The 57,671-nt window shown below is 42.8% G+C and carries 33 protein-coding genes and 4 pseudogenes (1 of these 37 running past the window's edge); 18 read left to right on the top strand and 19 right to left on the bottom strand.

What is annotated here, in order from left to right; translation table 11 throughout:
* A protein-coding gene (locus tag IR173_RS10490) for an RNA polymerase sigma-70 factor (protein WP_237039554.1) crosses the window boundary here: on the bottom strand, window positions 1-277 show its beginning. The gene continues 305 nt to the left of window position 1, outside the view; 277 of the gene's 582 nt are visible here — the first part of the coding sequence; the start codon lies at window positions 275-277; its stop codon lies beyond the left edge, outside the window.
* A 143-nt stretch (window positions 278-420) separates the two neighbouring features.
* On the opposite strand from IR173_RS10490, the gene IR173_RS10485 reads away from it, so the two are divergent.
* The 9 genes from IR173_RS10485 (at window position 421) to IR173_RS10445 (ending at window position 20,067) form a co-directional block, all read left to right on the top strand.
* Window positions 421-1,449 carry a FecR family protein gene (locus tag IR173_RS10485; RefSeq protein WP_237039553.1) on the top strand — a complete coding sequence of 343 codons (1,029 nt, stop codon included), beginning with the start codon at window positions 421-423 and terminating at the stop codon, window positions 1,447-1,449.
* A 251-nt stretch (window positions 1,450-1,700) separates the two neighbouring features.
* Window positions 1,701-5,102, top strand: a complete 3,402-nt coding sequence (locus IR173_RS10480; protein WP_237039552.1) for a TonB-dependent receptor — start codon at window positions 1,701-1,703, stop codon at window positions 5,100-5,102.
* A 25-nt stretch (window positions 5,103-5,127) separates the two neighbouring features.
* Window positions 5,128-6,621: a RagB/SusD family nutrient uptake outer membrane protein gene (locus IR173_RS10475; RefSeq protein ID WP_237039551.1), complete on the top strand. Its 1,494-nt coding sequence runs from the start codon at window positions 5,128-5,130 to the stop codon at window positions 6,619-6,621.
* A gap of 104 nt (window positions 6,622-6,725) precedes the next feature.
* Window positions 6,726-7,865 (top strand): acyltransferase family protein, encoded by a 1,140-nt coding sequence (locus tag IR173_RS10470; RefSeq protein ID WP_237039550.1) that lies wholly within the window; start codon window positions 6,726-6,728, stop codon window positions 7,863-7,865.
* Between the two features lie 36 nt (window positions 7,866-7,901).
* Window positions 7,902-9,500, top strand: coding sequence for an alpha-galactosidase D (locus IR173_RS10465; RefSeq protein ID WP_237039549.1), 1,599 nt, complete (start codon window positions 7,902-7,904; stop codon window positions 9,498-9,500).
* Between the two features lie 13 nt (window positions 9,501-9,513).
* Window positions 9,514-11,898 carry a hypothetical protein gene (locus IR173_RS10460; RefSeq protein ID WP_237039548.1) on the top strand — a complete coding sequence of 795 codons (2,385 nt, stop codon included), beginning with the start codon at window positions 9,514-9,516 and terminating at the stop codon, window positions 11,896-11,898.
* A gap of 13 nt (window positions 11,899-11,911) precedes the next feature.
* Window positions 11,912-15,064: a type 1 glutamine amidotransferase family protein gene (locus IR173_RS10455; protein WP_237039547.1), complete on the top strand. Its 3,153-nt coding sequence runs from the start codon at window positions 11,912-11,914 to the stop codon at window positions 15,062-15,064.
* Between the two features lie 33 nt (window positions 15,065-15,097).
* Window positions 15,098-17,251, top strand: coding sequence for an alpha-N-acetylglucosaminidase (locus IR173_RS10450; protein WP_394800660.1), 2,154 nt, complete (start codon window positions 15,098-15,100; stop codon window positions 17,249-17,251).
* Between the two features lie 536 nt (window positions 17,252-17,787).
* On the top strand, window positions 17,788-20,067 hold the full coding sequence (locus tag IR173_RS10445) for a glycosyl hydrolase family 95 catalytic domain-containing protein (protein WP_237039545.1): 2,280 nt from the start codon (window positions 17,788-17,790) through the stop codon (window positions 20,065-20,067).
* A 201-nt stretch (window positions 20,068-20,268) separates the two neighbouring features.
* On the opposite strand, the gene purN is transcribed toward IR173_RS10445, so the two are convergent.
* Window positions 20,269-20,829 (bottom strand): phosphoribosylglycinamide formyltransferase, encoded by a 561-nt coding sequence (gene purN, locus IR173_RS10440; protein ID WP_237039544.1) that lies wholly within the window; start codon window positions 20,827-20,829, stop codon window positions 20,269-20,271.
* Window positions 20,830-20,981: 152 nt separating this feature from the next.
* Here purN and IR173_RS10435 point away from each other — a divergent pair, with 152 nt between their 5' ends.
* From IR173_RS10435 to rnc, 3 genes are read left to right on the top strand one after another with little or no spacing between them, the layout of a single operon-like run.
* Complete coding sequence (locus tag IR173_RS10435; RefSeq protein WP_005944768.1) at window positions 20,982-21,218, top strand: acyl carrier protein; 237 nt, start codon at window positions 20,982-20,984, stop codon at window positions 21,216-21,218.
* Between the two features lie 18 nt (window positions 21,219-21,236).
* On the top strand, window positions 21,237-22,502 hold the full coding sequence (fabF, locus tag IR173_RS10430) for a beta-ketoacyl-ACP synthase II (RefSeq protein ID WP_237039543.1): 1,266 nt from the start codon (window positions 21,237-21,239) through the stop codon (window positions 22,500-22,502).
* 2 nt (window positions 22,503-22,504) lie between these two features.
* Complete coding sequence (gene rnc / locus IR173_RS10425) at window positions 22,505-23,419, top strand: ribonuclease III (protein WP_237039542.1); 915 nt, start codon at window positions 22,505-22,507, stop codon at window positions 23,417-23,419.
* Between the two features lie 102 nt (window positions 23,420-23,521).
* Here rnc and IR173_RS10420 read toward each other — a convergent pair whose 3' ends face one another.
* The 5 genes and pseudogenes from IR173_RS10420 to IR173_RS10400 all read right to left on the bottom strand — a co-directional run bounded on the left by IR173_RS10420 (window position 23,522) and on the right by IR173_RS10400 (window position 33,245).
* On the bottom strand, window positions 23,522-25,075 hold the full coding sequence (locus IR173_RS10420; protein WP_237039541.1) for a sulfatase: 1,554 nt from the start codon (window positions 25,073-25,075) through the stop codon (window positions 23,522-23,524).
* A gap of 18 nt (window positions 25,076-25,093) precedes the next feature.
* Window positions 25,094-27,136, bottom strand: coding sequence for a Sip1-related alpha-galactosidase (locus IR173_RS10415; protein WP_317207940.1), 2,043 nt, complete (start codon window positions 27,134-27,136; stop codon window positions 25,094-25,096).
* Window positions 27,110-28,483: pseudogene (locus IR173_RS10410) on the bottom strand (alpha-L-fucosidase); the annotation flags it as partial. The gene IR173_RS10415 and the pseudogene IR173_RS10410, both read right to left, overlap by 27 nt.
* Window positions 28,484-28,697: 214 nt before the next feature.
* Window positions 28,698-30,191, bottom strand: coding sequence for a RagB/SusD family nutrient uptake outer membrane protein (locus IR173_RS10405; protein WP_237039540.1), 1,494 nt, complete (start codon window positions 30,189-30,191; stop codon window positions 28,698-28,700).
* 12 nt (window positions 30,192-30,203) lie between these two features.
* On the bottom strand, window positions 30,204-33,245 hold the full coding sequence (locus IR173_RS10400; RefSeq protein ID WP_237039539.1) for a SusC/RagA family TonB-linked outer membrane protein: 3,042 nt from the start codon (window positions 33,243-33,245) through the stop codon (window positions 30,204-30,206).
* A 185-nt stretch (window positions 33,246-33,430) separates the two neighbouring features.
* On the opposite strand from IR173_RS10400, the gene IR173_RS10395 reads away from it, so the two are divergent.
* Window positions 33,431-37,534, top strand: a complete 4,104-nt coding sequence (locus IR173_RS10395) for a hybrid sensor histidine kinase/response regulator transcription factor (protein ID WP_237039538.1) — start codon at window positions 33,431-33,433, stop codon at window positions 37,532-37,534.
* On the opposite strand, the gene IR173_RS10390 is transcribed toward IR173_RS10395, so the two are convergent.
* Complete coding sequence (locus tag IR173_RS10390) at window positions 37,531-38,541, bottom strand: ATP-dependent 6-phosphofructokinase (protein ID WP_237039537.1); 1,011 nt, start codon at window positions 38,539-38,541, stop codon at window positions 37,531-37,533. The two genes, IR173_RS10395 and IR173_RS10390, sit on opposite strands and share 4 nt — an antisense overlap.
* 146 nt (window positions 38,542-38,687) lie before the next feature.
* Here IR173_RS10390 and IR173_RS10385 point away from each other — a divergent pair, with 146 nt between their 5' ends.
* From IR173_RS10385 to IR173_RS10375, 3 genes are read left to right on the top strand one after another with little or no spacing between them, the layout of a single operon-like run.
* Entirely contained in the window at window positions 38,688-40,193 is a 1,506-nt protein-coding gene (locus IR173_RS10385; protein ID WP_237039536.1) for a GH3 auxin-responsive promoter family protein, read from the top strand.
* 4 nt (window positions 40,194-40,197) lie between these two features.
* Window positions 40,198-42,120: an Ig-like domain-containing protein gene (locus IR173_RS10380; RefSeq protein ID WP_237039535.1), complete on the top strand. Its 1,923-nt coding sequence runs from the start codon at window positions 40,198-40,200 to the stop codon at window positions 42,118-42,120.
* Window positions 42,117-42,926, top strand: coding sequence for a DUF3108 domain-containing protein (locus IR173_RS10375; protein WP_237039534.1), 810 nt, complete (start codon window positions 42,117-42,119; stop codon window positions 42,924-42,926). Before IR173_RS10380 ends, IR173_RS10375 begins: the two co-directional genes overlap by 4 nt.
* A 205-nt stretch (window positions 42,927-43,131) precedes the next feature.
* On the opposite strand, the gene IR173_RS10370 is transcribed toward IR173_RS10375, so the two are convergent.
* Complete coding sequence (locus tag IR173_RS10370; RefSeq protein WP_237039533.1) at window positions 43,132-43,956, bottom strand: hypothetical protein; 825 nt, start codon at window positions 43,954-43,956, stop codon at window positions 43,132-43,134.
* 176 nt (window positions 43,957-44,132) lie between these two features.
* Here IR173_RS10370 and IR173_RS10365 point away from each other — a divergent pair, with 176 nt between their 5' ends.
* Window positions 44,133-46,538 (top strand): sensor histidine kinase, encoded by a 2,406-nt coding sequence (locus IR173_RS10365; RefSeq protein ID WP_237039532.1) that lies wholly within the window; start codon window positions 44,133-44,135, stop codon window positions 46,536-46,538.
* An 85-nt stretch (window positions 46,539-46,623) separates the two neighbouring features.
* On the opposite strand, the gene cysS is transcribed toward IR173_RS10365, so the two are convergent.
* Both cysS and IR173_RS10355 read right to left on the bottom strand, forming a co-directional pair.
* Window positions 46,624-48,105 (bottom strand): cysteine--tRNA ligase, encoded by a 1,482-nt coding sequence (cysS, locus tag IR173_RS10360; RefSeq protein ID WP_237039531.1) that lies wholly within the window; start codon window positions 48,103-48,105, stop codon window positions 46,624-46,626.
* A 349-nt stretch (window positions 48,106-48,454) separates the two neighbouring features.
* A pseudogene (locus IR173_RS10355) lies at window positions 48,455-49,050 on the bottom strand (DUF4143 domain-containing protein); the annotation flags it as partial.
* Window positions 49,051-49,976: 926 nt separating this feature from the next.
* Between IR173_RS10355 and IR173_RS10350 the strand changes: the two are divergent.
* A complete protein-coding gene (locus tag IR173_RS10350) occupies window positions 49,977-50,201 on the top strand; it encodes a hypothetical protein (protein WP_237039530.1) in 225 nt (74 codons plus the stop codon).
* A 348-nt stretch (window positions 50,202-50,549) separates the two neighbouring features.
* On the opposite strand, the gene mnmA is transcribed toward IR173_RS10350, so the two are convergent.
* The 8 genes and pseudogenes from mnmA to IR173_RS10310 form a co-directional block, all read right to left on the bottom strand.
* A complete protein-coding gene (gene mnmA / locus IR173_RS10345) occupies window positions 50,550-51,596 on the bottom strand; it encodes a tRNA 2-thiouridine(34) synthase MnmA (RefSeq protein ID WP_237039529.1) in 1,047 nt (348 codons plus the stop codon).
* A 101-nt stretch (window positions 51,597-51,697) separates the two neighbouring features.
* Window positions 51,698-52,146: pseudogene (locus IR173_RS10340) on the bottom strand (tetratricopeptide repeat protein); the annotation flags it as partial.
* A 147-nt stretch (window positions 52,147-52,293) separates the two neighbouring features.
* Window positions 52,294-53,162: pseudogene (lepB, locus tag IR173_RS10335) on the bottom strand (signal peptidase I).
* Window positions 53,156-53,389 carry a hypothetical protein gene (locus tag IR173_RS10330; RefSeq protein WP_237039528.1) on the bottom strand — a complete coding sequence of 78 codons (234 nt, stop codon included), beginning with the start codon at window positions 53,387-53,389 and terminating at the stop codon, window positions 53,156-53,158. Before IR173_RS10330 ends, lepB begins: the two are co-directional and overlap by 7 nt.
* A gap of 1,998 nt (window positions 53,390-55,387) precedes the next feature.
* Window positions 55,388-55,948, bottom strand: a complete 561-nt coding sequence (locus IR173_RS10325) for a hypothetical protein (RefSeq protein WP_237039527.1) — start codon at window positions 55,946-55,948, stop codon at window positions 55,388-55,390.
* A 4-nt stretch (window positions 55,949-55,952) separates the two neighbouring features.
* The gene (locus IR173_RS10320; protein WP_237039526.1) at window positions 55,953-56,990 is read right to left on the bottom strand and encodes a BF3164 family lipoprotein; all 1,038 of its coding nucleotides are present in this window, start codon (window positions 56,988-56,990) and stop codon (window positions 55,953-55,955) included.
* 68 nt (window positions 56,991-57,058) lie between these two features.
* Window positions 57,059-57,328 (bottom strand): NVEALA domain-containing protein, encoded by a 270-nt coding sequence (locus IR173_RS10315; RefSeq protein WP_237039525.1) that lies wholly within the window; start codon window positions 57,326-57,328, stop codon window positions 57,059-57,061.
* A gap of 234 nt (window positions 57,329-57,562) precedes the next feature.
* Complete coding sequence (locus IR173_RS10310; RefSeq protein WP_394800662.1) at window positions 57,563-57,670, bottom strand: DUF1573 domain-containing protein; 108 nt, start codon at window positions 57,668-57,670, stop codon at window positions 57,563-57,565.
* Between the last annotated feature and the right edge of the window lies 1 nt (window position 57,671).

Genomic DNA, 57,671 nt, shown 5'->3' with positions numbered 1-57,671 from the left:
TTTCTTTCTTGGTTATAAGGTTTAATGCCCGGTGGTAGGTCATTTTGAAAAGATACTGGTTGAGGGAGGATTCGATTATCAGTTCCGAACGCTTTTCCCATATCCAGAGCATGATTTCCTGAACAATCTCTTCCGCATCTTCCATTTCAATGAAACGGTGGGCATAAGCGCATAGCATCGGATAATATTTTCTGAACAGACTGTCGAACGCTTTCTGTTCCCCTTTTCGGAGGGAACTCAATAAAGCCATATCTTCTATATTTCTGTCTGTTTTCATCTTATTATTCATCGTTAACTTGTTTGCAAAGATAAGTGTTTCGTCTATGTTTTTAATACTAAAACACCTTTTTTCAAAAAAATATCATTTTTTGTTTAGGAATCTTTCTTTGGGGCTTGTCTTAATAGTAAATGAGCTCAAAGATGACAGATACGGATAATACATATAATAATAGCATAGAGGAACTGTTGCCTCGTTTCTGTGAAGGAATGACAACGGAAGCGGAAAGTCGGTTGGTGGAGGAATGGATAGCGCAGGATGAATCTCACCGTAAGATTGTGGATCAGATTCATGCGCTTTATTGGGCCGCCGATACGCTGCATGTGATGAAAAGTGTAGATATAGAAAAGGCATTAAGGAAGGTAAAAGGTAGGATGAACAAAAAAAGAATCTCTTGGTGGGAATGGACGCAACGAATAGCTGCGATGGTGTCCATCCCACTATTGATTGCTGTCTTGTGGATGTATCAGGATAAGGATGAGCAGCAGGAAGTGGCTCAAATGATTGAAATAAAGACAAATCCGGGAATGACTACTTCGGTCGTATTGCCTGATAATACTGTGGTTTATTTGAATTCTGAGTCTTCATTGCGTTATCCTTCCCGCTTTATAGGCGAAAGCCGTGAAGTGGAGTTAATTGGTGAGGCTTATTTTGATGTGACGAAAAATGAAGAGAAACGTTTTGTGATTTCTACTGTTCATCAGTCACAAATAGAAGTATACGGAACTAGTTTTAATGTGGAGGCGTATGCCGCCGACGGTCGGATTTCGACTACATTGGTGGAAGGAAGTGTTGGCTTTTTCTTTAAAGATAAAGTAGGAGAAGCCAAGATGGTAAAGCTGAAGCCTCATCATAAACTGGTGTACACTCCGGTATCGGGTGAGACGAAAATGTTTGCTACCTCTTGCGAATCGGAGATTGCCTGGAAAGATGGTAAGATAGTATTTAACAATACCTCTATGGAGGATATCCTTCGTATGTTGGGTAAACGCTATAATGTGGACTTTATTGTGAAGAATAATCGCATTAAGGAATACTCGTTTACAGGAACGTTCTCTACTCAGCGTTTGGAACGTATCTTGGAATATTTTAAAATCTCGTCCAAAATAAATTGGCGTTATTTGGACAGTGATAATATTTCTGATAAAAAACAGCGGATAGAGATGTATTAAATAAAACCTTATTAACCTTTTAAAAATATTATGAAACAAAAGAGAGCGCCTTAAAACAAAAAACATGCGGAAGATATTGGCGTATCTACCGCATGGAAAAATGAGAACTTTTTAAAGCTTGTTTGGCGACAAGCTAAGATAACATTTTTATTAACCTCAGTCTTTACAAAATTATGCAAAATCCTTTTAGCATCCAAGTATTCTGGATGATAAAGTCGTTATGGCTATCATTTAACAAAATCCCATTGTTTATGAGACTATGTGTTCTATTTCTCGCCTGCTCATTGAGCTTGACTCATGCAGCAGAAACGTATGCGCAAAAAACAAAAATCAGCATTGATGCTAGTAATCAAACAGTTGAAACAGTATTGAATCAGATCAAGGCAAAAACCGGTTTTGATTTCTTTTTCAATAATAAACATGTAGATTTGAATCGTCGTGTGTCTGTTTCGGCTAATCAAGGAAATGTGTTTGAAGTTCTGGAGAAGGTATTTGCCGGAACGAATGTGACTTATTCTGTTTTGGATAAGAAAATTATCCTCTCTACAGAAGGAACTAAAGCTGTTAAACAGACTTCTACTGTGGTAAGTGGTACGGTACTTGATGCAACCGGTGAACCTATTATCGGTGCCAGTGTAGTGGAAAAAGGAACAACAAACGGTACTGTAACTGATATGGATGGTAAATTTACTTTAACCATAAGTTCGGCTAAAGCAGAATTGGAAGTTTCTTATATCGGTTATAAGACACAGGTTTTGAAACCTCAGGCAGGCAAACAATTGGCTGTTACTATGAGCGAAGATACCGAGATGTTGGATGAAGTTATTGTTGTCGGTTATGGTACAATGAAGAAAAAAGATTTGACCGGTGCTGTTGCTTCTGTCAAGATGGACGATGCTCCTGTGGGAACCGTATCTACCATCAGCCATGCTTTGGCAGGTAAGGCTGCCGGTTTGCAGGTAAATATGGTAAGTGCACAGCCGGGTAGTGGTTCTAATTTCCGTATCCGTGGTGCTGCTTCTGTCAATGCCGGTAACGACCCATTGGTGATTATTGACGGATTCCCTGTAAGCCCGGCTTCAGACGATGCTGTTAAAACCGGTAAATATGATGCAGGTAGCTCGGATAATATTTTGGCTTCTATCAACCCGAACGATATCGAGTCTATCGAAGTTCTGAAAGATGCCAGCTCTACTGCTATCTATGGTGCACGTGCCGGTAACGGTGTAATTATTATCACTACTAAAAAGGGTAAAACAGGTGCTCCGAAGGTTACTTACTCCGGAACAGCTACTGTTCAGACATTGGCAAGTGACTATGATATGTTGAGCGCTCGCGACTTCATGTTGCAGTCCAACCGCTATGCCAAAGAAGAATGGATGAGATCAAACGGTATCGGTGTATATGGTGGAAAAGCCGAAGGTGATGCTTCTACAGCTTATAAGCCTTATTATACAGATGCTCAAATCAATGCTCCAGCCAATAATACTGACTGGTTTGACGAAATTACCCGTACAGGTTTCCAGACTCAGCACAATGTTTCTGTAACAGGTGGTACCGATATGACCAAGTATTTGGTTTCTGGTAACTTCTTCAAACAGAATGGTGTGGTGAAGAATAATGATATGGAACGTTATACGGGCCGTATCAACTTGGAACAGAAGGTGAGCAAGTATGTTAACCTGGGAGTGAATATGACTTTGTCCAGACACCAAACTAACAATGTGCCTTTGGGTTCCGGACAGAATGAAAACGCAAGTATCATGGTGGCTGCTGCACAGTTTAATCCGCTGTTGCCAATCAGAGACGAAAACGGTGATTATACATTGAATTCTCAGGCTGCTTTCTTGCCTAACCCGGTATCATTGTTGGAAATCACAGACAAAACAATGAAAGAGAGATTGCTTGCTACTGCTTTTGTTGAAGTGAAGCCTATTCAGGATTTGACTTTGAAAGCTAACTTCGGTATCGACCGTAACTATCAGAAACGTAGCGTTTATATGCCTAAGACCACTTTGTATGGTCAGAAAAAAGGCGGACAGGCAGATATTGCACAATATGACAAGTCTGACTATTTGATGGAACTTACTGCCAACTATACCAAAACATTGGGTGACCATAACTTTAGTGCTTTGCTCGGTTACTCATTCCAGCGTTTCACAGACGAAGCATTGTCTGCCGGCAACAGCCAGTTCTTGATTGACGGTTTCTTATATAATAATATTGGAGCCGGTGCTTATCCGAAACCTTCTGTTGGCTCTTCGGCGTCAAAAGACGAAATGGCTTCATTCTTCGGTCGTGTGAACTATTCATATAAAGACCGCTATTTGTTGACTGCTACATTGCGTGCCGATGGTGCATCAAACTTTGCCGAAAACAATCGTTGGGGTTATTTCCCATCAGTAGCTTTGGGTTGGAGATTCACCGAAGAGGAATTCATGAAACCGATGGCTTCTGTACTTTCTAACGGTAAATTGCGTGTCAGCTTCGGTCAGACTGGTAACTCTAACATCGGCAACCGTGCCATCAGCTATTATCAGACCGGTAATAACAATGAATTTGGTGGAACAGAATATGTAGGTGTTTATTTGAGCCAGATGGGTAACCCTGACTTGAAATGGGAGACGACTACAGAATGGAACATCGGTCTTGACTTAGGTTTCTTCAATAACCGCGTGAATGTGACTGCCGAATATTTCCACAAAGTTGTTTCAGACTTGTTGAGCGAACGCAGCCTGCTTATTTTCAATGAAGCATCCAAGATTGCCGCTAACATTGGTAAAACACAGAGCCAGGGATTTGAATTGACAGTTAATACCACCAATTTCAATTCGAAGGATTTCAGTTGGAATACTGACTTTACTTTCTCATTCTATCGTGATAAATGGAACACACGTGACGCAAGCTGGAAACCGGCTGCCTATTCACAATACAATGCGCCTATCCGCTACAAATACGGATATGTGTCTGACGGTTTGATTCAGGCCGGTGAAACAGTAGACTGGATGCCGGGTTCATTACCGGGACAGGTGAAAATCAAAGATATCGATGGCTATGTATATAATGAAGACGGATCTATTAAAGTGGATAAACACGGTATTCCTATGAAATCAGGTAAGCCTGATGGAAAACTGAATGATGCCGATAAAGTGATTTACGGTAGTGAAGACCCGGGTTATCTGTTGGGATTGAACAATACGCTCCGTTACAAAAACTTTGATTTCAATATTTATTTCTATGGACAGTTTAATGTCTTGAACTCCGGTTCTTATAAAGACCTTTGGCTGACAGGTTCTGCCGGTATGACTGGTATCGTAAATATGTACCGTGGTTACAACATGCCTAACAGTGCTGCAGAAGTATGGACACATGATAATCAGTCGGCTTCTCGTCCGGGCTATTTCCAGGATAAGAGTACTTGGGGAATCGGTGACTATTATTTGCAGAAGAGCTGGTTTGTCCGTTGTCGTAACATAACCGTAGGTTATACTATTCCGGTTAAGAAGGCGTTGTCAAACGTTCGTATCTATGCAGATATCAATAATCCGTTCACTATTACTCCGTATGACGGTCTTGACCTTGAAACAGATAACTCTGTTTGGGCATATCCCAATGTAAGAAGCTTTAGCTTGGGACTGGACATTACATTTTAATAACCTATAAAAAGACAAGATTGAAATGAAAAAGATATTATCGATATTTTCGTTAGCACTCGTTGCAGCTACATTCTGTCCTTCTTGTACCAATCTGGAGTCAGAGATGTATAATGTGATTAATCCGGGAATTTTCCCGACCAATGAAGACGATGCGAACTCATTAGTGACTTCGGCTGCTTATGCTCCTTTCCGCTCAAGTTGGTATAGTGGATTGTATGCTTCTTCACAAGGAGGTATTCATGTAATCAGTGACATGAGTTCGGATATTGGTGATTGTCAGTGGAATGATGCAGTTTGGCCGGATATGATTCAGATGAACTTTACAGCCAATTCCGGTGGTCTGACTACTACTTACAGTACTTATATCCGTGATATAAGTAAAATGACTCTGACCATGGAACGTATTGCCAACGTGCCCATGAAAGATGATGTAAAAGCACGTTTGAATGCAGAATTGCATTGTGGACGCGGTTGGTTGGCCTATGTATTGTATGATATGTATGGTCCTATTCAGATTGCTTCTTTGGACTTATTGAATAATCCATTGTCTGACGAGGTGGCACCCCGTGTCTCACAAGAAGAGATGGTGAAGTTTATCGAAGATGATTTGCATGCAGCCATCGCTGTTCTTCCGGCCACTTATAAAGTTTCGGACACTAACTATGGACGTTTTACCAAAGGTTTGGCTTATACCGTATTGATGAAGCTTTATATGCACGAAAAGAATTGGACAAAAGCTATCGAATGTGGTCGTGAGTTGATGAAACCGGAGTATGGATATAAATTGATGGACAACTACAAGGATATCTTTACTTTGGAAAACGAAGGTAATGCCGAAACAATCTGGGCATGCGTTTGCAGCAGCAGCGTAAACCAGCAGATGTGGTTGGCTCATGTGCTTTCCAGTGAATACCCGACTAAGAACGAAAGCATTCAGAAGTGGGGCGGTTACCGTGTCCTTTGGGATTTTTATCATACTTTCGACTCGGCAGACGAGCGTTTGGAAGTGTTGGTAGGAGACTTTGTTGCTGAAGACGGTACACACTATAATGAACAGAATCCCGGTTCTGTATTGGTGAAAGGTGCAATGCCTGTTAAGTATGGTGAAGACCCTGCTGCTACCGGTGAGGAAAGTCAGGTTGACTGGATTGTATATCGTTATGCCGATGTGCTTACTTTGCTGGCTGAGGCTATCGTTCGCGAAGGCAATACAGTAACTTCGGAAGCTGTTGAACTGTTGAATATGGTACATACACGTGCCGGACTTCCTGCTTACACTACAGCTGACTTTGCCGGAGCTGACGCCTTCCTTGAAGCGGTGCTGACAGAGCGCGGACATGAATTATGGTTCGAAGGTGTTCGCCGTTCGGATTTGATTCGTTATGGAAGATATATTGAGTATGCTCGCAAATACAAACAGTCGCCCACAGCACAGGATTATATGACTCTGATGCCGCTACCGCAGAGTGTAATAGATGAGAGTAAAGGTAAGATTATCCAAAATCCCGGATACTGATAATTAAGATAAAGAGGCTGCTGGGAAAATAAATCCGGCAGCCTTTTTTAGAACTATATCTTTTATTTATACCTTTGACTCTCTAATCTAATACTTGCATTATTATGAAACAACGTTTGTTAGCTTTGGATGTGCTTCGTGGATTGACGATAGGAGGCATGATATTGGTGAACAGTCCCGGAACATGGAGTTATGTCTATCCCCCTTTATTACATTCTCCCTGGAATGGTTTGACAATGGCGGATGTCATTTATCCTTTGTTCATGTTTATGATGGGAATGTCCATGTATATCTCTCTGAAGAAATTCTCTTTTACTTTGCATAAAGCATTATTCCTGAAAATTATCCGTCGCACTTTTCTTATTTTTATTATCGGTACGTTTATTTACGGCACTGCTACTTTTCTGGGTACATTGCGCGAAGCGTCTCTGCAACCCGATTTTGTAGGCAGCCCTTGGAAGGCGGCTTTTGCATCGCTGGCTCATGTACGCATATTGGGTGTGTTGCAGCGTCTTGCTTTGTGCTATGGAATAGGCTCATTGCTGGTCACTACGATTCGTCATCGTTATATCCCTTATCTGGTGGCTGCCATTTTGATTGTATATTATGGAATTCTGTTGGCCGGTAACGGTTTTGTATACGGTCCGGAGAATATTCTTTCTCATGCAGATAAGTTTGTATTGGGGTTGTCGCACATGTATAATGACCGGGGAATAGACCCGGAGGGGGTGTTGAGTACGATTCCTTCCATTGCCCAAGTTCTGATAGGTTTCTGGTTTGGAAAAATCTGCATGGAGACTCCCGATATGAAGGACAAACTGAACCGTTTATTCCTTTATGGAGCTATGGGGCTGATAGCAGGCTTTCTGCTGCAGGATGTATGCCCTTTGAATAAAAAGGTGTGGTCGCCTACATTTGTGTTGGTTACTTGCGGCTTTTCTGTTCTTCTTTTGTCCATTTTGCTGTGGTATATCGATGTGACGAAGAAATGTCAGAAGACTTGGGTTTTTGCCATATTTGGCGTAAATCCGTTGTTTTGCTATGTACTTAGTGAGATATTATATATATTAGCTGACAGTTTACCGCTGCAAGAACAGAATATGCACGACATTATATATGCCGGTTTATCCGGTTGGTTGGGCGATAATGCCTTTACTTCATTTGTCTATGCTTTTCTTTTTGTGGGAGTTGTATGGTTGGTCGGAGCGTATTTATATAGAAAGAAGATTTATATAAAAATCTGACGGAATTAATAAAGCATTCATTAATGGTTGGTTATTATGAATAAATTATTGTTATGTGCGCTAGCTTTGGGCATGTCTTCGGTGACATTTGCCGGGAATGGAAATGTATTCGATCCTCCTGTGATGGGATGGAGTTCATGGAATACTTATCGGGTGAATATCAATGAGGCTTTGATAAAGAAGCAGGCTGATGCTATGGTGCAGAAAGGCTTGAAAGAAGTTGGATATAACTATGTCAATGTAGATGACGGATTTTTCGGCTGGCGCGATGAGCACGGCATTATGCAGACTCATCCGGAACGTTTTCCGAACGGACTGAAAGGGGTGGCAGATCATATTCATTCTTTGGGGTTGAAAGCCGGTATCTATTCGGACGCCGGAAGTAATACTTGCGGTTCCATTTGGGATAAGGATGTCAATGGAGTAGGTTCGGGGCTGTATGGTCATGAGCATCAGGATGCTGATTTATATTTCAATGAATGGGGCTTTGATTTCATTAAGATAGATTATTGCGGTGCTTCTCAGGAATTGAGTCTGGATGAGGAAAAACGATATACGGAGATTCGCCGTGCTTTTGACAAAGTGGCAGGCAACCATGTTTCCATCAATGTGTGCCGATGGGCTTTCCCGGGTACATGGGCAAAGAATATCGGTTGTTCATGGCGTATCAGTGGTGATATCAGTCCAAGATGGAGTTCTGTGAAACATATCATTGATAAGAACTTGTATCTTTCTGCGTATGCAGGAGACGGTCATTATAATGATATGGATATGTTGGAGATTGGTCGCGGGCTGAAGCCGGAAGAAGAAGAGGTGCATTTCGGTATGTGGTGCATCATGAGTTCTCCGTTGCTGATAGGTTGTGATCTGACAACAATTCCAGAGGCTTCGCTGAAGCTTTTGAAAAATAAGGAACTGATTGCCTTGAATCAGGACCCGTTGGGACTACAGGCTTATGTGGTGCAGCATGAGAATAGGGGTTATGTATTGGTAAAAGACATAGAAAAAGAACGCGGTAAAGTGCGTGCGGTGGCTTTGTATAACCCTTCTGACAGCATTTGTGATTTTTCCGTTCCTATGAGCGTTTTGGAAATGGGAGGTAAAGTGAAGATGCGTGATTTGGTGAAGCAAAAAGATCTTCCCGCAGTTCAGGGAACATTGAATCGGCAATTGCCTGCACATAGTGTCCTGATTTTGCGTATGGAAGCGGAGCAACGTCTTGAACCTGTACGTTATGAGGCTGAATGGGCTTATCTGCCTTGTTTTAATGACTTGGGGCTTCGTCCGAAAACCATTTTGTATGCACCGATGAAAGAAGCATCCGGCGGTATGAAGGTTGGCTATCTGGGAGGTCGTGCCGAGAACTATGCCGAGTGGAATAAAGTATATAGCGAAAAGGGTGGAATGTATGAAATGAATATTCAATATGTGCCTCATGCAGACCGCAAGCTGGAAATTAAAGTAAACAATGAAAAGAGTATCCTGCTGAGAGACCTTGCCGGAACCGATGGACAGCAACTTGCGTGTGTAACGGTACAGGTACGTTTGAAACCGGGAAATAATGTGGTCCGTATGGGAAGCCCTTATTGTTGGGCACCCGATATTGACTGCTTTACTCTGAAAAAGATAGAATAATAGGATTTATATTATGAAGAAAAGTTGTTTGATTATAGGAACCTTGCTATGGGGAATGAGTGCTTTTGCACAAACTACAATATGGAAACGCAGCGGTTGGGAATGTCGCATCTCGGATAAAGGGACATTGGAGCAGATTGTTTTTAAAGGTAGTCAGCGTAATGATACAGTGCCTTTTTTCCATGATAAGAGTAATGCGGGCCCCAGTTTTTATGCCAACATGGGCAATGGGAATATAAAAGCGGATTGGATACCGGATGGTTACCGTTCTTATCGCGCAACCATCGACGGTGTGGAGTGCCGCCTTACTTATAAAGAATGGAAAGGGCAGCCTGCCATGGAGGTTACATTGGAAAATAAGGGGAATGTTCCTTTCCAACCCGTAAAGGCAGGATTGAAATTGGGTATTGATACTTATATGGATAAGTATCCGGATTGGTTCGGTAAGTATTTTCCTACGCTGATGATGAATGAGAAAACTCATTTCTATGGTTATCTTCAGACTCCGTCGGGACATACGCTGGGGGTTGTTTCACCACAGCCTGTTGCATCGTGGAGTGTGGATTATAATTTGGGATATCAGGATCCGGCTCCTCATTGGTTTATGGGGCACCGTATCGAATCTCTGAATCTCGATTTGATGAATGCACTGCCTTTGCCTCAGCACTGTCCGCAGGATTTGTGGGTTTTGAAACAAGGAGAGCGTAAAACGTGGACGATTGCTTTTGTTGATATCAATACCCCGGGCGAATTTGAAGAAACGATTCATAAGGTGGCCGCTGTGCCTATGATTCGTATGCCTCAAACGGTTTATCAGCCTAAAGAAACTGCAATATTTGAGGTACTGGCTTCTGCTCCGACTGTTGAGGTGACAGACAGTAAAGGAGAACTCCAGAAAGTTACTGTGAAAAGCAAGTCGGGCAATGTGAAGGAAATATCTTGTACACTTCCTTCTGTGGGACTTTATACAGTGAAGGTTACGGACGGCGACAAGCAGTCGCAGGGAGTGCTGTCGGCTCATGCTTCTTGGGAATGGACAATGGAACATGCCCGGAAAGGCGCATTGAAATATCATCAGAAAGCAACTTCCCATATCGAGAGCTGGTATGGTTTCCATTCTTCTTTTATTGCAGCCAGGTATTTCCCGAAAAAGCAATTGGATGAGGCTTTGCGCAGTCGTTTTGATTATTTGTTCGGGCTGCTGCACGACCAGACAAAGATGGTGCCGTTATATCATGCTTCACGTATTCAGAATACATCGGGAACAATAGGATTGTTGGTTGATAAATATGAAGCTTATGGCGATGTAGAGGATTTGAAGAAGGCGTCTCGTTTGGCGGACTGGCTGATGAATACCTGGCAGCGTAAAGACGGAGCTTATGTAAACCATAATACGGTGTATACCAGCGTTATTTATGTAGCGAAAAGTATGTTGGAACTTACTTTGGTCGAACGTGAACTGGGCAAGACGGAGAGTATGTGGAAAGAGGCTGCCGACCGTCACTATGCTTCTGCCAAACGTGCCATCGACCAGTTGGTGGCCTCACAAGGTGATTTTGAGACTGAAGGTGAGTTGACTTTTGAGGATGGGATGATTTCCTGTTCGGCGCTTCAAATCGGTATGCTTGCATTGATGCAGCAGGATGAAAAGGAACGCAAACATTATACGGATGCCATGTTGCAGATATTGAACAGCCATGATTGCCTGACTCAGTTGTGTGTTCCCGATGCTCGACGTCGTGGGGGAACCATGCGCTATTGGGAGGCTCAATATGACGTGCAGATGCTGCCTAATATGTTCAACTCGCCTCACGGTTGGAGTGGCTGGCGTGCTTATGCCACCTACTATGCTTATTTGTTGACCGGTGAAGAGCGTTGGTTGAAAGAGACATTTAATGCCATGGGTGCTTTCTCTAATTTGATTGATTTCCGTTCCGGCGATTTACGTTGGGCTTTTGTGGTCGATCCGTATCTGAAAGTGAAGCAGGCTTGCAGTGCCGATACTCATGTGACGGAAGATTCATTGAGTTTTGGCAATCCGCATCCCGAATTATATGACACTCGTGAGTTTGTGATTGGTGAACAATATGTAAATATGATTAGTGACTGGCAGACAGTCAATACACAGGATAATGATGTGCACGAGCTCTTTAAATGTATCGGTGAGGCAATGTTGACCAATGCGTTTGTTGTAGAACAGCCCAATGGCGAGGTGATAGGCTATAATTGTCGGGTAACCCGTCAGGGAAACAGGCTGACTGTAAAAGCAAATGAAAAGCAGATAGTCAATCTGCACTGTAATTTGAGAAAAGCCTATACCGTATCATTCAACGGTAAAACTCAAGACCTGAAACAGTCATATTTGGGTTGGGCTTTTGGAAAGGACATTTATCTATAATTGATTCTATGATATGAAAAAACACTCTTTGCTATTATTGCTTCTGTCTTTTGTACAGGTGTTTCCGCTTTTTGGGGAAACACCTTACAAGGAGGAACGCCGGGTTATCTATTCCTCGGAAACGCCGGAAAATCCTTATCTCTTGCAACCCGGACATAGTCTGGAACAAGCTGTTTCATTTCCCCAACGTACGTATCCCACTCGCAAGTTTCTGCGTGTAACCGGTGGTATCAAGATGCCTGCTCCCTTTCAGGAACGTGGTGAAGAGATGTTCCGCCGAAGTGAGTTCTTTATTGATGATAATCTGGACTCTGTCGTTACTCGTAAAGATCGGTATTCTCTTTATTTCAAGGGAGAGAATGATGCTTTTGAGCGTTATGCCTACTTCCGTGTCATGGGAGAGGCGCTCAAACCGGGAAAACTGACTGTGCATATCCCGGTGGTCCGCCGTCAGCAGTTGACTGTGGACGCTAAGGGACGGTTTGGATTGGAACTGGAACTTTATTATAAGAAACCGGGACGGGCGGCGCAGGATATTTTTGATGCTCCCGACAGTGTGTTGTTTGTGCCTGTTCCTGTCGGTACGGGAAAGTATCAGGATGTCAGCCGTACTTTTACATTACCCGACCATGTGGCTTGTGCTTTACTGTGTGTGGGGGGAAGTGACTTCAGTGGCGAATGTTGGTTGGAAGCACCCCGTTTGGAGCAGAATGGCAAAACAGTGTGGCATGTCCCTTTTACAAAGTTTGCACAAAAAGCGGATCAGGTGGACTATTGGGTAGGTTGTAATTTGGCTACTCGCAGTTGGCCGCGTTGGAGGTTGGAGTTCAACGGCAAGGAGGTATTCGAGGGTAATATCTTTGACCGTGCTTCCAATGTAGCTGATTTTTATATTCTGTTGCCCGAAGATTTGCAGGGAACAGGTCATTTTAAACTCTCTTTGTTGAAAGAGCCTCACCGGGCTGCTTTTCCTTATGAGGTGCGGACATTGGAGTTGATTGAAGAGAAGGCCCGTGACTTTGAGATTATTTCAGTTCCTAAGTATGTATCCAAGTCTGCCTCTTTCGGTGTTTTGATTGAGACGAACCGTCCGGACGTGAAATTGCAGGTGAGGGGTGATGTTGCTTTGCAGCCTGTGGCACAAGATGTTCAGTTTAAAGAACCCGGACTGCACGTTGTAGAGTTCAGGGCGGATTCTTGTCTGGCCGGTGTGAAAATAGAGTTTAGTGACGGTAGCCGTAGCGAGGCTGCTGTGATAGAACAGATTGTGGAACGGGCTCCCGAGAATATATATATTTCTTCGGGAGATGAAATCTATATCGACAAGCAATATACTCCATACAGTTATTTCTTTAAATGGTATATATCACAACGCATAGGTAACTGGTATCACTTCCGTCCTTCTTACCAATGGAGTGGATGCCGCATAACCAATCCGGAAACAATAGGATATTATACCCGTTTACTGAATCGTCTGAAGATACCTTATGCATGGCAGGTGGAAGGCAGAACCTTGGCAGGTAATCGCTTGAATCCGACAAATGAAGAACTTGCCTCACCCATGTTCCGTGGAAAACAAGCCCATGAGAATGATGGTGGTTACTATTATTGGCAACATTTCAAATATCAGGGACTGCATTCGGACATGGCTGCCCGCAATCGTCCTTGGGGTGGTATCTTTGCGAAGCATCGCCCTATTTACACAGACCATGGCACATTTATCCATTATGATACGGAGGGTGTGACCGATATGGCAGACGGAGCCCGGAAACTGGTATCCAACTTGCGTTACTCTAAAGGAGAAAGTGTGCGTCATACAGGCCCTTCTTCCTTATTCCGTTATTTTTATCAGGCAGGTTATGAATGGGCGGGAGCCGAACAGATGTATGGCCCTGAAGAGACGATACTTTCTGCCCTGCGTGGTGCATCTTTGGCATACAGCCGTCCGGTATATGGTTCGTTGCATGCAATGCAATGGGGAAGCGGCCCTTTCACTGACCCTAAACATTCGTTGCGTCTCTATCTTTCATTGGCTGCGGCCTATATGCACGGTTCGTCACACATGAACACGGAAGAGGCTCTGTGGACAGACGAATTTATGAACGACCGCTATTCTCCATCGGGTAAAGAACACATTGCGGCACAGCACCGCATGCTTGATTTTATTGAGACTCACAACCGTCGTGGAGAGTTTCATAGCAATATAGCTGTGATTCAGGGGCGGAATGATGCATGGAAATCTTTTGGACGCGGCAGCTTGTGGTCACAAGACGGCGAGAAGTGGAAGTTCAACAAGGCTTGCGAAAGCTTTGATTTGCTGAAAGTGTTTTATCCCAATCATATCATTGACGGATGCGGTCCCGAAGGATGGTTTACTTCTACGCCTTACGGACCGGTTGACTTGTTGCCGGTTGAGGCTCCGCAGGATGTGATGAACCGATATAAAGCGATGATTTTCTTGGGATGGAATACCTATGATAAGGGAGATTTTGAACGTATACGCGATTATGTCTTCAATGGAGGAACACTGATTCTGTCTGCTGCCCATATCAATGCCGGCTTGCAGCCGGATGAACAACCTGTCTTCCCGCAAGATGATGCCCCTGTTCGCGAGATGTTGGGAGAAGACTACCGGAACTTGACACAACAAACGGTATTGGGCTATGGCAAAGGAAAGGTGATTTATTTCCCGACACCTTTGTATCCGGCAGAAGAACCGTTGAAGGCGGACTATATAAAAGTCATGCAGGATGTTGCTGCGTCGACTGTTAAGCCCGAGGCAGAGAATGGCTGGATAGATGCTGCTCCGTCAGTAGGGTTTGCGGCATGGCAGGATGGCGGGCGCCGTACACTTTATGTATTGAATACAGACTGGCAGAGTGATAAGGAAATGCATCCTTATACTTTTGTCTATGGAAATGGCAAGTTCCGCCTGTCCATAGCCCGTTATCAACTCGGTACGATTCATTGTGCGGCTCAGCTGGCGGTAGCTCCGTCAAGCAATACCACCGATGTGCTTTCTATTGTGAAGGAAGCTGACGGATGGACGGTACGGGTTCAGACTACCGGTCCCGATACCGTTAAATTTATGTTTGCAAACAATGGTGTGGAAAAAGAAATCTCTTTCTCTTCTCCCGGTATACACGTTTGCAAGTTGCCTTTATAAACAGAATATTAACTTTTAAATCATAAAATGAACATGAGAACGATTTGTCTTATTTGCATGCTCTGTCTGGCAGTGGTTGTTAAAGCGGCTTCTCCCATACAAGGTTTGCTGGAACGTATTGATAAGGGGGCCTCACGCAAGTTTGTCATTGAACAGGTGAAGTCGCCCACTGATTTCTTTGAATTAGACCAAAAAGGTGATAAAGTAGTGATTCGCGGCAATAATTATGTGAGCATTGCCACAGGACTGAACTGGTACTTGAAGTACTATGCGGGTGTCCAACTTTCGTGGAACGGTATGACGGCACAACTTCCTGCCGTACTTCCTGCCGTGCCTCAGAAAGAACGTCATGAAACAGATTTGAAGTATCGTTATGACTTCAATTATTGTACCTATTCCTATACCATGGCCTTTTGGGATTGGAATCGTTGGGAGAAGGAAATAGACTGGATGGCATTGCATGGCATCAACCTTCCTTTGGCAGTGGTAGGTGCAGATGTGGTGTGGTATAATGTATTAACCAAACTGGGCTATACCAAAGACGAAATCAATGAATTTATTGCCGGTCCTGCTTTTCAGGGATGGTGGTTGATGAATAACCTGGAAGGTTGGGGCGGTCCTAACCCGGACAGCTGGTATAAACAGCGTGAAACTTTACAGAAACAAATCTTGAAGCGTATGCGTGAATATGGCATCCAGCCGGTATTGCCGGGCTACTCGGGCATGGTTCCTCACAATGCCAAAGAGCGTTTGGGGCTGAATGTTTCCGATCCGGGTTTATGGTGCGGTTATCGACGTCCTGCTTTCTTGCAGCCTACAGATCCTCGTTTCAATGAAATAGCCGACCTTTATTATAAGGAGATGAGTCGTCTGTATGGCAAGGCCGATTTTTACAGTATGGACCCCTTCCATGAAGGAGGCAGTGTGGCAGGTGTCGATTTGAATGCTGCAGGCCAGGCTATCTGGGGGGCAATGAAAAAGGCGAATCCGAAAGCGGTCTGGGTGGCTCAGGCATGGCAGGCAAATCCTCGCCAAAAGATGATTGAGAATCTTCCTGCCGGAGATTTGATAGTGCTCGACCTTTTTGCCGAGAGCCGTCCTCAATGGGGTGACCCTGAATCGACTTGGTATCGTAAAGAAGGTTTCGGCAAGCATGACTGGCTCTACTGTATGTTGTTGAACTATGGAGGCAATGTAGGGCTGCATGGAAAGATGAAGCATGTCATCGATGAGTTCTATAAGGCAAAAACGTCTTCTTTCGGAAAGACAATGAAAGGAGTGGGTATGACTATGGAAGGTTCGGAAAATAATCCGGTGATGTTCGAACTGTTGTGTGAACTGCCTTGGCGTCCTGTTCTGTTTGACAAAGACGAATGGCTGAAAAACTATACTGTGGCGCGTTATGGCAAGGCCGACAAAGCTGTTCAGGATGCATGGTTGCTGTTGAGTAATACCATTTATAACTGTCCGGCAAAGAACACCCAGCAAGGAACACATGAATCTGTCTTCTGCGGCCGGCCGGATTATGATGTTTATCAGGTATCCAGTTGGAGCGAGATGGATCCTTATTATAAACCGGAAGATATAATCCGTGCGGCAGGCATGATGCTTTCGGCAGCCGATGCCTTTAAGGGAAATAATAATTTTGAATATGATTTGATAGATATTGTTCGTCAGGCAGTGGCGGAAAAAGGGCGTTTGGTATATCCTATTATGATAGATGCATATAAGGCAGGAGAAAAGGAACTGTTTGCGGCTGCTTCACAACGTTTCCTCGAGCTGATTCTGTTGCAGGATAAATTATTGGCTTCCCGCCCTGAGTTTAAGGTAGGCACATGGATTGAGAAAGCGCGTAACTTGGGCACGACTCCTGAGGAAAAAGATTTGTATGAGTGGAACGCACGCGTGCAGGTCACTACGTGGGGAAATCGTGTGGCAGCCGACAAAGGCGGATTGCGTGACTATGCGCACAAAGAATGGAACGGCTTGTTGCGTGATTTCTATTATAACCGTTGGAAGGTATGGATTGACTGCCAAAAGGCACAGCTGGATGGTGCACCGGTGAAAGCAATAGATTTCTATGCCATCGAGGAACCATGGACCAAACAAACTAATCCTTATTCTTCGCAGGCCGAAGGCGATGTGATAGCTGTCGCCAAAGAGGTGTATGCCAAGATTACGGAATAGTATTCTCTTATTACCTTGAGGGTGTGTCGAAACTCTCATAAACTAAAAATCACCCTCGCCACAGGTAGTTGTAGCGAGGGTGATTTCGATAAAAGGGAAGTTTTGATACATCCCCTTTTTTTATCCCTTTTTCCAGGGTCAGTTATTATTGGGTGATTTAGCATATCAAACACCTGTCCCCGGATGTTTTCTCCTCCGGTTTTCAACCTCTGCATGCGTTTTGAACACCCTAAGTCGTTTCATTAGCCGGGCTAAGCCTTTTCGTCCTTTCGATTATGCCTGTCTGTCAGTCGAATTACTACAGTCTTCGGCAATGGACTGTATAGTCCGTTGTAGTAGACCGTACAGTCCACCGTAACGGACTGTACGGTCCGCTGTCGGAGACTGTAATAATCTTCCGTCTAAAAAGGCTTGGCTAACCCTAAGAAACGGCTTACTCTTCCCTTTGTTTGGACTTTATAAAAAAAGTCTGTAACTTTGGCAAAGAGAAACCTATTGAGAAAAATAAAATACGTCATTTATAAACTATTAGAGCAATGTATTCTATCATTAAGTGTTATTTGCGGCATATACTTGCCGTTTGTGTAGTGTCTTTGTATACGATGACAGGTGCTGCCGCTTCGTCGGTCAAGCTGGATGTGGATTGGCCACAGTTTATGAGTAAACAGGACATGGTGTGGGAAACACTCCCTGAGTATTGGTATGAATCAGCTTATATGGGCAACGGTATGTTGGGGCTGATGATTTATAAAGAACCGGGACAAAATTATATTCGGTTGGAAACAGGAAACTGTGCAGTACATGATCATCGTAAGGGCAAGAACGATCTCTTCAGTATCGGACGCTTACTGACCGGACATTTTGCTTTGCATCCGCAAGGTGAAATCCTGAATGGCAAGATGCGGGTGGATTTATGGAATGCCGAGACCACTGCTGATATTGTGACCACAAAAGGAAAAATCCATTTACATAGTTTTGTGCATAGTGAGAAGATGATTATTATCACTAAGGCCACTACCGAAGGCGGGGAAAAGGATTTCCGTTGGGAATGGGTACCGGCTCCTTCGGAGAGTCCGAGATATCTGTTTGCCAAAGGAGAGGGCAATTGGATTAAAGTGCCCGAAGATTATCCGCTTAATCCGGCTCCCGAAGTAACCGGGACGGAAAAGGAAGGTATGTCTTACCAAAAACTTCAGGCAGGAGGTGAAACTGCAGTTACCTGGAAGGAAACGGTGAAAAAAGGAGAGCGTGTGCTGTGGGTGAATCTGGCCCATTCTTACCCGGAATCCAATGCCCGTGAAATCAGCCGGAGCGAACTGGAGGATGCGTTGCAGTGTGGGTATAAAAAATTGCAGAAGACTCACCGTCAATGGTGGAACGCCTATTACCCTGCCAGTTTCCTGACATTGCCCGAAGGCGTGAAAGAGAATTTCTATTGGATACAAATGTATAAATTGGCTTCGGCAACGCGTGCTGACAGGGCATTGATAGATTGTACCGGGCCGTGGCTCACCAAAACTCCGTGGCCGAATGCCTGGTGGAATCTGAACGTGCAGTTGACTTACTGGCCGTTGAATGCTTCCGACAGATTGGATTTGGCTGCTTCTTTGGAGAATGCTCTTTATAATAATGTGGAACAGTTGCGGAAAAACATTCCGGAGGCGTATCGGCATGACGCTTTGGGACTGGGACGTACCAGTAACTTCTATTGCGCTACAGAGCCGGTCGGCATTCCCGGAGTGAGTAAAACGGCTGAAGTGGGTCTGCTCACTTGGGCTTGTCATAATCTTTGGTTGATTTATCGTCATAAGATGGATGATGCGCTTTTGCGCGATAAGTTGTTTCCTTTGCTGAAAGGGGCGGTAAATTATTACCTGCATTTCTTGCAGAAGGAAGAGGATGGAAAACTGCATCTTCCTGCTACTTATTCTCCTGAATATGGAAGTGCTGAGGATTGTAATTTTGACCTTTCTTTACTCCGTTGGGGATGTCTGACTTTGATACAATCGGCAGAGAGACTGAATATTGACGACCCTCTGCTTCCTAAATGGAAAACAGTGTTGGAAGAGTTAACTCCCTATCCGCAGGATGAAAATGGATTGTTTATCGGACGAAATACGCCTTATGCGTTTTCGCACCGGCATTATTCGCATCTGCTGGCAGCCTATCCATTGTATACGTTAAACAAAGAACATCCTGAGGATGTGGATCTTATTGAGAGGTCTCTTCATTTCTGGCAGTCGAAGACCGGAGCCCACCAGGGTTATTCATTGACCGGAGCCTCTTCTATCTCGTCTGCATTGGGAAAAGGAAATGATGCATTGGCTTATTTGAACAAGTTGTTTGGCCGCTTCTTGAGTGTGAATACATTGTATAGAGAATCGGGGCCGGTCATTGAGACACCGCTGTCAGGTGCGCAGTCCATCCACGATATGTTGTTGCAGAGTTGGGGAGATAAAATCAGAGTTTTCCCTGCTGTTCCGGATGCATGGCAAGATGTGGCTTTTGAGGGGTTGCGGACAGAAGGGGCTTTCAAGGTGTCTGCCAATCGGAAAGCCGGAAAAACAGAATTTATACAGGTTAAGAGTCTGGCCGGAGAACCTTGTATCCTTGTAACGGATATCGCACGGCCTTTCTTTAAAGGCAAGCGCCATCTGGAAGTAAAGCAGTTGGGTGAGCATACTTATCAAGTTGATTTACAGAAAGGCGAGGAAATGTTGGTCTATCCTGAAGGTACTTCACCTGATTTGATTATTCGTCCTATTCAGAACACTTCCATTCACTGCTTTGGAAAGAAGTTGAAAGATAAAAAATAACCTGTCATGGGAGTGTGTCAAAACTAAAACGCCCTATCGTCAACTGTAGGGGCAGGGTTTGCCTGCCCGAACCAACGGGTACGACCTTGGGAATAATACACAAAGTAAGCTGCTTTCGGGCGAGCGAACCTCGCTCCTACTAGCAAAATGATAACATTAGCAATGTTTTGACACATCCCCATTGATTGGCATAGGCACGGATTACATGAGTATTCTTTCAATCACTTGTGGAAAGTGCTCATACTCCAATGCATGTACTCGTGCAGCCAAAGTTTCCGGAGTGTCATCGGGCATGACCGGGCATGTAGCTTGGAAGATTGTATCTCCCTCGTCGTAATGCTCATTGATAAAATGAATGGTGATTCCACTCTCTTTTTCTGCTGCAGCGATGACCGCTTCGTGCACACGATTGCCATACATTCCTTTTCCACCGAATTTAGGAAGAAGAGCCGGATGAATATTTACTATTTTATTCGGATAATCATGCAAAATATCATCGGGTACCTTTAGCAGGAAACCTGCCAAGACGATAAAATCTGTTTGATAACGGTGCAGCACTTCCAAGGCTCTACCTTCTGTAAAACCCTGAGCCGGAATAAATTCGGTAGGAATTCCCAGTCTATCAGCTCGATTCAATACACCGGCTTGTGGCTTGTTGGTAATGACAACCACCACTTTTGCCGTTTCTCTTTCTGAAAAATACCGGATAATATGCTCGGCATTCGTTCCTTCTCCCGATGCTAAAATTGCGATTCTCTTCATGACTTTACTGGTTTTGGTGCACATAAAACAAAAAAATGTGCAAAAATTCGCATTTATTTGCCTGAATATTTGCGCAGCCCAAGAAATATTTATTCCTTTGCAACCGCAAAGAAAATAAAATTATTCGATTAATTAACTAAAATTTGAAAGTTATGTCTGAAATTGCAGAAAGAGTAAAAAACATCATCGTTGATAAATTGGGTGTAGAAGCATCAGAAGTTACTACAGAAGCTAGCTTCACTAATGATCTGGGTGCAGACTCATTGGATACTGTAGAATTGATTATGGAATTCGAAAAAGAATTCGGTATCTCTATTCCTGATGATCAGGCTGAAAAGATTGCTACTGTTGGTGACGCTGTTTCTTATATTGAAGCTAACGCTAAGTAATTATCCTTATTTTATAATATGGAATTAAAAAGAGTTGTAGTAACAGGTCTTGGTGCGCTTACTCCGGTTGGTAACACTGTTGCCGAAACATGGGAGAATCTTGTGAATGGTGTAAGCGGAGCAGGGCCTATTACTCATTTCGATGCGTCTAAATTCAAAACACAGTTTGCTTGTGAGGTAAAAGGGTTCAACGGAGCCGATTTTATCGACCGCAAAGAAGTGCGCAAGATGGACTTGTATACACAATATGCCATTGTTGCCGCTAAAGAGGCGATTGCAGACTCGGAAATGGACCTCGAAAAAGAAGATCTGAACAAAATCGGAGTAATATATGGTGTAGGTATCGGTGGTATTCATACTTTTGAGGAAGAAGTCTTGGGCTATGCTCAGACAAAAGATACTATCGGACCGAAATTCAGCCCGTTCTTCATTCCGAAAATGATTGCTGACATCGCATCCGGACAGATTTCTATCATGTATGGTTTCCATGGACCTAACTTTACAACGACTTCTGCATGTGCATCTTCATCAAATGCTATCGCTGACGCATTCAACTATATCCGTTTGGGTAAAGCGAATGTGATTGTAGCCGGTGGTGCTGAAGCTGCCATCTTCCCGGCCGGTGTAGGTGGTTTCAATGCTATGCATGCTCTTTCTACCCGCAATGACGATCCTCTGCATGCTTCTCGTCCATTTAGCGCAAGTCGTGATGGTTTCATCATGGGTGAAGGTGCAGGATGTTTGATTTTGGAAGAATTGGAACATGCCAAAGCACGTGGTGCTAAGATTTATGCAGAGCTGGCCGGTGTAGGTGCTTCTGCTGACGCTCATCACCTCACTGCTTCTCATCCTGAAGGATTGGGAGCAAAATTAGTGATGCTGAATGCTTTGGAAGATGCAGAAATGAAACCGGAAGATATTGATTATATCAATGTTCACGGAACTTCTACTCCTGTAGGCGACGTTTCGGAAGCAAAAGCTATCAAAGATGTATTTGGAGAACATGCTTATAAGCTGAATATCAGCTCTACCAAGTCAATGACAGGTCACCTGCTGGGTGCTGCCGGAGCTGTAGAAGCTATTGCAAGCGTGTTGGCTGTAAAAAATGACATTGTTCCGCCGACAATTAACCACGAAGAAGGTGATAACGATGAAAACATCGATTATGAGTTGAACTTTACGTTCAATAAGGCTCAGAAACGTACTGTAAATGCTGCGTTGAGCAATACTTTCGGTTTTGGTGGTCACAATGCATGTGTAATCGTGAAAAAATACGCTGAATAATCGTGTTTGGCAATATAACAGATAGGATAAGACTTCTTTTTCGTAAGGATAAGGAGTCTTATTTTCGTTTTTATAAGATGCTGGGCTTTTATCCTAAGAATATCAGCATTTATGAACAGGCTTTACTTCACAAATCTTCGTCTGTGAAGTCTGAACAGGGACGTCTGCTTAATAATGAACGTCTGGAATTTTTAGGAGATGCTATTTTAGACGCAGTAGTGGCGGATATTGTTTATAAGAAGTTTGAAGGAAAACGTGAAGGCTTTCTTACCAATACTCGTTCTAAGATTGTCCAACGTGAAACTTTGAATCGGTTGGCTACTGAAATTGGTCTGGATAAACTGATTAAATATTCTGCACGTCAGTCTTCTCACAACAGTTATATGTGTGGCAATGCGTTTGAAGCATTGGTCGGTGCCATTTATCTGGATAGGGGCTACCGTGCCTGTAAGTATTTTATGGAGCACCGTATTATCGGACCTTATATTGATTTGGAAAAGATTTCACGAAAAGAGGTCAATTTCAAATCTAAACTGATTGAGTGGAGCCAAAAGAACCGTGTTGAGATAGTATTCGAACTGATTACCCAGTCGCATGACCAATGTTTCAGCCCGACATTTGAAAGTGAAGTGCTGATTGAGGGTATTCCGGCCGGAAGAGGAAGCGGCTATTCAAAGAAGGAATCACAACAAAGGGCGGCTCATGAGGCCATGGGCAAGATAAAAAACAGTGCTTTTATGGAAAGTGTCTTGGCGGCTAAATCGGTGCGTGAAGCTCCCCAAGAGGAAGTTATGGTTCCTCAAGAAGAAGTGCTGGAGACTGTAATCAGTACTGTATCCGAAGAAATCGGTATTTCTGAACTCGACGAAAAGATTATCAGTGAAGCTGAGGAGATGGCTTTTAAGGAAGCGAAATAATTATCTGTCTTCGTATACACAAAAATCGGAATTATTTCCTTTCCTGTTTTTCTTTTGAAATGAAATAATCCCGACTTTCATATAGAGTTTTGAGTCAAGTCTTTACACTTCGTCCGGCCATGGACAGGGTTTGTTTGTGGCTTTAAAGCTGGGGCGTTGCCCTCCTACCTTACGTAAGTAGCTACCTAGTTCGTTGGATAAGCGTTTTACAATATCAGGGTGTTGTGCGGCTACATCATGTTTTTCTCCGATATCTTCGGGGATATTAAACAGTTCTTTTTTGCCGGTCTCATAATAATAGACCAGTTTCCATTCATCTTTTCGGATGGAGCAGTCCAGATTGATGCCGGGGCCGTCATTTCCCCATATATTCGGGAAATTCCATACGATTGCACGTCCTTTGGATGGGTCTCCGGTTCCTTTCAGCAGCGGTATGAAACTGGTTCCGTCAAGCGGTTGTACGGTTTTATAATTTTGGACTCCTGCCATTTCGAGGATGGTAGGATAGAAGTCTTCAATCATCAGATATTTGTCACAGCGGGTACCGGGAGTGACTACACCGGGCCATCTGACAATCATGGGCTCCCGGATACCGCCTTCGTATAAAGAGCCTTTTCCACTATTTAACGGATAGTTTTGAGTATGGAGTTCACCGTCACGCCATGCAGGTTCAGAAGCCAGTCCGCCATTGTCGCTCATAAAGATAATAATCGTATTATCTGCCTCATCATTTTTGTCCAGCCAATCCATCAAGTCTCCCAGACTTTTATCCATTCCTTCGATGAGTGAGGCATAGGCGGCTTCCTTTTCGGTCAATCCTTTCTTGAGGTATTTGGGATAGAAGCGCATGTCTTTGTCTACGGGTATATGAATGGCATAATGTGACATATACAGGTAGAAAGGCTGATTATATTTTTTAGCTTTATCCAGTGCTTTGATTGCTTCACGAGTCAAGGCTTCTGTTGCAAATACACCTGTTCCCCAGTAGTTCTCCAGTCCGGGAATGGCCATAAGTGAGTAAGGTTGGCCGTCTCGTTTATGACCATAGTTCTTTTCACTCAGATAAGTGGCGAGTCCTCCGGCAGCGTGTCCGGCAATGTTGACTTCGAATCCCCAATGGTTAGGGTTTTCGCCCGGGGTGTCGATGGACCCGAAATGAGCCTTACCGCAGTGGATAGTGTGGTAGCCGCTTTGTCTTAATAAATCGACAAAAGAGGTTCCGACAAAGGTGTTTGGAGTACCTTCTACCTGACTGACCCCATTATAATTCCAATCCGGTAATTGAACCGTTTCACTTTGGCGGTCGGTGGTTTTGTCTCTTTCAAGTGTCCAATTGGTGACCCTGTGGCGTGCGTTGTTGACGCCTGTGATAAGGCTGCATCGGGTAGCTGAACTGATGTTGCAGGCATAGGCCTGTGTAAACATCATTCCTTTTTGGGCCAAACGTTCCATATTGGGAGTTTCGTAGGCTTCATTATAATGTGTTTTCTGTGTCCAGAAAGGTAATGAAGTGTCTTGCCATCCCATATCGTCCACCATAAATAAGATGATATTGGGTCTCTGCTCTGCAGAGGGCTGTGTAACTTTCTCCCGTGCTTGTGCATTGGTTCCTGCTACAGAAGCCAAGGCTAAGGATAATAGTAAGCTTTTATTCATATAGGTTTGTTTTATGGGTTATTTATAGATTACAATTTGTTTCGGTTGATTGATGGATATACTTCTCAACTCCGCTTTTCCGGCTTTCTCTATCCATACTTTCAGTGTACCCGGACATAAGACGTTTAGTGTCAGTTGATTATCTGTTAGTGAGACAATCTCAACAGTGGCGGGGGACAAATACTTTTCTTGAATGCCGATTACTGCCCAGCCTTTTTCTATCGGGCAGAGATGGAAGAGCTTGTCCGTAAACCCGGTTAATTGGATAGAGGTCTTTTCGGATAGTTCTTCGGCTGCTTGTTTCTCCCAATCATAAAGTAATATGCGCGAAGCTTGAGTTGTCGGGATTCCTGCAAATTCTCCGCGTAAATAATAGTCATCTTTGCATAAGGTTGTCTCTACTTGCTGGAATTCGGGAGAAACATTAAGGTTATAACAGATAACCGCTAATGCACCATTGCCAACCGGTGCCATGACACGGTAGGCTTTTCCACTCCATAATGGGTTGGTAAGAACGGATTCAGGCATAGGCACAGCCGGCTCGTTGGGACGGAACAGCTTTCCTTGTTCATCAATTAATGGCAGTATATGCTCTTTGATAAAATCTTTAGGGGAGTCCGACAAATAGACCGGTCCTCCCGAAATTGCCTTGGAACGCGCCATCAAAGCACCACAAACAGTATCGCTGGAGTGGAACATATCATGGTCGGGCCATACTGTTTGTCCCAATAATAAAGTATTGGTATAGGATTGGAACAGATGTGATTTCGCCATATTCTCATTGTACTTCTTATAGTCAATGCTGACGCGGGTGCTGTTGCTGTAAAGCACATGGTCTGTATTGATAACATTTTGTGCCATACAGTTCATCAACCCCATCTTCTGTCTATGCATTTCCTCTTCCAGACTCCGGTTGCAGTCAGCCGCCTGTCTGATACTTTCTATTCCTCCCATGTAAAGAGGAAGTGTGAATGCTTGATTGTCGACTTTCAGAAAGTCAAATCCATGTTCTTTCAATGAGCTGACATAATAATGGTAGAAAGTGCGGATGTTGGCACTGTCTTTACCCGGCAACAGGCATTGGTTCTGTCTGTATAATATGTGCTGAATGTCGGTCGAGAAGTCGTTCTCGGGTGATAATCCCATCCAATATCCTGATAAACTGTACCATAGCCCCATCCATTTGATTTTATCGTCCTTCTTATGTGAGATGATATTTCCCCATCCTGAGGGGAAACGCTTTTTATCAGGCATAAAACCGGTCAGTTGTCGGTTTTTGTTGGCAAGATGTCCGTCGTCTATTAAAACATATCTGATGGGAATCTTGGAGGCTTCAATCGCTTCGATATCGTTTGTTATTTTGTTTTCATCTATATCGTAATGATAATGTTCCCAAGTGCACCAGCCCAGATAGCGGAAAGCTTCGAAATAATCTTTCTCTGTCCGGCTCTTCAAACTGGAAACTTCTTTGTCTGCAATCAGGGATTGATAAGCCTTGCGTACAGTTTCATATACAGATTTAGCCTGTCCGGTTAATAAAAGAGGAACGGTAGGGGCAAGGGCATCTTTTCCTAAAGTTGAAACATAAAGGGTTATCGAACCGTTTTTATTGACTTGCAGCCAGCTTAGGCTATTCTTTCCTGCAACAGCTTTGGCAAATACAAACTCTCCATTTTTAAGCTCAAGCAATAAAGCATCCCCCACAGTGGAAGGGGCGGCATTGGAAGGAATTCCCGGGTATTGGGAATCTGTCAGCTCGGCTAAATGATTGAAAGTCCAAGGAAGGAGCCGGTTGGTATTGTTGGGCCATTCGTAATCTCCCGGTCTTGAATCGCGGCTGAAAAAGATGCCACGGACATAATCCGGTAACTTTACGGGATAAGCAACAGTTTGGGTACGTTCGGGAATAGTTCTGGCATAAGAGACAGTGGTTGAAATATGAGTCAGGTCAATACTGTCTTGCATGAACAAAGCCGGCATATCCTTGAATGATTTTCCTTTTTCGTACGTGTAATCTGTCTGTTCAAGAGGAGTTATATGGTAAGCACAAAAGTTGATAATTTCGGGTTGCGCTATTGCTTCTGTAATTGTCAGGCGAAGAACTGCGGTCTCTACCGGTTCAAATCTTTCTATGCGTTTGTGGCCGACAGACTGCCCTGTACATACAGTTTTCCATTTACCATCCACTTTTGCTTCCACCTTATATTGACGGATTCTTTCTCCCTTGGCTATATCTTCTTGAAGGATACAATAGTTGACGGTTTGCTTTTTATCTAATTTCAGTACCAGACTTTTCTTTTGTCCGGCTGTCTGGGCAAGTGGAGTACTGAAACGACGGTTTATTTCCTGTCCCCATTCCATAAGGCGCTGGCGGTCTCCATCGGGAATTAATCCGTCAGGATTCGGTGTCAGTCCCATCATTAGGGTGGCATTACGTCCCACAGACTTTTCATACATATTCATCAATTCATCCACAGAGTAGATATTGTTTTCATCGTCCGGCTCCCAAAACCATTCGTGGCGGCCATTGGCGCCTCGTAGTGGACTGTCTGCCATTGACGGTACCCAGTATCTGCCGTTAGGGTCACCATGCTTCAGCAGTTTTCCGTGGTCGCGATTGGGCTCGGTGGCATTGCTATGGCTGTAGGGATAAGGAAAGGTGCTCCAGCAAGGATAACCGACAGTGCCCGACTCAGAACCGCCCCAGCGCAAATCCGCTCTGTCTACATTGTGATAAAATAGGCAATTGGGTTGATACTTGTTGACGATGGGTTCCACGTCCGGTCCGTCTCCATGAGGGTCGTCGGCTCCGCCATCAAACCAAATCATGAATAATTCTCCGTAGCGTGTGCATAGCTCTTCCACCATTTTCTCGCAATATCGTTTATACCATGCTTGTCTGTTGGCTGCAAACTCCCCATCACCGGCTACTTTAAAATTATGTATACCCAGTAATGAGTTCCATCTGATTCCTACATAAATGCCCGGCTGAATACCATATTTCCGGCAAGAGTTGACAAAATCTCGGACGATGTCTCCCTTTCCATCTCTCCATTTTACGGCTTTCAGGCAATATGGATTTACGTCGCTTTGCCATAGACCGAACCCGGTTTCGTGCGTGGCTGTCAGTACGGCAAATTTACATCCTGCTGCTTTGGCTGCCTGAATCCATTGGTCAGTATCCAGTTGGGTAGGATTAAATATATTATAATCTTCAATGGGATTGATACGGTTATTGCCTTGTCCGTAACGTATTCCATCAAACACATGAAGGTCATAGTGAAAAACGGCTCCCATTTCCGCTTCGTGCCATTTCAGCTGATGAGGTTTGGGAACAATAATTTCCGGTTGTGCATAACACAAGACAGAGCTCATAACGAGCATTATGTATAGATAGAGTTTGTTCATTGCTTATACTATATTTAGCACATGGTTGTTGGTGGACAGTGCATCCAAAGATAGAATAAAAAAATGATATTCAGCCGAGAATCCTTCTTTACTTTACCGCAAACCAATATGGCTCTCATAATGAAAGTGATGGATGGCGGATAAACAGTGTGGAGAGAGACCCTCCAAAGACAGGTTGTCCTGCCTTTGGAGTCAGTCCCTTTGCTTTGCTATGTTATTCGGCTCCTTCGTATCCCGGATTTTGTCCCAAACTGCTATTAGCCTCTCTTTGTCGTTGCGGAATAGGATAAAGCACATGGAAAGGCTTTGCGTTCTTGCCTCTTGCTACTGCATCAGAAATGAATTTGCCATGTCTGATGAGGTCTTCTCTTCTCAGGCCTTCAGAGAAAAATTCCCTGCCTCTTTCTGCTAAGATAAAGTCTCTTAATGCTTCTTTACTGTTATAGTCGTTTAACGAAATCTCATCGGTCTTTGCTCTTTTTCTTATCATGTTGATGAGCGTGATACTTTCTTGATTGGGCCCTTGTTTCTCATTTAAAGCTTCTGCTTTACAGAGTAAGATATCTGCGTAACGAATATAAACAATATCATTACCGTTTGCTTCACCTACAGCATCAGGGTCCGGCCAATATTTAAAGCTTCTTACATTGTCCAAGGCAACGCCTTCTTCGTTTCTGAGTAATTCGACTTTCTCTCCACTTTGATCGGTGTAATTTGTAATCAGGACTTCCGTTCTATTGTCGTTGGGCAAGAAAGTTTCATAAAATGCGGTGTAAGTCCTGAACTGTGCACCAAAGTTGACCCAATTGGACTGAATCGGATAATTGGGAGGAAATGCATGCGGCATATAGTTATTGTGATAACCTGATTGGGCGATACAGGGAGCTCTATAGATATATTCCTTGTTATTTTCTCCTTCTATGGAAAACATCTTCTTGTAATTGTCATATAATGAATAATAATTCAAATCAATGACTTGTTGTGAGGTTGAGATGACATTGTCCCAATCCTTTTCATGCATATAAAGTTTGGTAAGAACGGCAAGAGCTGCACCTTTTGTCGCTTTTCCGATTGGGTTTTCTTCTATCGGCAGATTTTCAGCGGCAAAGGTCAGGTCAGCTACTAAATATTTGACGAAATCTTCCTGACTGGCGCGTGGGGTTGACTTGCCTATCTGTTCAATTTCATCGGGACTTGCATCTTTCGGAATTTCGATAATTGGAGTTGTTCCAAAGATATTATATAAGAAATAGTAGGATACGGCACGTATAAAACGAGCTTCTCCTTGTATTTTCTTTAGGTTTTCTTCTGAGACACCTTGTAGGCCTTCTGTGACGTTAAGCACAGAATTGGCACTGGCAATTGCCTCATACATTTTACCCCAGAAAGAATTTAAGATGGAATTGTCTACCGCCCAAATAAAGTTGATAAACGGAGCCGCATCACGTTCCAGTCCACCTCCTGTCTCGAAAGCAATATCGGTTGGAAACTCATTCATCAGGTAGGTATAATTACGGCTGGAGTACTCGATAATTCTGGAACGTGCATAGGCACCGGCAAGCAGTGCATCAATACCTGACTGGTCTTGCAACATTGCATTGGGGTCATATTCTGTGTAAACTTTCTCTTCAAGAAAATCTGTACAGCTCATGGTGCCGCTTAATAATAATGATGCGGCAATGATATATATGTATTTATTTATTTTCATAGTGCTTTGTTTTTAGAATGTGATATTTACTCCAAATCTTACAGTACGTGCCAATGGATAACTATTATAGTTTACTTTAGAAACCTTATCGCTTCCTGATGCGCTTGCGTCAGGGTCGAAACCGTCATAGCCGGTGAATGTGAAAAGATTATCTATTGCTCCATAAATGGTGGCAGCCTGTATAATATTATTCTTCTTGATTGGTATGTCATAACTCAGATTTATGTTTTTAATGCGTACAAAAGAAGCATCTACTACCGTTAATGAGTTAATGGAATATTGTCCGCCATAATTAGAGGGATTTACTCCGCTGGGATATTTATTGGTTGGATTATTCTCAGTCCATCTGCCTGTATAGTATTTAGCTATTCGGTTACGATATTCATTGGTCGGGTAAAGTGTTTCAATGACATTTGCATCTAGTGTTTGTATACCCAGCACCCCTTGGACAAAAATGCTTAAAGAGAAATTTTTGTAACGGAGGCTATTCGTAAAGCCAAAGGTCACATCGGGGAAAGGTTTACCCAATACTACCCGGTCATTTGAAGTGATGGCATTGTCGCTATCCTGATTCTTGAACTTTAATTCACCTGGTTTGGCATTGGGCTGGGCAGAGCTGGCAATGTTATCGTCTTTTTGAAAGATTCCTTCCACTTCATAACCATAATATGAATAAATGGGGTCACCCACTCTGGTTATTTCATAACCGGAGATGAAGCTGGAAACAGAACCTGTTATCAATTCGGGAATAAATGCCGGAAGTTCCTTAACTCTGTTCTTTAGGAAAGAAAGGTTTAAAGAAGTATCCCATCCCCATGCTTTTGAGTTAATATTTACTGTGTTTAGTGTAAAGTCGATACCGGAATTACGAACTTTTCCCGCATTCACTTTCACGTTGCTGAATCCTATAGAAGAGGGCAACGGTTTGTTAAATAACTGGTCTTTTGTATCACGGATATAGAAGTCTAAACTACCTGTGATACGGTTATTAAAGAAGCCAAAGTCTACACCTATATTGGATTCTGCTGTTGTTTCCCATTTTAGTCCGGGATTAGGAAGCCTTGCCTGTACTACTCCTTGAGCGAGTGAGTTCCCAAAGACAGCAGAGCCTCCGGCAGAAAGAGTTTGGATGGTTTGATAGTTGGCGATACCTTGGTTTCCTAACTGTCCGTATCCGATGCGCAACTTTAAATCGCTGATATTTTCAAACTTCTTGATAAATGGTTCTTCCGACATTCTCCATGCAAAAGCCACGGATGGGAAGAAAGCATATTTATGGTCTTTGGAGAACCGTGAAGTTCCATCATAACGGAAAGATGCTGTAAGTAGATATTTATTCATAAAATCGTAGTTGATTCTGCCTAAGAAACCATTCAAGCGGTTGCGGTCTTTATAAGAATAAACATCATCTCCATTCAGATTGTCTCCGCTATGCATATTGTTGAAACCTGTGACATCCGACAAGAAGCCTTTGGCTGTTCCTCTTACATATTGTGACAAGAACTGTTCGAATGTAGCACCGGCCAGAAAGGTTAGTTTATGAACGTCATTGAAATTCTTTTTATAACTCAATAAGAATTCTGCCAGCCATTGGGTATTTTCTCCACTTTTCTTTGAGGCTTCGCCCTTACTGGCCAATCCGTTGATAGTCTCTCTGCTTCTGTAGCTGGACTCGGTATAAGAATCGATGGTGGCACCTAATCTGGCTGTAAACACGAAATCTTTGAATGGCTCAATTTCTGTGGTGAATGTTCCATAAACACTATTCCCTTGTTTTTCAGGACTGATACCATATAAAAGTGCTTGTGGGTTGTCGAGTGCGATAAAGCTGTTTTTCCGATAACGTCCTGTTTCCGGGTCAATGCCCGGAGCTAGAGTCGGGTCAAATTGCAGAGCAGAATTAATTGGGCCTGCGGCTTCATTGGCTCCGGTCATATTTTCATATGTAGATTTTCCATCGGTACGTGTATAGTTCATATTGAATTTAAAGCGCAAGAATGTTTTCGGAGTAAAATTCATATTGGCCCTTACATTGTATTTCTTTAAATTAGAGAGTTTCACAACTCCTTGCTGGTCAAAATAGCTGAGTCCTAAATAATAGTCATGCTTATCGCCTCCACCGGATATGGATAATTGATAGTTTTGTACCGGTGCAGAAGCACGGAAAATCTCATCCTGCCAGTTCGTACCTTTACCTACAGCTGCAATTTGTTCTGCTGTATAGATAGCTCCTTCGGGATTATTTGATTCCAAACGAAGGGCATTCAGCGTTTCCATATATTGTTTCCCATTGAGAACATCTATTGTTTTTGCTACAGACTGAAATCCTACTTCTGCACCGAACTTCACGGTCATTTCTCCCTTGTTGCCGCTCTTTGTCGTAATCAGTACGACGCCATTGGCTGCACGCGTTCCATAAATGGCTGCGGCTGAGGCGTCCTTTAATATTTCTATTGACTTAATATCGTTGGGGTTAATGGAAGAAGGGTCTACCCCCGGAAGTCCGTCTACTACCACCAATGCAGAGTTGCTGCTGTTAATGGAACCTGCACCGCGAATCTGGATTTTCGTAGAGGCACCTGGAGCAGAGCTTGTCTGGCTGATGTTTACACCGGCTGCTTTACCATTGATCATCTGAAAAGCATTTGTATTTACGCCTTCCGTAAATTTGCCTTCACCTACTGAGACAACAGAGCCGGTAATATCCTGCTTCCTTTGGATGCCATAACCCACTACCACCACTTCGTCTAAGGTTTTCGAGTCTTCGACCATCTTGATGTCGAGATTCTTTTGATTTCCATTAAGAAGAATGTCTTGTGACTGATATCCTACATACGAGATGACTAATACATCTCCTTTGTTTACTTTGTCAAGAGAGAATGCACCATCTACATTGGTGATGGTTCCATGAGCAGTTCCTTTGACAATTATACTGGCACCGATAATAGCTTCGTTGGACTTTTTGTCGACAACGCTACCGGTAATGGTAAATTGTTGTGCATGGGTGACCATGGCTGCCAACAATAGAATGAGTGAAAGTGTGATTTTTTTCATTGTAGATCATTTAAGTTACACATTAGGTTAACTAGCACTGGCAAATGTACGATTGAACGTATTTAAGGAAGATACATGTTCTTTTCAGTTTGCATACACATTTAATTCATTTCGTGTTTTTGCTCCGATATTCTTTGCTTTTTAAAGAAAATATAGTTCTTTTGCCTTCAATAATCTGAAGGCCAATGAAACGTCTTGCAATTCTTACCTTGTTATTTGTCGTGATAAACTTCTTACTGTGTAACGGTTGTTATGCCTTTTTAAATCGTGACGTTCGTTTGCTGACTATACAAAATGGGTTGGCCGACAATAATGTCAACTGCATACATAAGGATAAAGATGGATTTATGTGGTTCGGAACTAATAACGGAATAAGCCGTTATGATGGTTCTTCCGTTAAAAGTTTTACGGTAGATTCGGTACCGTATATGAATGTTACAGGAATAAGCGAACTGTCTGAACATTGTTTGGGGATATTGGTTCAGAAGACACTTTGGGGTTTTAACAGGCTGACGGAACAATTCATTCCGATAGAGATGGCAGCAGAAGTGCCTAAACTGACGCAAGTTGCCATCAGTCATGATAAACAATGTTGGGCGATGAGTCGGGATTATTTGTATTTATTTGATGTTAAGGAGGAAACAGATGAAGAGGGGAATGTCATAAATCTTGTTTTAAATGTAAAAACAAAGGTTGGGGGATTGGTTCAGAAAAAGGATTATCTTGTTCGTTTTGCTTTTTCGCATGACAATGATGAGATTTACTTGGCCGACAACCATATTAACCTGATTACTTATAATGTGAAAAAGCAAGCTGTGACCGGGCAAGTTTCGTTAGCCGGTTGTATTCCAGTAAAAGAAAACTATAATATCAGTTCCATTTTAGACGGAGATGATATTATATGGATTTCTACTAAGGTGTATGGGCTGATTCGTTATTATAAGCGTACCGGACATATCTATCGTATTTCGTATGAAGGGGAGGGTAAACCGAATTTATTGTCGCATACGGATGTTTATGGGTTAGTTCCAATTAATAATGGCCGGTTGTTGGCTGTGACGTGGAATGGATATACTATCATAACTCCCGGCAGGGACTCTTCTGAAGGATTGACCACGAGTATCTATAATAATGTTTCACTTGTTAACCGGAATCTTGAGATACGCATGATTTCGGTATATTATGATTCACAGGGAATTTTGTGGATAGGGACGAATGGTGGTGGAGTGATGTATTCAGACTTGAGATTGCAGTATTTTAATCAATTTCATCAGGACAGGCATAATGAAATTTGCGGTATCACGGCAGATGATAAAGGATATATATGGTTGGCTACTTTTCATAAAGGCATAATGAAAAGCCGTAAACCTTTTAACCCATTGGAGATGCTTGATTTTGACACTGTGGGCAGTCGGGAAGTTAAAAGCCGGGAAACAGTGCTATGCTTGTTAAAAGATGGGGAAGGAAATGTTTGGTTCGGTAATCAGGACGGTACATTGTCGGTATATGATAAATCCGGTCTGTTTAGGAGCTATACTTTGTATCCGGATGGTTTGATGAATAAGTCTTCTGTGTGGTCTCTCTATATGGACTCGAAAAAGATTTTTTGGATTGGTACGGAAGGTGGCTTGTTGAGGTTTAATCCTGAAACCGGAGAGTGTTACCGGATAAAAGTCCGAAAGGCATCATTGACAGATTCTTATATTGATGTTCGTGCTATTTCGGAAACAAAAGATGGTAAGTTATGGCTGGGCTTGGAGACGAAAGGGTTGGCGCGCATCAACAATGACGGAGTTATGGAGGTCGGATATAATTCTTTGTTCGGACTACAGAATGTGTCTGTCCGGTCATTGCTTGCTTCTTCCGATGGGTTACTGTATGTGGGATATGAGAATGGTTTTGCAATAGTGAATCCGCGAACGGAGGAGATAAAAGACTTCTATACCACACACAATGGTCTGTGCAATAACTTTATAGGGTGTATCACCGAGGATGCCAAAGGCCAAATATGGCTTGGCTCTAATTCGGGGATTTCGCGTTATAGCCGTCATCAGAGATTGTTCTACCATTATTATATCTCAGGCAGTAACCGCACTGCGTTCTTACATGGTGATAATTTGTTCTTTGGTAATAATAAGAGTCTTACTTATTTCAATCCGGAGAATATCAATGCTTTTCCTTTCTCGGAGGTTGTTGCTGTTTCTACCTTGGAAGTTGGAAACAAGACGGTAAATATCGGGGAAGAGATAAACGGGCAGGTGATACTGAATAATAATTTGTTTTATACCAAGGAAATAGAATTGAATGACAGAAATCGTGATTTCTCGCTCACCTTTAATAATCTGTCTTATTCCGATGAGCAGCAGAAGCTTCGGTATCGGCTGTTTCCTTATCAAACGGACTGGATGATAGGCAACAGAGGTGAAAAGATATCGTATGCCAATTTGCGTGCAGGCGAGTATATGTTTGAAGTGCAGAATTTGTTTCCGGATGAGAAAATGGGTAAAATGACTTCTTTGAAGGTAGTTATTCTTCCACATTGGAGTGAAACGGTATGGTTTAAATTATCGCTGTTGGGATTGGCTCTCATGATTGTATTATGGACTATCAATCGGTTCCGGATTCGTCAAAAGAGATTGGAGCATGAGCTGCAATTGGAACATGAAGTTTTTACGGCCAACGTAGAACGAGACAAGGAGAAGCAGATACGGCTGGAGCGGGAGAACTTCTTTACCAATGCCTCACATGAGTTGCGTACGCCGCTGACTTTAATACTTTCGCCTTTGCAAGAATTGTTGCAGACATTAAGTTCGGCTGATGTAATTTATAAGAAACTGATTGTGGTTTATCGTAATGCCGCTTCATTGCATACATTGGTAGACCATTTACTTTATGTGCAGAAGATAGAGGCGGGCATGGTAAAGCTTCGTCTGTCTCAAACCGATATAGTGACTGTTGTGGAGGAAGTAGTGGACTCTTTTCGTCAGATTGCTGAGACAAAAGGGTTTGACTTCGATATTCAACTCCCTGCAGAGCCGTTGGTGTTATGGATAGATGTGGAGAAAATATCATCGGCCATCCGTAATTTATTGTCGAACGCCTTTAAATACACTTCTCCCCGGGGCCGTGTCATTTTACGCATGGAGCGGGTACAAATAGATGGACAGGCATTTTGCAAACTGACTGTTTCTGATACAGGCAAAGGAATACCCGAAGAGTTGCAGGAACGGGTTTTTGACTCTTTCATCACGGGTGACCAAGTTCCGATGCTCTCTACCAAAGTCGGTATCGGGCTGCGTATTGTAAAGAATACCATGGATTTGCATCATGGCTCTATCTCTTTGAAGAGTAGTCTGCAAGAAGGAAGTACGTTTGTATTGGCTATTCCTGAGGGAAATGCTCATTTTTCGGAAGATAAGTATGAACTGGTGGAAACACCGGTGAATGAGGAGACGGATATTCCAGTACCTGTAAGTTCCTCTGTTGCCGAGCAGGAAAAAGAGGCTGGAAACAAGAAAAGCCTTCTTATTATCGAAGACAACGAGGAGGTGCGTGCCTATATATGCAGTTTGTTTTGCAAGAATTATACGTTGTATGAGGCTGCCAATGGAGAAGAAGGTGTCCGGATAGCTACGGAGAAGATTCCGAATCTTATTATATCGGACATCATGATGCCCGTCAAGGATGGATTTGTCTGTTGTCGTGAGATTCGGGAGCGGCCGTGCACTGCGCATATTCCTATTTTGATGTTGACTGCCAAGGCAGAAGATGCGGATATCCTGTATGGGTCTAAAGTGGGGGCGGACGATTATATACTGAAACCGTTTAATCCGGAAATACTGAAATCGAGGGTTGAGAATCTTATCTTGCAGCGCGAACGCCTGAAACGTATTTATACCAAAGCTTTGATGCTGAAGCAGAAGGAAACGAAACAGGGCGAGGCAGAAGAAGTGGCGGATGATTTCATGAAAGGGGTTATTCAGGTTATTGAGGCTAATCTGGCAGATGAAAACTTTAATGTGAAGATATTGGCGGAACAATTGAATATGAGCCAGCCTACTTTATATAGAAAGATAAAACAGCGTAGCGAACTGGCAGCGATAGATATCATCCGCAGTATCCGTATGAGCAAAGCTGCCTCTCTAATCATGGAGAACAGATACTCCATTCAGGAAATAGCAGAAATGGTAGGTTATAGCGACACCCGTACCCTCCGAAAACATTTCACTGAGCAATTCGGAGTGTCGCCATCCAAGTATATAGATAAACCTGAAATGCAAGGGAGCTAGCCGAAGCAGATTCCCATCCGTTTCCCTTGGACAATCAGGTCATGGTCTTCGTCCACCAATTTTAATTTGCCGGCTACTTCATCCAAAGGAACAGAGCCTATCTGAGCTCCTTGCAGGGAAACCATTCTTCCGAATTGTCCGGTGGCAATCAGTTCCGTAGCATGGCCTCCCATCCGGGTGGCTAGATTACGGTCGTATGGGGTGGGTGAGCCTCCGCGCTGGATATACCCCAAAACCGTTTCGCGTGTTTCGAATCCGGTTTCATATTCTATCTCTTCGGCTATGTATTCGGCGGCCTTTTTACCGTTGATGGTCTGGATGCCTTCTGCCACAACGACAATGGAGTAAGGCTTTCCCTTTTTCAACCTTTCGATAATTGTGTTGCCGATGTTATGGATATTATAAGGTAGTTCCGGGATGAGAATGACATCACCACCGCCTGCCATGCCTGAGTAAAGGGCAATCCATCCGGCCTTATGTCCCATCACTTCGATAACCATGACACGCTGGTGCGAACTGGCAGTCGAATGTAAACGGTCGATAGCGTCGGTTGCAATCGTTACAGCAGAATCAAACCCGAAAGACACGTCGGTTCCCCATACGTCATTGTCGATGGTTTTGGGGACAGACACCACATTGACGCCCGCTTGTGCTAGCTTGGCGGCTGTTTTTTGTGTACCGTTCCCACCGATGCAGACAATGCAGTCCAATCCCAGGTCATGGATATTCTTCAACATTAATGCCGGTTTGTCTTCGGAAGCGGCAGACAGACGTTTTTTAAATGGTTTCTCACGTGAAGTTCCAAGAATGGTTCCTCCTAAATTGAGCAAACCTGATAACGATTTTTCTGTCAAAGGTTCTATATCGTTGTCCAATAAGCCTCGAAATCCGCTCCGGATTCCAAAAACTTCCATGCCGTAGTGATTTATGGCTGTTTTACAAACTCCTCTGATAGTGGCGTTTATTCCGGGACAGTCTCCTCCTGATGTCAAAATTCCTATCTTCATAGCCGTTGATGTTAAGTTGTAAACGTGCGTAAAGATAAGAAAAAATAAAAGTAATGCAGAAAACTATAAAAAAAATAATGTTATAAGGCTTATTAATACAGAAAAGGTTAATTTTGCAGGATATAACGAATTGTATATTAACGGAAATGAATTCGACCAGACTAATTAGTACACTATTCAAACCCCGACAGACAGCTACGGCATTGTATGCCACTCAAGCTGAAGCTATTCAGGCAAAGGTTTTTGACCGTCTTATCAAAGACGCTGCCAATACGAAATGGGGATTGGAGTATAACTATAAAGACATAAAGAGTTATCAGGATTATCAACGTGTTCCTTTACAGACTTACGAGGAAATAAAGCCCTATGTGGAGCGTATGCGCCGGGGAGAAAAAAATGTATTGTGGCCGGGTGAAGTCATCTGGTTTGCAAAGTCTTCGGGCACGACCAATGATAAGAGTAAATTTATTCCTGTCAGCAAAGAAGGATTGCATGATATCCATTATGCCGGGGGTATGGATGCCGTCGCGCTTTATTTACAGCAAAATCCCAATAGCCGTTTCTTCTCGGGAAAAGGGCTGATTTTGGGAGGTAGCCATGCTTCCAATTATAATCTGAAGCGGAGCTTGGTGGGTGACTTGTCTGCCATTCTGATTGAGAACGTCAATCCATTGGTTAACCTTATTCGTGTGCCCGAAAAGAAAATCGCACTGTTAAGCGACTTTGAGGAAAAAGTGGAGAAGATTGCCCGCAGCACGATGAACAAGAATGTGACCAACTTGTCGGGAGTGCCTTCGTGGATGTTGGCTGTTGTCAGACATATCATGGAAATCAAGGGGACAGATAATCTGGCGGAAGTATGGCCTAATCTGGAAGTGTTTTTTCATGGAGGAGTGGCATTTACCCCTTACCGCGAACAGTACAAGCAGATTATTCGCAGTGATAAAATGCACTACATGGAGACTTATAATGCCAGTGAAGGTTTCTTCGGATTACAAAATGATTTCGATGATCCTGCCATGATGTTGATGATTGACTATGGGGTATTCTATGAATTTATTCCGATGGAAGAGATAGAAAACGAAAACCCCCATATCATTCCTTTGGCAGATGTGGAACTGAACAGGAATTATGCGATGGTCATCAGTACATCTTGCGGATTGTGGCGTTATATGATTGGTGATACGGTGAAGTTTACGAGTAAGCATCCTTATAAATTTGTCATCACGGGCCGCACCAAGCATTTTATCAATGCTTTTGGTGAAGAGCTGATGGTGGATAATGCCGAACAGGGGTTGGCAAAGGCATGTGCCGCTACCGGTGCACAAATCACAGATTACTCCGCTGCTCCTGTTTTCATGGATGCCAATGCCAAATGCCGTCATCAGTGGTTGATAGAATTTGCAGTCATGCCAGACTCTTTAGAGAAATTTAGCAAGGTACTCGATGCCTCTTTACAAGAAATTAACTCCGATTACGAAGCAAAACGACATAAAAACCTTACCTTGCAGCCCTTGGAAATTATTGTAGCCCGTCCCAACCTGTTCCATGACTGGTTGAAAGAGAAAGGCAAGTTGGGAGGACAACACAAAGTACCTAGGCTGAGCAATACGCGTGAATATATAGAAGAAATGCTAAGCTTGAATAAGTAAAGAAATGAATTGGAATAGACATAAATTACCTGCTTTGCTGATGTTGATGATTGTGGTGTACTCATGCGCCAGCATGGGAAACCCCGACGGTGGTCCGTATGATGAAGAGCCGCCAAAGTTTGTCAGGAGTACCCCCAAACCATTTGCCATCAATAGTAAAGAGAAAAAAGTAACCATTGAATTTGATGAATTTATCAAGCTGGAAAAGGCTGCGGAGAAGGTGGTAGTATCTCCTCCCCAGTTGGAACAGCCCGAAATCAAAGCCAGTGGAAGGAAAGTAGTGGTAGGATTGGTGGATTCGTTAAAGCCGAATACTACTTACACTATCGATTTCGCGGATGCTATTGTCGATAACAACGAGGGTAATCCGTTGGGTAATTATGCCTTTACCTTTTCCACCGGTACGACTATCGATACAATGGAAGTATCGGGGACAGTGCTCGGCGCTTCAGATTTGGAGCCGGTGAAGAATATCCAGGTAGGTCTGCACTCTGACTTGAGTGACAGTGCCTTTATGAAGAAACCATTCGACCGCGTATCCCGTACAGACAGTCGCGGACACTTCTCCATTCGTGGCATCGCTCCCGGCAAATATCGTATTTATGCCTTAATGGATGGTAATCAGAATTATTTATTCGATTCCAAGACCGAGATGATTGCTTTCAGCGATTCCATTATCATACCTGCCATGGAGGATGCCATGCGCCAAGATACGATTTGGAAGGATTCACTGACCATCGATACCATTAAGAGTGTGGGATACACCCGTTTCCTGCCGGATGATATTATACTGAGAGCGTTTAAGGAAGAAAATGACCGCCAATACCTTACTCGCAGCGAACGTGATAAAGAGAATCATTTTGTTCTTACTTTCAGTGCGCGGGCAGATACGCTTCCCACGCTGAAGGGATTGAACTTTGATGAACGTGATGCTTTTATCATCGAGAAGACCGACCGCAACGACTCTATCTGCTATTGGATTAAAGACTCGTTGATATATCAGATGGACACGCTCGAAATTCAGATGGATTATTTGGCAACGGATACATTGGACCGTCTTGTGCCGCAGACTGATACACTCTTTCTGGCAAATAAGTTGACTCGTGCGGAGCGGGAGAAACTGGAAGCCAAAGCAGCCGAAGAGAAGGAAAAGGAACGTAAGAAGAAGGAAAAGAAAGGAGAAACGATTGAGCCGGAACCTACCAAGTTCCTTACAATGAATGTGGATGCCCCTTCTGCTTTCGACCTTGATAGAAATGTATATCTGTCGTTCGATGAGCCTGTGGCAAGCATTGATACGGCGGCCATTCACATGGAAATAAAGAAAGACAGCCTGTGGGAAGAAATTCCATTTATGTTTGTGGCGGACTCCGTGGTGCCCCGCAAGTATGAAATATTGGCGGAGTGGGAACCCGAAAAGGAATATCAGCTGTCGATAGACTCGATGGCCTTTAGGGGAATGTATGGCTTGCATACCAATAAGGTGAAGCAGACCATGAAGGTGAAAAAACTGGATGAATATGGAACCATCTTGCTGAATATTACCGGTGCCGATTCCACAGCAGTGGTAGAGTTGCTGGATGGAAGCGGCAAAGTGTTGCGCCAGCAACGGATAACTCCTCAGAATACGGCGGATTTCTATTATCTCAATCCCGGTACGAAATTCTATATCCGTCTGTTCAATGACCGGAACGGTAACGGAGTCTGGGATACCGGAAAATATTCGGAGCACTCGCAGCCTGAAGAAGTCTATTATTTCCCGAAGGTATGGGAGATGAAGGCAAACTTTGAGTTTGAGGAAAATTGGGATATCAATGCGGTCCCGGTTGAAAAGCAGAAATTGGATGAAATAAAGAAGCAGAAGCCGGAAGAGACGAAGAAGATACAGGACAGAAACAAAGAAAGAGCTAGAAAACTAGGCCGATGAAAAAAATAATATCCATACTATTGTGTTCTTGGTTCATTATATGTACCGCAGGAGCGCAGTGTGCTGCAAAGAATGAAGCCATACAAGCGGGCGAACTGTTGACTTATGACCTTAAGTTCAACTGGAAATTCATCTGGAAAGATGCCGGTGTCGCCCGGATGGATATGCAGGCAGTGACTTATCAGGGCAAGCCTTGTTTCCGCACCAATTTGGTGGCCGTCACGAATGGTATGGTTGATTTCGTTTTCAAGATGCGTGATACACTGACTTGTATCACGACCAATCGGTTGGAGCCTCTTTATTTCCGTAAAGGGGCAGAGGAAGGTAGCCGCTATACAGTGGACGAAGTATGGTTCAGCTATAAAGATGATAAATGTATTGCCGACCAGCGCAGGATGCGTCGTGGCCGTGACACGGTGAAGACGCGTGACGAAAGCGAAGGATGTATATTTGATATGCTGAGCATTCTGATGCAGGCACGTTCTTTCGATGTCGATGATTACACGGTGGGACAGAAAATTATTTTCCCGATGGCCACCGGAACCAAGATAGAAGACCAGACGTTGATTTATCGTGGGAAGAAGGTATTTAAGGCGGAAGGCGGAGTGAAATACCGTTGCCTTGTCTTTTCGTTGGTAGAGTATAAAAAGGGAAAAGAGAAAGAGGTGATTACCTTTTATATCACTGATGATAAAAACCATTTGCCCGTGCGCTTGGACCTTTATCTGAACTTTGGCTCTGCAAAGGCATTTCTGAAAGAAATAAAAGGAAACAGGCATCCGCTGACATCTATTGTCGAGAAGTGAAGGTGACTGCCATGTGGTCGGAGGTGGGTTGTGTCAAAACGTGGATAATGCTGTCGTTTCGTTCGTAGGGGCGAGGTTGGCTCGCCCGAAAACAGTTTACTTTGTGTCTTCGGGCAGGCAAACCCTGCCCCTACAGCTGACGATGGGATAGGTCGGTTTAGTTTTGACACACTCCCGAATGTATACAGAGTAAAGCCCCCTTGTCTTATTCATCAAAGAGTTTGGCTTTTCTGGAAACCAGTCTCAAGGTGATTTTTCCTTCATTGATTATCCTTAAGATGTCTTCTCCACCTTTATTAACCTTGCATAGAGAAATCTTCGGTCCCATGATTTTATCAATGCGTACTTCTCCTACTTTATCTTCCATATAATTACCGTCAATCATCCCGTCTTCCATTACATCAAACCGCTGGCCTTCCTTTATCGGATCATCATATCCCAGATTGATATAAACTGTTTTAGCTTTTTTCCCATTATCTCCGGCAAGTTTCAAGATGCTGCCATAAACCTTAAAGTAATTCTCCACAAAGTTTCTCATTTCATACGGCATGCCCAACAGTGAATGTTCCAACGCTGCAAACTGGCTCGCATCTTTGCCCGAAGACGAACCGGTTTCTTCATAAACCCTTGTACCGATAGTGGTTCCGTCACTGGTGCGAATCAAGTCCAACTGTAACTTGAACTTTTCTTTGAAACTGTTCTCGCGGCTGTGATAGCGGCGATGCGAACTTCCGTCATCAGTCGCCTCGCGTGATACTAGATTTCCGCGTAGCAGATAGTCGGCCCGGAAACGGCGTGCGTCTTCCAATGGGCTCAGATTGAGGTTGGCACCTACGGCCATCGCATCAACAATATTTACACGATTTGTTTGCTGTATACCGTCCAGTACAACACTCCGAATGGTATTGAGCACTTTATTGGGAACTTTGATTTCGCTGTTGAAATCGTCTATATAAATCGTGTATTTCTGTGCGGATATCCTTAGGGATACCAGTAGTAACAGGCAGATTAATAGGACTTTGTCTTTCATTGCGTTATGGATTTGCAGGGTTTGTAATGCAGTTGTTTCACGAAATTAAAGATATTGTTGCTCATTTGCAAATGAATAGGGTTAAAAATACCCATTAAGGGAGTTATTTTCCGAATAAAATGATTGAGTGACTGATATAATGTTTATCTTGCATCTTTAAAAGCAGGAAATAAAGTATGAATAAGGCTGAAGAAGATAATATTAGGTTACAGCAACTGGTCTCAATAGCCCGGATGGGGTGGTGGGAGGCCGACTTTAATGAAGGAGTTTATTATTGCTCAGATTTTGTGGCAGATTTGTTAGGTATCGAAGGGGGCAAGATTTCATTTTTAGATTTTGGAAATTTAATCTGTGCAGATTACAGGGAACGGGTGCTTGCAGAGTTCCGTTCGTTTAAGATGATGGACATCTATGAGCAAGTCTTTCCTATTCATACTAAGTACGGTGTCATGTGGGTAAGCACTAAAGTCGGTGACAAGCGGATTACTGATGATGGGCACGTTCGTATAATGGGCATGCTGCAATGTGTTTCGCGCCAGCGTATGAGTATGCAGGAAGATACGGTTGTCCGGCTGAATGATTTGCTGTATCGGTTGAACGGCATTTCCTGTTCTTTGTTGGATTTTCTTCATTCGGACGATGTGACGGGAGTCATTGATAAAATTTTGCGTGACGTGCTTTTCCAGTTTAAAGGAGACCGGACTTATATTGTCGAATATGATAAAATCAGTCATCTGCAAAGTTGTGTCCATGAGATTGTGGCCGAAGGAGTTGCGCACGAAAAGCGTTTTCAGTCCATTGAACCCATAGCATACGGCAGTTGGTGGGACACGCAACTGTTTTCGGGTATTCCTGTCATCCTCTTTACCTCAGATTCCATTCCCGCCGATGCGGTGGAAGAGAGGATGCGTCTGGCTGCCGCAGGAGTAAAATCCGTCATGGCAGTTCCCCTGAACTCCAAAGACGGAGTGTGGGGGTATATGGGAATTGAGATTATGAAGGAGTTTCGTGAATGGAGAAACGAAGATTATCAGTGGTTTGCTTCACTGGCGAATATCATCAGTATTTGTGTGGGATTGTATAAGGCAGAATCCGAGGCCTCGTTTGAACAACAGTATTTCCGCGATATTTATAAAAATATTCCTGTAGGTATCGAACTATACGACCGGGAGGGTACATTGGTGGATATCAATGATAAGGACCTTGAAATCTTTGGAATGACCTGTAAAGAAGATGTACTGGGAATCAATTTGTTTGCCAACCCGATGCTGTGTGACAACTGGGAGGATATGCTGAAAGAAGGAAAGTCTTTCAACTTTGGCTTTGAATATGATTTTGACCGGATAGGCGACTACTATAAAACACTAAAGCAGGGGCGGATAGAACTGATTTCAAAAGCCATTCCTATCCTGGACTCGTCGGGCAATCTGGTGAATATTCTGATTACTAATATAGACAACACGGAGACGAATAATGCGCATCATAAGATACAGGAATTTGAAGAGTTCTTTACGCTGGTGGGTGATTATGCCAAGGTGGGATATGCTCATTTCAATGCCTTGACGCGTGACGGTTATGCTGTCAGCAGTTGGTATAGGAATGTCGGTGAGAAAGAGGGGACCCCTCTTTCCCAAATTATCAGGATACATTCCCACTTCCATCCTGACGACCGTCGGGTGATACTCGCTTTCTTTGAGCAAGTATTGGACCGTACAGCCACCCATTTGCGCCACGATGTCCGTATCTTGCGGGAAGGCGGGAATTATACGTGGACACGGATTAATGTCATGGTGCGTGATTTCCGTCCCGAAGACGGTATTATTGATATGGTATGTATCAATTATGATATCACAGAACTGAAGGAAACGGAAATGATGCTGATAAAGGCGAAAGAAAAGGCAGAGAACCTGGACCGTTTAAAATCGGCTTTTCTTGCCAATATGAGTCATGAGATTCGTACTCCCCTGAATGCCATTGTTGGTTTCTCCGACCTGCTCATTCAGGCAGAGGACAAAGAAGAGCGTTCACAATATATGTCTATTGTGCACGAAAATACGGAGCTTTTGTTGCAGTTAATCTCTGATATTCTGGATTTGTCGAAGATTGAATCAGGCACTTTCGATTTTGTAGGAAGCACTGTCGATGTAAATGCGCTCTGTAGTGAGATAGTCTACTCACTGCGGATGAAGACACCGGCAGGGGTGGAACTTCGTTTTGAAGACCATTTGCCGCAATGTACACTTTATGTTGATAAGACCAGACTCACACAGGTGCTGTCCAATTTTATTAATAATGCATTAAAGTTTACGGTTCAGGGCAGTATTTCTTTGGGATACCATGAAGTGGGGAAAGACCGTTTGAAGTTTTACGTACGCGATACAGGAGTGGGTATTCCTGCAGACAAGGTGGATTCTGTTTTTGAACGATTTGTCAAGTTAAACAGTTTTGTTCACGGAACAGGGCTCGGACTTTCCATCTGTAAGAGCATAGTGGAGCAGATGGGAGGAAATATCGGAGTGGATTCTATAGAAGGGGAGGGCTCCTGTTTCTGGATTGTCATTCCCAAAGGGCAAGAAAAATAAGTTGTCTGTATATTATATATGGAGGGTGTCAAAATGAAAACGACATTTTAACACCCTCAGCTGAAATAAGGATAGAGACATCAACTTACTTGTTCAGTTTCCAAGTAAATCCGTCTTTTGTATCTTTCACTTCAAAGCCCAAAGCGGCCAGTTCGTCGCGAATCTTGTCGCTGGTAGCCCAGTCTTTATTGGCTTTCGCCTGCATACGTTGTTCCAGCAGCATATCCACCACTTTTCCGTAAGCCTCTTCACGAGCCTCGTTGTTGGCCGTTTCTTCTTTCAAACCGAGAATTTCGTACATGAAAAGAGGGAATAAGCTTTTCAGTTCTTCCAAGTCTTCTTCCGAAATAGTCGCTTTTTTGTCGAGAACCGTATTAATCATTCGTGCTCCGTCAAACAGATGAGCGATGACAATCGGTGAGTTGAGGTCATCATTCATCGCTTCATAGCATTTGGCACGAAGCTCTTTCACGCCATCGATGCCGGTAGTTTGTTTACCCGGAGTGATGCGGTCCAATCCTTTCACAGCCTCTTGCAGGCGTTGCAATCCTTTTTCTGCAGCTTGCAAGGCCTCATTGCTGAAGTCTACCGTGCTGCGATAGTGTGCCTGAAGGATGAAGAAGCGGATGGTCATCGGGCTATATGCTTGGGTGAGCAGTTCATGCGACCCGTTGAAGAATTCATCCAGATTAATAAAGTTATGGTAAGATTTACCCATCTTCTGTCCGTTGATGGTAATCATGTTATTGTGCATCCAATAGTGAACCATATCGTCTCCCTGCGAAGCCACACTTTGTGCAATTTCACATTCGTGGTGCGGGAAAATCAGGTCCATGCCCCCACCGTGGATGTCGAAATGTTCACCCAGATATTTCTTGCCCATAGCAGTACATTCGCAATGCCATCCGGGGAAACCGTTGCTCCATGGGCTGGGCCAGCGCATGATATGTTCCGGTTGGGCTGCTTTCCACAGGGCGAAGTCGGCAGGATTATGCTTTTCACTTTGTCCGTCCAATTCTCGGGTTGTGTTCAGCACATCGTCCAGATTACGTCCCGACAGCTTGCCGTAGTGATGGTCTTTGTTGTATTTCGCTACATCGAAGTAGACAGAGCCTTCACTTTCGTAAGCATATCCGTTTTTCATAATTTCTTCCACCAAACGGATTTGTTCGATGATATGTCCTGAAGCATGTGGCTCAATGCTGGGCGGAAGCACGTTGAGGGCTTCCATTGCTTTGTGGTAACGGTTCAGGTAATACTGCACCACTTCCATCGGTTCCAGTTGTTCAAGACGTGCTTTTTTTGCAATCTTGTCTTCACCTTCATCGGCATCATGTTCCAAATGGCCCACGTCAGTAATGTTACGCACATAGCGCACTTTATATCCCAGATGGGTGAGATAACGGAACAGGATATCGAATGTGATAGCCGGGCGAGCATGTCCCAAATGGGCATCACCGTATACTGTAGGACCGCATACATACATACCTACATGGGGTGCATGGAGGGGAACAAAAAGTTCCTTTCTGCGACTTAATGTATTGTAAATGGTTAGTTTATTTTCCATAATTCATCCAATTAGAAATGCAAAGGTATAAATTAATGTGTGGAATAGGCAAACAATTAACAAAAAAAACGGATTCAGTATCACAATATATGAGGGAAAGTATATGCGATTGTGCAAAAGTTCTTGCGTAAATCGTAAGAGTGTGATAAACTTTATCTGAATCAGATTGATATTTTCCCCGGATTGGCTTTTGTTAGTTCAAACAAATCATCCTAATTTCCGCAAGTAAATGCAACTCTCGTATTTCTTTTTGACTATAAACAGTGAAATATAACAACTTTCGGTTTGGCCATTAGAACGGTTCCTGTTTTCTTCATATCATCGTCCATATAAATAATGTGCTGATTGGTTAATCCTTAAGACACGCCAACGGAATAACCTTCACTCCATCAAGACGAGTGTAAGCCATGCTTCCACCAGTCATAACAATAAGCAAATCGGGTTCTCGAAGAGGTACTTGTTTTTCCGTTTTGTTGTGCTCCTGTATGAGCCTTTTGAGTTCAAGTAAGTGTTTAGCTCCTTCATCAATTTCGCTACTACCAAGTTTGCACTCGATTAGTGCATACCGTCCATCTTCCAGATGTAACACTAAATCCGCTTCCAGACCATATCTGTCTCTATAATAGGAAATATGGCTATTGAAATCTGCTGTATAAATCTTTAATCTCTTATACACATTTGCTCAAAGATGAAGCCAAATGTCTTGAGTTGAGTCTCTAAAGCTTCAGCATTGACATTCATAGCAGCCACTGCAATAGATGGGTCAACGAAGCAACGCTTGGAAGAACTGCGGATGGCAGTCTTGCTACGGATAGCGGGACACCACGCATCAATGTCTTGGATAACGAACAATTTTTCCAAGGCTGCAATATAATCATCAAAGGTATTCATGGACAAACTAATGTCTTCCGATGCTGTGACATCTGCAAGGATATTGCTTTTCTTTGAAATACAACTATCTATTTGGTGTTTTTGTGGTGTTTTATTTGGTATTTTTGCGGTAGTTTATTCCGCGTTTTTGCGGTAATTCATTTGGTATTCTTGTGATAAGCGGCTATGATTAGTCAGATAGATTAGCTATCAGTTCCATCCGCTCCTCTTCACTCAAACCTTTCAGCATTTTAAGCAGGGCTTTCTTATCTACAACCGGAGTAGCCTCCTTGGGCTTCTCATTGAGCACATATTGATAATGGTTCTCAGGCTACGAAGCGCAATGGCAATAGTGGTGGTACTCAGTTCGTTCTTTTTCATGGTTCTTACCCACTTCATGATAAACTCCCTGTTATAGTCAAATAGAAATATATTGCAAAAACAATCTGTATAATCTACTGAATATCAGCCGTACTACATCTGTAATTTTTCGCAAATTAATTCTGTTTGACTATAAATATAATTTCTCCTTACCCCACAAAGCGACTTGAGGCAATATACTGTAAATCCAACGAAATAGTAGCGATTAATCAGTTCCCACTTTAAACACTCTTGCGTAAGTTTAATATGTCTGCCCATTACATCAATCCGTGGTCATTCGATGCCGGTATCAAATATGCGTTGGGTGTTCTCTCACCCTCTCACCCACATCTCCTTATCCCTGATGAATAGAGGGTTTCAGGGATGAGAGATGAAGGTGAGAGATGGATAAAAAGGTGAGAGCAGTTCTCTCATTTTGGGCAAAAAACGTATTTTGTGCATTCTTTCTTATACAAGTTGACACACATGGGCGTTGCTTCTTTCTGTTGCGTATGTCGCTGTTGCACAATGACTGCTTTCGCGTCGGTTGTTTCACTCTTTCAAACAAAGTGTTTCAACAGCCTGAAACACTTTGTTTGATGTCGTGAAACACTTTGTTTGACAGGATAAAACACTCTGTTATGCAGGCTGAAACACTTCATGCCGACGGAAGCGCGCGTGCACACGTATGTGGAAAAGTGTGCACACAGGGATACCGAAAATATACATTATTAGTCGAAAATAAGAGCAATGCTCTCATCTATCACCCCATCCCTCACCCTTATCTCTCACCACTGAAACACTTTATTCATCGGCTTCTTGATGATGCAGGTGAGAGGGTGAGAGCAAAATATGCTTTCTTGTGATAATTGCAGTTGTTTTTTGCACTTTTTGTTTTGAAATAAAGATGGAAGAGTTTTTTTAAAAGACCTAAGTCTTTTCCTGAAAGTCCAAAGTGTTTTAGTAAAAGACCTAAGTCTTTTTGAAAAACTCTTAGGTCTCTTTTTGAAACACTTTGGTCTTTTTCCGTTCTATGAAGCATTTATGCTTATGCAACTCAGTATAGTGAGTTTGTACCAAATGCAGAATATTATACCTTAGTTGGTAATCCTAAGTTTAATATTTATGATGGTAAGTTCTTAGGAGAAGATTATAATACTCTCAATACTCCGTTGACTGCTATTGATTATTCAAGCAGACATACAGGTCTGTCCCTATAAGATAATTCCTCCTCCCAACACCACGTCTTCCCGATAAAAAGCGGCTGCCTGTCCGGTGGCAATGGCGGTAAGCGGCTCGTGCAGTTGCACGTGGAGCGTATTGTCCGCTTGCAGTGTCACTGTGCACCGATTAGCTTGCTTGCGATAGCGTATTTTCACAATCACATCGTCCTTGCAGAGCAATGCGTCAGGATTTGTGATATTCCAGTCTTTCAATGTCATTTCTGTTTTTTCCAAAGCTTTCAAATCACTTAATATCACTTTGTTTTCTTCGGGAAATATCTCTTTTACGAAGACGGCACGGTTTAAATCAATCCCCAATCCCCGTCGCTGACCGATGGTATAGAAAGGATAACCTTCGTGCCATGCAATGAAGTTTCCTGTTTCATCGAAAAATTTGCCGGGCTTAATGCTATCTTCCGGCAGCTCGCGGCGTAAAAACGTGCGATAGTCCATGGGGCAGAAGCACACTCCCAGACTGTCACGTTTGCGGGCTGCCTTCGAGAAACCTCGTTCTTCGGCTATTTCGCGGACACGGGTTTTGGTGAGTTCCCCCATCGGGAGCAACATCCGTTGCAGGATATCTTGTGGAAGCCCCCATAAAAAGAACGACTGTTCTTTGTCAGGGTCTGCTCCGGCAGTGATGTGGTAAAATCCGTCGATGAAACGCTTGCGGACATAGTGACCGGTAGCAAAATGATAGATACCCAATTCGTCGGCCAACTGTTGTAGAAGTGGCCATTTGAGGTAATTGTTACAGAGCGTGCAAGGCACAGGGGTATGCCCGGCCATGTATTCGCGGATAAAATAATCAATGATTGTCTTTCGGAATATATTGCGAACGTCGTAGGTGATATGCTTGATTTTCAGTTGTTCACATAAAGTCCGTGCATCGTCCAAATATTCCGTATCTCCTTCTTTTTCATAAAAACGAAAAGTGACACCGGTCACTTCGTACCCGGCATCCTGTAACAGTAAGGCGGCAACGGAGCTGTCCGTTCCTCCACTCATTCCCAGTAGAACTTTATTGTTTGGCTTCATTGGGACAAAGATACGAAATCAAAATGAGTTCTTCACGGCTGTGAAGAAGCAATATCGAATGGCTCGTCTGACAAAGGGAATAGGATGAAAAAACAGAGGCTTTACTCTTGGCCGGTCAGCTTCTTTATTTCCTCCCTCATTTGCCTGATGGCCGTGGATTGCACCTTCGGCTCTTTCTCCATTACCATCCTTGCAGCCTGCTCCAGTTTTTGCCGTTGATAAAACTCCGGTTCCGCATATAGCTTTGCCAGCAGGAAATAAGGATAGATTCTGCCGGCAACCGATGGGTGGAACGAATCAGCCAATATTCTGCCTCTGCATAATTACCCGCCTCCTGTTCGTTCTTTCCTATTATGTTCAATATCATCGGGTCGCCGCTCACCCGCAACGCCTCTTTCATAACCACATTCGATTCCTCATGCCTGTGCAGCTTATGCAGGGCGTGTCCGTATTCAAACAGATAGCGGGCATTCCATTTCATGTCTTCGTATATCTCTGCATACACTTCCGCCGCTTGCTCATAAGCCCCCGAACGGTAGAACATCTGTTTCCGGTGCCATGCCACAGAAGCTGTCTCGCGCACCTCCTTCCACCGATATACCCGGTAGCCCCCATACCGCTTCCACCGCACCGGCAAGAATGAAGAGCCAGGTGATAAATAGACAAATTCCACTTGCCATTATTTTATTTATATGTTTCATTTTATTCTTTTCCATACCCGGTTCCAGCGGATATGTCCGTCGGCAGGGTCTTTCGATTTCCATATTCTTGTTGCTTTTCCCACTATGTAGCTTTCGGGCAGCAGTCCCCAATACCGCGAATCGCGGGAGTTCTCCATGTTGTCGCCCGATACNTAAACCGATATTCCCTTATCAGGCTGTCGCCCAAGTAAATAAGTTTATCCCTCAATGAAAGTTCCTTTTTTTGTTCGTACCTTATGATATGTTGATAAAATAATATTGAGATGCTATCCAATGATACCACTTGTCCTTCTGCCGGGACAGGCAATGGACCGAATTCCTTTATCGTCCATCCCAACCGTTTGCTCCACGGAAAACTCTCCATAACCACTCCCCGTGAATCGTTTTCCGTCAGGCCGGAGATGCGTCTTTGGGCGGCCATATTTCCTAATTCTTCCTCTGTCCCGCGTATCCTATAGAATCCGTTCCTTATTTCCAGCGTATCTCCCGGCAGGGCGATACAGCGTTTTACATAATACAGCATGACGTCCATCGCCAGGGAGTCTTTCTTGGCAGGATAAGGGAAATTGAAGACCAGCACATCATTGCGCTTAATCTTTCCGACTCCCAGCAACCGGTGAATCTTCACCTCCTTGTCTTCCAGTGCATCCCAGATATTGAAGATGCGGGCTCCCATTATCCATTTGTTCACCAATATGCGGTCGCCCGCCTGCAGGGTGGGAGCCATTGAATCAGACGGGATGGTAAAGGTCGTGAAACAGGTTATTTGTAACACCAGCCATCCTATTATCAATATGCATATATAGAAAGCGACAGACAGCAGGCGGTCCGTTATTCTTTTCAGCTTTTTCACCTTTCCTACCATTTGTTTAAGAATATTTGTTGCCCATTTTGCATATAGAACACCTGTTCTTCCTTGCCGGCAGATAGGTTATGCAGCCAAAGCAGCGCGTTTTTGGGGACATTGTTATAAACCAACCGGGGTTCCGTTGCCGTTTTCCTGCCTAAAGATATCCAGCCGTCCGGTCCGTTTTGGTAGAACAATTCATATTCATGTCCTATACTGATAAAATTTTCATCATTGCGTGGCACATAAACTATTTTTTTNTTTTTTTATCCATTCATCTTTGCCGAGGTCTAAAGTTACATAGCCTCCTTTTTCGTCTGAAAGAAAATAGGTCAGATAGTTTCCGTCACAAATATTCTCTTTTACTTCTTTCTCATTTCCTTTACACGGCTCACTTCCGTTTATAATCTTAAAAGGCAGATTTACCGTGTCCTCTTCTGAACGAAATAACATTAGCTCTGCAATGCGTGCAGGTTTATCTGCAGCTGCTTGATATCGCACATACCTGTATTTTTTTGGGGGATGGCATATCACTTGATTATAATTCACTCTCGGTGTGTCAGCAACCATATAGAGTAACTCACTCTGTCGAAAATCCAAAGAATTTGAAACATCCAAGTGGCTTCCTATGATTTCACTGATATGGAAACGCGTCCATTTTCGGAGCGGATATTTTCGGAATAATTCAACGGTTTCTACTTCTTTCTCAGGCTGGAAATATTTTAATCCTTTATCTGTCAGCCAGAAAGGGAATCCTATTGTATGAAACACACTTCCATTATGATTAGAAGCCAAAGGTACATAAATGACATCAGGCTCTATATTGTTTATCATGGCTTTCCCATTTTGGTGTAACGCCATATCTATAGCCTTCCAGCTCGGAAAAGAAAAGACTCCCAAATAGGCATATTGTCCACATTCAGTCTCATCTACTTCTATTTCCACACTGTTTTCGCCGAAATATTCACCGGTGACATCCTTTATGTAGGGAAATTTTAAGATAGCGGGTATCTCCGACCTGTCCATTATNAAAAGAAAAGACTCCCAAATAGGCATATTGTCCACATTCAGTCTCATCTACTTCTATTTCCACACTGTTTTCGCCGAAATATTCACCGGTGACATCCTTTATGTAGGGAAATTTTAAGATAGCGGGTATCTCCGACCTGTCCATTATATCCTTTTTCTGTTTGCCAAAACACTGTCTGTATATTTTGCCTTTTAAGCGTTTGTCATCATATCCTTGAGTAACCTTTCCCTCATCATATTCAAAAGGGATTATTCCGGTCCCATTCTTTATAACATTCCAGGAATGGCCACCTTGTGCTTCGGGAGCACTTATAATGAAATCCGTGGCAACAGGTATGCCCACCGAACGGAGGACATATACAGACAAGTCACAACTCTCCCGACAATATCCGACACAGTTCTTTTGCAAAAACAGGGCTCCCAGATGAGGCAGGCTTAATTCATCAGAATATACATAGCCGCTTTCTCGTTTTACAAACCTGATTAACGAGTCTGCCGCTACCATCATATCATTGCCTTTATATAAAGAATCAAGTACAGCCGAATATTTTTGATAAAAAAACTTTCGCCAGTTTTCCAACGGCTCGTCCCCTATGCGATAAGGCAATATCCATTCACAGAACTCGTCAAATGAAAGAGAGTGCCGCCACGGTCTCTTCTGCCAGGCAGCAAAGGCCAAGTCTATATTTTCAATTAAATACTCAGCCTTTATAGCGTGGCAGTCATACACCTTGGGCGTGCTCTTGTAGGAGAACTTACTCCATTTGTCTTGCAAATCACGAGGAAAATGTTTTTTATGGAATATGACGGATTGTATTTTTCTCAAACTGTCCAGACCGGAACTTTTTGCATACGAATAATATCCCGGCATATTCTTTATGAGAAAACATGCAGCATCATATTTAAGGCCACTATCTTTATAATGTTCCAGTACTTTTTCCAGTTCTATTCGGTTTTCGCCTGCGGCATTCAGGGAATATCTTAAATTCTTTTCCCGGCAGCACGAACTAAAACAGATAGTGGATAATATAATAATTAAACAGACATTACTTCTCATAATTTTTTACCTTAAACGATTTGAAAGAAGTATGAGGTATTTTATTGGAAAATATTTTGCATAATCAATATTACCAAGCCAGACATTGCTTCAGCCTCTAAAGGTTGTAAACATTATATCTTCTAATCAGAACAAATGTTACAACTAAAATTTCTTTTTATTCTTTCTTATTTTCATGATTTTTTTTTGAAATGTAATCTATTAGCTCCTCTCTGAATGTCTGGTCTTTTAAGTCTCCAACCTTTAAAACTTTAGAGTTTTCAATTAAGAAAGAACATAAAATGTCATCACGAATTATTTTGTTTTTTATCTTAAAGTTCTCAGAACTATCTAATAATATTGGGTAAGGATAATTGAAAAAATATTTTTCAACTTCATTTTCCATATATGCACTAGATGCTATAATTATAGTTCTTATATTATGATTTTTGTTTAATTTTGCAAAATATTCAGATAGATGATCTAACGCTTTTACACAACCACTACAAGTTATGTCTAAAGTATGTATCAACATAATGCCTGAATCACATACATTATTAATATTAAACAAATTTCCATCTACTAAATTTTTTAAGGAATCGGGTATTATCAAATTCTTATCTTTCTCTATAAAATTCAAACAGATTTTTTCTGCAATATTGTTATTGTCTGTTTTTGTATTTTTACATGATACACATAGTAATAAAAATGCGACTAATAATAAATATAGATTTCCCATGATTTCAATATTTATAATATCCTAATTCTAATTCGTATGTTTGTGGATTCACTGATATAACATATATTTTGTGTTTAAGCTCGTCAATAGCCATCATAGATGCCATTCTGTCTAATTTATATTCAATTTTATGCTCTCCTGATAAATTTGCGAACAATATCTTTTCACAATAAAAAGCCATTTTGGGTGAGTCTTTCATTGTTTGTCCTGAATATAATAAAAATACACCATCTTTTACTATTTCCGCATTATTAATTCCACATGGTGTTTCTGGTGTTATTAAACATTCATTATTGTCAACTTTATACGAATGCGGCTTAAAGTCTGTAAACAAAGGATTGATTTGACCATTATTAAATGACATTAATTCACAGTAATATCCGAATGGACTATGGTAAAGGAACATTTTTTGCTCTCTATTTATGTGCAATATGCCTTGGTGTATCCAATAAGGATTGACCTGAGTTGCTGACTGTTCGGGGTATTCTCCTATATATTTATTCTCTTTATTTCCGTGAAGTAAATATTTTGCGCCATCTATTGCGCCTAATCCTACACATGTGGAATCATTGATTTGATATAATAATTGTATGCTATTTTCCTTGTTATCGCTAATCTCTTCAAACGAAATATTGTCATAAGGAATAAATTGGCCAGTCTTTGTTATGTCCCAAATATCAAATAAAAGAGTTTTTCTATTTGATACATCTATAACCTGAAATCGGTGATTGTCTATCTTATCAATAATGCAAGAAGATATTAAGTCATTAGGGCCTGTCCCGGTGCTTCCTCCTTTACAGACTATACTCTTTGTTTCCAAATTCAATACTGTATAAATACCTTCATCTGTGGGGTCACACACTAATAGTAAAGAATCAAAGACTTCAATACACAGAGGCTTAAAAAAAAGTTCATCAACATTTAATGTGTTAAATGTTAACTCTTTTTGTTGTTCAAATAGTGGTTCCGCTTTTTGGGGAGAAGAACAAGAAAGCACTAATATGCCGACAACAAACAATATGAAATAATTCTTTTTATCCATAATATATCATAAGTATAGAACCTGAAGATTATGTTATTGCATGAGGTTCAGGCTATGTTTTACATTATTTATTGGCACAATTTATCCGGACAGTAACTTTTTGCATGTTGCGGATGACTTGTTCCACAGGTGCAAATGGTTACAACACTCCAATCAATGCAATAATAAAGAACACTTCCATAAGAAGTTTCACATCCAATTGTATTTGCTTTAGCCTCGATATCGGCTAGTACTAAATCAGGCATCATTCCCTCAGCCTTCTGAGAGTTATACACATTAAATCCTGCTATCAAAGCAAATGCAGCAACAACTGTTGCTTTCAAAATATTCTTTTTCATCTCTTTTCTATGTTTCGATGATTAATAAAAGTTGTTTTCATCTTTTGTCGGAAAGAACTCCACCGCAAAAAAAGCAAATACATGACTTGCAGATTCTGATTATTTCCATTAAGTTTGCATCGGACTAATCCTCCTTTCTTTAAGGAGAAACCCAAGGGGTGGAAGGAAGCGTGTTCCCGCGAAGAAAATAGCTTTCTTACCATCCCTCTTTTGTTTCTCTAAATTAAACTCCATTTATTTGGCATTCCCTGCTATCATTAGCCGAAGCGGAGATGCCTTTGTATTGCAATACACGGTTATCATCTTGTTAAAATGACCTTTTTCTTCTGCCTCATACGTCACT

It is taken from the genome of Phocaeicola faecalis (assembly GCF_021730445.1).
Lineage (GTDB): Bacteria > Bacteroidota > Bacteroidia > Bacteroidales > Bacteroidaceae > Phocaeicola > Phocaeicola faecalis.
The sequence above is the reverse complement of the archived record's forward strand: the minus strand, read 5'-3'. Positions and strand labels throughout refer to the sequence as shown.

Coding starts and splice junctions, on each gene's coding strand:
- IR173_RS10485 (WP_237039553.1), top strand. CDS start 421: ATGACAGATACGGATAATACATATAATAATAGCATAGAGGAACTGTTG.
- IR173_RS10480 (WP_237039552.1), top strand. CDS start 1,701: ATGAGACTATGTGTTCTATTTCTCGCCTGCTCATTGAGCTTGACTCAT.
- IR173_RS10475 (WP_237039551.1), top strand. CDS start 5,128: ATGAAAAAGATATTATCGATATTTTCGTTAGCACTCGTTGCAGCTACA.
- IR173_RS10470 (WP_237039550.1), top strand. CDS start 6,726: ATGAAACAACGTTTGTTAGCTTTGGATGTGCTTCGTGGATTGACGATA.
- IR173_RS10465 (WP_237039549.1), top strand. CDS start 7,902: ATGAATAAATTATTGTTATGTGCGCTAGCTTTGGGCATGTCTTCGGTG.
- IR173_RS10460 (WP_237039548.1), top strand. CDS start 9,514: ATGAAGAAAAGTTGTTTGATTATAGGAACCTTGCTATGGGGAATGAGT.
- IR173_RS10455 (WP_237039547.1), top strand. CDS start 11,912: ATGAAAAAACACTCTTTGCTATTATTGCTTCTGTCTTTTGTACAGGTG.
- IR173_RS10450 (WP_394800660.1), top strand. CDS start 15,098: ATGAGAACGATTTGTCTTATTTGCATGCTCTGTCTGGCAGTGGTTGTT.
- IR173_RS10445 (WP_237039545.1), top strand. CDS start 17,788: ATGTATTCTATCATTAAGTGTTATTTGCGGCATATACTTGCCGTTTGT.
- purN (WP_237039544.1), bottom strand. CDS start 20,829: ATGAAGAGAATCGCAATTTTAGCATCGGGAGAAGGAACGAATGCCGAG.
- IR173_RS10435 (WP_005944768.1), top strand. CDS start 20,982: ATGTCTGAAATTGCAGAAAGAGTAAAAAACATCATCGTTGATAAATTG.
- fabF (WP_237039543.1), top strand. CDS start 21,237: ATGGAATTAAAAAGAGTTGTAGTAACAGGTCTTGGTGCGCTTACTCCG.
- IR173_RS10420 (WP_237039541.1), bottom strand. CDS start 25,075: ATGAATAAAAGCTTACTATTATCCTTAGCCTTGGCTTCTGTAGCAGGA.
- IR173_RS10405 (WP_237039540.1), bottom strand. CDS start 30,191: ATGAAAATAAATAAATACATATATATCATTGCCGCATCATTATTATTA.
- IR173_RS10400 (WP_237039539.1), bottom strand. CDS start 33,245: ATGAAAAAAATCACACTTTCACTCATTCTATTGTTGGCAGCCATGGTC.
- IR173_RS10395 (WP_237039538.1), top strand. CDS start 33,431: ATGAAACGTCTTGCAATTCTTACCTTGTTATTTGTCGTGATAAACTTC.
- IR173_RS10390 (WP_237039537.1), bottom strand. CDS start 38,541: ATGAAGATAGGAATTTTGACATCAGGAGGAGACTGTCCCGGAATAAAC.
- IR173_RS10385 (WP_237039536.1), top strand. CDS start 38,688: ATGAATTCGACCAGACTAATTAGTACACTATTCAAACCCCGACAGACA.
- IR173_RS10380 (WP_237039535.1), top strand. CDS start 40,198: ATGAATTGGAATAGACATAAATTACCTGCTTTGCTGATGTTGATGATT.
- IR173_RS10375 (WP_237039534.1), top strand. CDS start 42,117: ATGAAAAAAATAATATCCATACTATTGTGTTCTTGGTTCATTATATGT.
- IR173_RS10370 (WP_237039533.1), bottom strand. CDS start 43,956: ATGAAAGACAAAGTCCTATTAATCTGCCTGTTACTACTGGTATCCCTA.
- IR173_RS10365 (WP_237039532.1), top strand. CDS start 44,133: ATGAATAAGGCTGAAGAAGATAATATTAGGTTACAGCAACTGGTCTCA.
- cysS (WP_237039531.1), bottom strand. CDS start 48,105: ATGGAAAATAAACTAACCATTTACAATACATTAAGTCGCAGAAAGGAA.
- IR173_RS10350 (WP_237039530.1), top strand. CDS start 49,977: ATGCAGGCTGAAACACTTCATGCCGACGGAAGCGCGCGTGCACACGTA.
- mnmA (WP_237039529.1), bottom strand. CDS start 51,596: ATGAAGCCAAACAATAAAGTTCTACTGGGAATGAGTGGAGGAACGGAC.
- IR173_RS10325 (WP_237039527.1), bottom strand. CDS start 55,948: ATGGGAAATCTATATTTATTATTAGTCGCATTTTTATTACTATGTGTA.
- IR173_RS10320 (WP_237039526.1), bottom strand. CDS start 56,990: ATGGATAAAAAGAATTATTTCATATTGTTTGTTGTCGGCATATTAGTG.
- IR173_RS10315 (WP_237039525.1), bottom strand. CDS start 57,328: ATGAAAAAGAATATTTTGAAAGCAACAGTTGTTGCTGCATTTGCTTTG.